Annotated in this window: 53 protein-coding genes, 1 tRNA gene and 1 riboswitch (1 of these 55 only partly in view); of the genes, 27 read left to right on the top strand and 27 right to left on the bottom strand. The window is 45.6% G+C overall.

The window, feature by feature from the left end; translation table 11 throughout:
- The 3 genes from QUA43_RS03985 to psbM form a co-directional block, all read left to right on the top strand.
- Positions 1–301 carry the final stretch of a TolC family protein gene (locus tag QUA43_RS03985; RefSeq protein ID WP_333371230.1) on the top strand. 1,544 nt of this gene lie to the left of the window's left edge, so the window shows 301 of its 1,845 coding nt (coding positions 1,545–1,845); its start codon lies off the left edge, out of view; its stop codon occupies positions 299–301.
- 118 nt (positions 302–419) lie between these two features.
- Positions 420–716, top strand: a complete 297-nt coding sequence (locus tag QUA43_RS03980; protein WP_333038569.1) for a 2Fe-2S iron-sulfur cluster-binding protein — start codon at positions 420–422, stop codon at positions 714–716.
- 199 nt (positions 717–915) lie between these two features.
- Positions 916–1,029: a photosystem II reaction center protein PsbM gene (gene psbM / locus QUA43_RS03975; protein ID WP_015177760.1), complete on the top strand. Its 114-nt coding sequence runs from the start codon at positions 916–918 to the stop codon at positions 1,027–1,029.
- Here the strand turns inward: psbM and QUA43_RS03970 are convergent.
- Together QUA43_RS03970 and QUA43_RS03965 are read right to left on the bottom strand one after the other, a co-directional pair.
- Complete coding sequence (locus QUA43_RS03970; RefSeq protein ID WP_333371389.1) at positions 1,004–1,186, bottom strand: hypothetical protein; 183 nt, start codon at positions 1,184–1,186, stop codon at positions 1,004–1,006. The genes psbM and QUA43_RS03970 overlap by 26 nt on opposite strands.
- Before the next feature lie 97 nt (positions 1,187–1,283).
- Positions 1,284–2,135: a universal stress protein gene (locus QUA43_RS03965; RefSeq protein ID WP_333371228.1), complete on the bottom strand. Its 852-nt coding sequence runs from the start codon at positions 2,133–2,135 to the stop codon at positions 1,284–1,286.
- 143 nt (positions 2,136–2,278) lie between these two features.
- Here QUA43_RS03965 and QUA43_RS03960 point away from each other — a divergent pair, with 143 nt between their 5' ends.
- The 4 genes from QUA43_RS03960 to QUA43_RS03945 all read left to right on the top strand — a co-directional run bounded on the left by QUA43_RS03960 (position 2,279) and on the right by QUA43_RS03945 (position 6,307).
- The gene (locus QUA43_RS03960) at positions 2,279–2,779 is read left to right on the top strand and encodes a thioesterase family protein (protein ID WP_333371225.1); all 501 of its coding nucleotides are present in this window, start codon (positions 2,279–2,281) and stop codon (positions 2,777–2,779) included.
- A 142-nt stretch (positions 2,780–2,921) separates the two neighbouring features.
- Positions 2,922–3,983 carry a DMT family transporter gene (locus tag QUA43_RS03955; protein WP_333371223.1) on the top strand — a complete coding sequence of 354 codons (1,062 nt, stop codon included), beginning with the start codon at positions 2,922–2,924 and terminating at the stop codon, positions 3,981–3,983.
- A 23-nt stretch (positions 3,984–4,006) separates the two neighbouring features.
- Positions 4,007–5,182, top strand: a complete 1,176-nt coding sequence (locus QUA43_RS03950) for an ATP-grasp domain-containing protein (RefSeq protein ID WP_333371221.1) — start codon at positions 4,007–4,009, stop codon at positions 5,180–5,182.
- Between the two features lie 186 nt (positions 5,183–5,368).
- Complete coding sequence (locus QUA43_RS03945) at positions 5,369–6,307, top strand: hypothetical protein (RefSeq protein ID WP_333371219.1); 939 nt, start codon at positions 5,369–5,371, stop codon at positions 6,305–6,307.
- Between the two features lie 54 nt (positions 6,308–6,361).
- Here QUA43_RS03945 and QUA43_RS03940 read toward each other — a convergent pair whose 3' ends face one another.
- The 10 genes from QUA43_RS03940 to metE form a co-directional block, all read right to left on the bottom strand.
- Positions 6,362–7,453, bottom strand: coding sequence for a DUF6282 family protein (locus QUA43_RS03940; RefSeq protein ID WP_333371217.1), 1,092 nt, complete (start codon positions 7,451–7,453; stop codon positions 6,362–6,364).
- Positions 7,431–8,336, bottom strand: coding sequence for an alpha/beta fold hydrolase (locus tag QUA43_RS03935; protein ID WP_333371215.1), 906 nt, complete (start codon positions 8,334–8,336; stop codon positions 7,431–7,433). The genes QUA43_RS03940 and QUA43_RS03935 overlap by 23 nt, the downstream gene beginning before the upstream one ends.
- 14 nt (positions 8,337–8,350) lie before the next feature.
- A complete protein-coding gene (locus QUA43_RS03930; RefSeq protein WP_172189131.1) occupies positions 8,351–8,797 on the bottom strand; it encodes a SufE family protein in 447 nt (148 codons plus the stop codon).
- A gap of 249 nt (positions 8,798–9,046) precedes the next feature.
- Positions 9,047–9,274, bottom strand: a complete 228-nt coding sequence (locus tag QUA43_RS03925; RefSeq protein ID WP_333371213.1) for a GTP-binding protein — start codon at positions 9,272–9,274, stop codon at positions 9,047–9,049.
- Between the two features lie 263 nt (positions 9,275–9,537).
- Positions 9,538–10,887 carry a hypothetical protein gene (locus tag QUA43_RS03920; RefSeq protein WP_333371211.1) on the bottom strand — a complete coding sequence of 450 codons (1,350 nt, stop codon included), beginning with the start codon at positions 10,885–10,887 and terminating at the stop codon, positions 9,538–9,540.
- Between the two features lie 205 nt (positions 10,888–11,092).
- Positions 11,093–12,748, bottom strand: coding sequence for a calcium-binding protein (locus QUA43_RS03915; protein WP_333371209.1), 1,656 nt, complete (start codon positions 12,746–12,748; stop codon positions 11,093–11,095).
- Between the two features lie 119 nt (positions 12,749–12,867).
- Positions 12,868–13,704, bottom strand: coding sequence for a methyltransferase domain-containing protein (locus tag QUA43_RS03910; protein WP_333371207.1), 837 nt, complete (start codon positions 13,702–13,704; stop codon positions 12,868–12,870).
- A 141-nt stretch (positions 13,705–13,845) separates the two neighbouring features.
- Positions 13,846–14,295, bottom strand: coding sequence for a hypothetical protein (locus QUA43_RS03905; protein ID WP_333371205.1), 450 nt, complete (start codon positions 14,293–14,295; stop codon positions 13,846–13,848).
- 86 nt (positions 14,296–14,381) lie between these two features.
- A complete protein-coding gene (locus tag QUA43_RS03900) occupies positions 14,382–14,822 on the bottom strand; it encodes a hypothetical protein (protein ID WP_333371203.1) in 441 nt (146 codons plus the stop codon).
- On the bottom strand, positions 14,806–17,052 hold the full coding sequence (gene metE / locus QUA43_RS03895) for a 5-methyltetrahydropteroyltriglutamate--homocysteine S-methyltransferase (protein ID WP_333371201.1): 2,247 nt from the start codon (positions 17,050–17,052) through the stop codon (positions 14,806–14,808). Before metE ends, QUA43_RS03900 begins: the two co-directional genes overlap by 17 nt.
- A 387-nt stretch (positions 17,053–17,439) precedes the next feature.
- Positions 17,440–17,586, bottom strand: a riboswitch (cobalamin riboswitch).
- Positions 17,587–17,780: 194 nt separating this feature from the next.
- On the opposite strand from metE, the gene QUA43_RS03890 reads away from it, so the two are divergent.
- Both QUA43_RS03890 and QUA43_RS03885 read left to right on the top strand, forming a co-directional pair.
- The gene (locus tag QUA43_RS03890; protein ID WP_333371199.1) at positions 17,781–18,230 is read left to right on the top strand and encodes an iron chelate uptake ABC transporter family permease subunit; all 450 of its coding nucleotides are present in this window, start codon (positions 17,781–17,783) and stop codon (positions 18,228–18,230) included.
- Between the two features lie 7 nt (positions 18,231–18,237).
- Entirely contained in the window at positions 18,238–18,465 is a 228-nt protein-coding gene (locus QUA43_RS03885) for a hypothetical protein (RefSeq protein ID WP_333371197.1), read from the top strand.
- A 190-nt stretch (positions 18,466–18,655) separates the two neighbouring features.
- Here the strand turns inward: QUA43_RS03885 and QUA43_RS03880 are convergent, their stop codons facing one another.
- Positions 18,656–18,868, bottom strand: a complete 213-nt coding sequence (locus QUA43_RS03880) for a hypothetical protein (protein ID WP_333371195.1) — start codon at positions 18,866–18,868, stop codon at positions 18,656–18,658.
- Between the two features lie 44 nt (positions 18,869–18,912).
- The gene (locus QUA43_RS03875) at positions 18,913–19,275 is read right to left on the bottom strand and encodes a hypothetical protein (RefSeq protein ID WP_333371193.1); all 363 of its coding nucleotides are present in this window, start codon (positions 19,273–19,275) and stop codon (positions 18,913–18,915) included.
- A gap of 325 nt (positions 19,276–19,600) precedes the next feature.
- Between QUA43_RS03875 and QUA43_RS03870 the strand changes: the two genes are divergently transcribed.
- The 3 genes from QUA43_RS03870 to QUA43_RS03860 all read left to right on the top strand — a co-directional run bounded on the left by QUA43_RS03870 (position 19,601) and on the right by QUA43_RS03860 (position 21,969).
- Positions 19,601–20,332 (top strand): response regulator, encoded by a 732-nt coding sequence (locus tag QUA43_RS03870; RefSeq protein ID WP_333371191.1) that lies wholly within the window; start codon positions 19,601–19,603, stop codon positions 20,330–20,332.
- A gap of 6 nt (positions 20,333–20,338) precedes the next feature.
- A complete protein-coding gene (locus tag QUA43_RS03865; RefSeq protein WP_333371189.1) occupies positions 20,339–20,947 on the top strand; it encodes an adenylate/guanylate cyclase domain-containing protein in 609 nt (202 codons plus the stop codon).
- 86 nt (positions 20,948–21,033) lie between these two features.
- Positions 21,034–21,969, top strand: a complete 936-nt coding sequence (locus tag QUA43_RS03860) for a fused MFS/spermidine synthase (protein ID WP_333371187.1) — start codon at positions 21,034–21,036, stop codon at positions 21,967–21,969.
- A 313-nt stretch (positions 21,970–22,282) separates the two neighbouring features.
- Here QUA43_RS03860 and ccmS read toward each other — a convergent pair whose 3' ends face one another.
- From ccmS to QUA43_RS03835, 5 genes are all read right to left on the bottom strand, one after another.
- On the bottom strand, positions 22,283–22,714 hold the full coding sequence (ccmS, locus tag QUA43_RS03855) for a beta-carboxysome assembly chaperone CcmS (RefSeq protein ID WP_333371185.1): 432 nt from the start codon (positions 22,712–22,714) through the stop codon (positions 22,283–22,285).
- Positions 22,715–22,883: 169 nt separating this feature from the next.
- Positions 22,884–24,680 carry an ABC transporter ATP-binding protein gene (locus QUA43_RS03850; RefSeq protein ID WP_333371183.1) on the bottom strand — a complete coding sequence of 599 codons (1,797 nt, stop codon included), beginning with the start codon at positions 24,678–24,680 and terminating at the stop codon, positions 22,884–22,886.
- A gap of 102 nt (positions 24,681–24,782) precedes the next feature.
- Positions 24,783–26,246: an RtcB family protein gene (locus QUA43_RS03845; protein ID WP_333371181.1), complete on the bottom strand. Its 1,464-nt coding sequence runs from the start codon at positions 26,244–26,246 to the stop codon at positions 24,783–24,785.
- Positions 26,247–26,727: 481 nt separating this feature from the next.
- On the bottom strand, positions 26,728–28,563 hold the full coding sequence (locus QUA43_RS03840) for an APC family permease (RefSeq protein WP_333313254.1): 1,836 nt from the start codon (positions 28,561–28,563) through the stop codon (positions 26,728–26,730).
- Positions 28,564–28,630: 67 nt separating this feature from the next.
- Positions 28,631–29,470 carry a prephenate/arogenate dehydrogenase gene (locus tag QUA43_RS03835; protein ID WP_333371179.1) on the bottom strand — a complete coding sequence of 280 codons (840 nt, stop codon included), beginning with the start codon at positions 29,468–29,470 and terminating at the stop codon, positions 28,631–28,633.
- A 38-nt stretch (positions 29,471–29,508) separates the two neighbouring features.
- On the opposite strand from QUA43_RS03835, the gene QUA43_RS03830 reads away from it, so the two are divergent.
- The 6 genes from QUA43_RS03830 (at position 29,509) to QUA43_RS03805 (ending at position 36,877) form a co-directional block, all read left to right on the top strand.
- Positions 29,509–31,071 (top strand): pentapeptide repeat-containing protein, encoded by a 1,563-nt coding sequence (locus QUA43_RS03830; protein WP_333371177.1) that lies wholly within the window; start codon positions 29,509–29,511, stop codon positions 31,069–31,071.
- Positions 31,072–31,167: 96 nt separating this feature from the next.
- Positions 31,168–32,730 (top strand): pentapeptide repeat-containing protein, encoded by a 1,563-nt coding sequence (locus QUA43_RS03825; protein ID WP_333371176.1) that lies wholly within the window; start codon positions 31,168–31,170, stop codon positions 32,728–32,730.
- 80 nt (positions 32,731–32,810) lie between these two features.
- Complete coding sequence (locus QUA43_RS03820; protein ID WP_333371174.1) at positions 32,811–34,373, top strand: pentapeptide repeat-containing protein; 1,563 nt, start codon at positions 32,811–32,813, stop codon at positions 34,371–34,373.
- A 520-nt stretch (positions 34,374–34,893) separates the two neighbouring features.
- Positions 34,894–36,402 (top strand): helicase C-terminal domain-containing protein, encoded by a 1,509-nt coding sequence (locus QUA43_RS03815; protein ID WP_333371172.1) that lies wholly within the window; start codon positions 34,894–34,896, stop codon positions 36,400–36,402.
- A gap of 65 nt (positions 36,403–36,467) precedes the next feature.
- Positions 36,468–36,680 (top strand): DUF2839 domain-containing protein, encoded by a 213-nt coding sequence (locus QUA43_RS03810; protein WP_333371170.1) that lies wholly within the window; start codon positions 36,468–36,470, stop codon positions 36,678–36,680.
- A 125-nt stretch (positions 36,681–36,805) separates the two neighbouring features.
- Positions 36,806–36,877 (top strand) — tRNA-Val (locus QUA43_RS03805).
- Positions 36,878–36,898: 21 nt separating this feature from the next.
- On the opposite strand, the gene QUA43_RS03800 is transcribed toward QUA43_RS03805, so the two are convergent.
- Positions 36,899–37,021 (bottom strand): hypothetical protein, encoded by a 123-nt coding sequence (locus tag QUA43_RS03800; protein ID WP_333371168.1) that lies wholly within the window; start codon positions 37,019–37,021, stop codon positions 36,899–36,901.
- Between the two features lie 46 nt (positions 37,022–37,067).
- On the opposite strand from QUA43_RS03800, the gene QUA43_RS03795 reads away from it, so the two are divergent.
- From QUA43_RS03795 to QUA43_RS03780, 4 genes are all read left to right on the top strand, one after another.
- The gene (locus tag QUA43_RS03795) at positions 37,068–37,433 is read left to right on the top strand and encodes a hypothetical protein (RefSeq protein ID WP_333371166.1); all 366 of its coding nucleotides are present in this window, start codon (positions 37,068–37,070) and stop codon (positions 37,431–37,433) included.
- Entirely contained in the window at positions 37,430–37,834 is a 405-nt protein-coding gene (locus tag QUA43_RS03790) for a putative toxin-antitoxin system toxin component, PIN family (RefSeq protein WP_333371164.1), read from the top strand. The genes QUA43_RS03795 and QUA43_RS03790 overlap by 4 nt, the downstream gene beginning before the upstream one ends.
- Before the next feature lie 106 nt (positions 37,835–37,940).
- A complete protein-coding gene (locus tag QUA43_RS03785) occupies positions 37,941–38,882 on the top strand; it encodes a DNA polymerase beta superfamily protein (protein ID WP_333371162.1) in 942 nt (313 codons plus the stop codon).
- Between the two features lie 119 nt (positions 38,883–39,001).
- Complete coding sequence (locus tag QUA43_RS03780; RefSeq protein WP_333371160.1) at positions 39,002–39,763, top strand: DNA polymerase beta superfamily protein; 762 nt, start codon at positions 39,002–39,004, stop codon at positions 39,761–39,763.
- Positions 39,764–39,947: 184 nt separating this feature from the next.
- Here the strand turns inward: QUA43_RS03780 and QUA43_RS03775 are convergent, their stop codons facing one another.
- The 3 genes from QUA43_RS03775 to cobJ form a co-directional block, all read right to left on the bottom strand.
- Positions 39,948–40,733 (bottom strand): hypothetical protein, encoded by a 786-nt coding sequence (locus QUA43_RS03775; RefSeq protein WP_333371158.1) that lies wholly within the window; start codon positions 40,731–40,733, stop codon positions 39,948–39,950.
- Positions 40,734–40,856: 123 nt separating this feature from the next.
- On the bottom strand, positions 40,857–41,084 hold the full coding sequence (locus QUA43_RS03770; RefSeq protein WP_333371156.1) for a hypothetical protein: 228 nt from the start codon (positions 41,082–41,084) through the stop codon (positions 40,857–40,859).
- A gap of 100 nt (positions 41,085–41,184) precedes the next feature.
- Positions 41,185–42,960, bottom strand: a complete 1,776-nt coding sequence (cobJ, locus tag QUA43_RS03765; RefSeq protein WP_333371154.1) for a precorrin-3B C(17)-methyltransferase — start codon at positions 42,958–42,960, stop codon at positions 41,185–41,187.
- Positions 42,961–43,179: 219 nt separating this feature from the next.
- Between cobJ and bchH the strand changes: the two genes are divergently transcribed.
- On the top strand, positions 43,180–47,025 hold the full coding sequence (gene bchH, locus QUA43_RS03760; RefSeq protein ID WP_333371152.1) for a magnesium chelatase subunit H: 3,846 nt from the start codon (positions 43,180–43,182) through the stop codon (positions 47,023–47,025).
- A gap of 141 nt (positions 47,026–47,166) precedes the next feature.
- On the opposite strand, the gene QUA43_RS03755 is transcribed toward bchH, so the two are convergent.
- Positions 47,167–47,778: a COP23 domain-containing protein gene (locus QUA43_RS03755; protein ID WP_333371150.1), complete on the bottom strand. Its 612-nt coding sequence runs from the start codon at positions 47,776–47,778 to the stop codon at positions 47,167–47,169.
- Between the two features lie 365 nt (positions 47,779–48,143).
- On the opposite strand from QUA43_RS03755, the gene QUA43_RS03750 reads away from it, so the two are divergent.
- From QUA43_RS03750 to QUA43_RS03740, 3 genes are all read left to right on the top strand, one after another.
- Positions 48,144–49,829 carry an NAD-binding protein gene (locus QUA43_RS03750; RefSeq protein ID WP_333371148.1) on the top strand — a complete coding sequence of 562 codons (1,686 nt, stop codon included), beginning with the start codon at positions 48,144–48,146 and terminating at the stop codon, positions 49,827–49,829.
- A 169-nt stretch (positions 49,830–49,998) separates the two neighbouring features.
- Entirely contained in the window at positions 49,999–51,858 is a 1,860-nt protein-coding gene (locus tag QUA43_RS03745) for an N-acetylmuramoyl-L-alanine amidase (protein WP_333371146.1), read from the top strand.
- Positions 51,859–52,040: 182 nt separating this feature from the next.
- A complete protein-coding gene (locus tag QUA43_RS03740) occupies positions 52,041–52,436 on the top strand; it encodes an SH3 domain-containing protein (RefSeq protein WP_333371144.1) in 396 nt (131 codons plus the stop codon).
- 117 nt (positions 52,437–52,553) lie between these two features.
- Here the strand turns inward: QUA43_RS03740 and QUA43_RS03735 are convergent, their stop codons facing one another.
- Together QUA43_RS03735 and QUA43_RS03730 are read right to left on the bottom strand one after the other, a co-directional pair.
- Positions 52,554–53,114, bottom strand: coding sequence for a Uma2 family endonuclease (locus QUA43_RS03735; RefSeq protein ID WP_333371142.1), 561 nt, complete (start codon positions 53,112–53,114; stop codon positions 52,554–52,556).
- Between the two features lie 79 nt (positions 53,115–53,193).
- On the bottom strand, positions 53,194–54,171 hold the full coding sequence (locus tag QUA43_RS03730) for a hypothetical protein (RefSeq protein ID WP_333371140.1): 978 nt from the start codon (positions 54,169–54,171) through the stop codon (positions 53,194–53,196).
- 63 nt (positions 54,172–54,234) lie between these two features.
- Here QUA43_RS03730 and QUA43_RS03725 point away from each other — a divergent pair, with 63 nt between their 5' ends.
- A complete protein-coding gene (locus QUA43_RS03725) occupies positions 54,235–55,431 on the top strand; it encodes a CapA family protein (protein WP_333371139.1) in 1,197 nt (398 codons plus the stop codon).
- Positions 55,432–55,541: 110 nt separating this feature from the next.
- Here the strand turns inward: QUA43_RS03725 and QUA43_RS03720 are convergent, their stop codons facing one another.
- Positions 55,542–57,059, bottom strand: coding sequence for an NAD(P)/FAD-dependent oxidoreductase (locus QUA43_RS03720; protein ID WP_333371137.1), 1,518 nt, complete (start codon positions 57,057–57,059; stop codon positions 55,542–55,544).
- Positions 57,060–57,671: the final 612 nt, after the last annotated feature.

Below are 57,671 nucleotides of genomic sequence, written 5' to 3'. Positions count from 1 at the left end.
CCAACTCCGCAATCAGGTGCGCCGGGAAGTGGAACAAGCTTATTTTGGCTTGGAGTCGAGTTTTGAGAATATCGAAACTTCTGAGGCGGGGGTTTTGCAGTCAAGGGAAGCTCTGCGTCTGGCGAGACTGCGGTTTCAAGCTGGTGTGGGTACTCAGACGGATGTGATTCAGGCGGAAACTGATTTGACTAGGGCTGAGAGAAACCGATTGTCGGCAATTGTCACCTACAACCTAGGACTTTCGTCTCTCCAGCGGGCTGTGAGCAATCTGCCCACTAATAACCTCTCGGATGCTCCTTGAGATTGAGTTGGGGGGAGCTTTAATTACCCGATCAATTGGACATCCTGTATTAAACGTCCGACACATTAGTTAATATTTTGTAATAGAGTTCCATGTCAACTGCGTTAAGGAATCGGCAATGGCCAATATCAAGTTTGTGAAGGAAAATCAGGAAGTCATCGCAGCAGACGGAGCCAATTTGAGGCTCAAAGCTCTAGAAAACCGCATCGATTTGTACACATTTTCGGGAAAGATGATGAATTGTGGGGGCTACGGTCAATGCGGCACCTGCATTGTGGAAATTGTCGAGGGCAGTGAAAATCTGTCGCCCCGCACTGACTTTGAGAACCGCAAGCTCAAGAAGAAGCCCGAAAACTATCGGTTGGCTTGTCAAGCTATGGTAAATGGCCAGGTGAGCGTGAAGACTAAGCCCTAACTGCCAGTGGGCATTGGGCAAACAGGGCATTGGGCAAACAGGGCAAAAGGAAATAAAAATTCTTGGATTCTGAATTTTGATTTTTTACCTATTCCACTGTCTAGTGCTGGCTTCTGCTGTATTCAAGTTTGCCTTCTACCTTTGAGTGATATCCTGGTTGTGTGTATTTTCATATTTTTAGATAGAGGCGAGCGTCTTCATGGAAGTTAACGATTTAGGGTTTGTGGCAACCATTCTGTTTGTATTGGTTCCCAGCGTTTTTCTAATCATTCTGTACATTCAAACAGCTAGCCGTCAAGGCAGAAAAGATTAGTAACTGCTGCTATTTCTGTCTGGCTTTGCTGCTTGCAAAAAAAAGCGCCCACAACTTTTTGCTGAGGCGCTTTTTTTGTTAACTGTTGAGTGTTAGCTGCTAATATCAAATCCGTTAGCATCGGAATAGTAAATTCGAGTTCACTGTCAACCGTCAACCGTCAACCGTCAACCGTCAACCGTCAACCGTCAACCGTCAACCGTCAACATCATTCCGGTGTAACCGGAAATAATATAACTCTTAACGATGAGATTCTAGCCGACTGTGCGGGCTAGCAAGACGGGACAGTTGGCATAAACTCGCACGTAGTCTGATAGCGAATTTCCTAGGAGTCGATCGATATCCACAAAGTTTTTGGCAACGTTGGGTCGCCGATCCGGGGAACCGATTACCAACAAGTCGGCATTCAACTCGTCTGCAATCCGACAAATTTCTTCCCCTGGCTTGCCTGTCGCACTCACGCAGCGGTAGCTAACTCCCATTTGTTTGGTTAGTGCTACTGCAGGGGCCAATACAGCGTCTTTTTCAGCACTTGTTGTTAAATCTGTGCTGGATTTTCCCGTCAAATCTTTGGTGACGTGTACTAAAATTATCTCTCCGCCACTGACTTCTTTGACCAAAGATAGCGCAAGCTGTAATGACTGTTTGGCAGCTTCTGATTTGTCTACCGCCACCATGACGCGCTTGATTCTTTTGACGTAGATGTCGTCTTTTACTAACAACATCGGTCGAGATGTTAGCTGGAAAACGTACTGGCTGACTGAGTTTTCCAAAATCGATTGCAGGCGTCCGAGTCCCCGGGAACCCATAATTACTAAGTCGGATTGTTCTTCTTCTGCGACTTGGCAAACTGTGGTTTTCGGGTCTCCCTGTTTGAGCCGGGGGTTGACTTTGCTGGGATCTATTTTCAAAGACTGGACTGCTTGTGCTAAAATCTTGCCTCCTTCTTCCAATTTCTCGGCCATGCCATCGGAGGTTACTTGGGGCGGCACGACGTGCAAGACGGTGACAGAGGTTTGTTGCAAGGAAGGGATGTCCATCAACATATTAAACATCTCTTCGCACAAGCCGCGACCGGCGACGGCTACTAAAATTTTTTCTATCATGGGGTTTTGGCGGTAAAAACAGTTGAGTTTTTTTGTGCGACGTTAAACTAGGGCGTTGGTACTCTAGTTTCTTACAGTCAAGCATAAGCCTGAAGTTTGTCTTATGATTTGTAGAAATGTAGCGTTTTGGAACGATTTGTAAAGTGTTAGAGAACGATCGAACTCAACCAGAACTCGCACCGGCTGGTGCTATTCAAAATCGGCGCGGGATGGACTCTGAGGGCTGGTTTGAATATTTGGTGCGAGTGTACCCTCATCATACTGACTACAGCGGTGTGGTTTGGCACGGAACTTATCTGGCTTGGATGGAGGAAGCTAGGGTGGAAAGTTTGCGATCTCTTGGCATCGAGTATGCAGACTGGGTGGCGCAGGGTTTGGAATTGCCCGTGGTGGAACTTTCGCTGCGCTACCACCGGGCTGTACAAATGGGTCAATCTGTGGCTGTCAAAACGCGGATCGCTGCTACCGAGGGTGTGCGGCTGCTTTGGGATTACGAAATTCGATCGGCTGATACTCAGGAGTTATATGTGACAGCACAGGTAACTTTGGTTGGTGTCGATCGTGACAAGGGCAAGATTATCCGGCAATTGCCGCCGGCGCTAAAGGAGGCTTTGACAAGGCTTTCTGTTAAACCTTCAACCTAAGTTGCTGTTAACTATAAAAAATAGTTTTTGCAGCCCTAGTAAGTAGAGTGCGTGACTTTTGAGTTATTCCCTTCGCCACTAAAATATTCTTGGGTCACGCACCCTACACAACTGTCTTCTGCCTTCATGGGAACTTTTAATAATGTCAAAAAAACTGGGATTGCCAGAACAAAATCTTGAACTTCAGCGCAATATTTTGGAAAAAACCGAGTTAAACTCTGCCTTAACAACTGAAAACAAAACTCTTGTTTCGGGAAAGCCAGACAGTTTAAAAAACGGTGAATTAGCTGATAGTCAAGGTAAAATTTGGGCGATAGTTTCGCTGTCGGCGGCGCTGCTAGCGGTGTCGCTGGCTGCGATTTTTATTAGGTTGAGCGAACGGGAAATCAGCCCGAATGCTACTGTTTTTAACCGTTTGTGGATAGCAACTGTAGTATTTGGAGTGTGGAATGGTGCTGATGCTGCGCGCCGCCGAATGTCTGGGGCCCAAGTTGAAGAGCGATCGAGCTACACTCTGCAGGATGTGATGCTGTTAACAGCCGTAGGCGTGGTTTCTTCTGCTTCTTTGGGTTTCTGGGCCTGGTCACTAACTCAGACTAATGTCGCTAATTCTACTGTACTGCGAAACTTAACTCCTTTATTTACTACTTTGGGGGGATGGCTGCTGTTGGGGCGGCGCTTTGACAGCAGGTTTTTGGTGGGACTGGCGGTGGCTTTTTCTGGTGCAATTGCGATCGGCATGGACGATTTGCAAACGGCGGGAGAGAACCTTGTCGGCGACATTGCTGCTCTTTTATCGGCGATGTTTTATGCAGGAAATCTGCTAATTTCAGAACATTTGCGAACGAAGTTTCCGGCGACAACTATATTGATGTGGCGCTGTTTTATTGGCAGTATATTGGTTTTGCCACTGGTTCTGCTGACGGGCGATCGAGTTTTCCCTTATTCTTGGCAGGGGTGGCTGACTGTAATTGGTTTGGCCGTGATTTGTCAAGCTTTCGGCCAAGGACTGCTCATCCACAGTCTCGGTCGTTTGTCGTCGGGATTTGTCGCTCTTTTTCTGCTGCTAGAACCCGTGATTACTGCGATTATTGCCGGGGTGCTGTTTGCGGAAAGTTTGAGCTTGTTTAATTGGTTTGCTTTCTCCGTAGTTTTGGCGGGAATATATTTGGCAAAATCTAGCCGTTCGGCCGATAAAAAATAAAACACACAGGAAAAAAAACTTAAATGGTTGCAACATCAATTGGCATGAATCGCTGGCATTACGACTTTAGTTTACTACCTCAATATTTGGAGGTGCTGTTTGCTAAATTGCGGATTGCAGTGGTGTTCGGCGGCGACTGCGATCGCCCCGGAGCAGTGATTTACAAAACTCACAATCCCCGCGCTTGGAAGAGTTACGAAATCGTCGCCAGCGAGATTGCTAAAGCCTTAGCAGAAATTGGCTTTAAGCACGTCTTTGTCCTGCCTGACGATATGAACTTGCCGGAACAACTCAAACAAAAAAATATTCATTTAGTGTGGCTGAATACTGGCGGAGTCCAGGGCTACAATCCTGTTTGTCACACTCCCGCATTGTTGGAAATGTTGGGGATGCCTTATGTCGGTCACAATCCTTTAAATAGTTCAACTTTAGATAACAAACACGCTTTTAAACGGGAACTGCAATCAGTCGGAATTAAAACCGCTCCTTTTATGACGTGGCATCCTTCTCAAGGGATTTTGCAGCCTAATTTACATCAGCGTTTTGCCATTGCTTTTGGTGACTATCAAGGGCCATTTGTTGTTAAACCAGTATCCGGCCGCGCTTCCCTGCACGTTCATTTTGTAGACAAGATTGAGGGTTTGTCTCAGGCGGTTTCGGAAGTTCACCGAGCCACTCACAATACTGCTTTAATTGAAAAATATTTGCCGGGACGGGAATTTTGTGTAGCGGTTTGTGGCTATGTTACTTATGCTCAAGGCAAATTTGATAAAAATACAAAACCCTTTGCTTTTTCGACTGTGGAGCGGGTGCTAGAGTCTGACGAACGTATCTTTACTTCTATGGACAAAAAAGCGATTACGGCCGATCGAGGACGGTTGATGGGCGGTGAGGAACCTGAACTAAAACAAGAGTTAATTGAGTTAGCTCGAAAAATTTATTGGGAGTTTAGTTTGAACAGTTTGGTGCGGATCGATGTCCGAAGTGATGCTGATGGCTCGCTTTATGTTTTGGAAGCAAATCCTAAACCGGATTTGAAACATCCAGGGGAAAATGTGACGAGTTTGGTAGCTTTAGGTTTGGCGGAATACGGGATGAGTTATAACGATTTAATTTTTAGTTTATTGGCGGATAGGTTGGATTATTTGTTGACTCAGCATATCGAAATTATTCCTCATATTGTGGATTTGCTTCATTAATCGGACTTGCAGGGGGCGCTGCACCTTAGCTGTCAACAAAAGGAATTTGTAAAGAAATATAAATTGTTGAGCCAAGTAAACACAGGCTGGCAAGTTGTGATAGCTTTGAGTAAGATAGAAATTTGGGGATGTCCATTTTTTGATCGGCATCAAAATCACTCAATTTATATTAATTAGATAAAACAAATGCAAGCATTACTTTTATTCATAGGATTTGGAGGCGGGGCATTAGTCTGCTGGCTAATTTTGAATAAGCGAAATTCACGCAATTTGGTGCGGATGCAGGGTTCGCAGGAGGCTATATCGAATTTGGCTGCTCAGTTGGATGCCCGAACTTCGGAATTGCGGCAAAAGGTGCAGAATGAAAATCAGCTAAATTCTGAATTGTCCCAGTTGCAAACTCGATTGGAAACTGTGACTCGTGAGCAAGAATTGTTAAAAAATCAAGTGTCGGAAATGGAAGAATTTTTGGCAGGAATTGCCCGGGATAGATCGCAAATTGATGCTCTGATTGCTGATTTGCAGTTTCAGCTAGAAAATGCTCAACAAGCTGAGTCCCAGTTAGCAGAAGTGGCAGAACTTAAAGAGCAGTTAGAAGTTGCGGAGCAGGAGCGATCGCAACTTAACGCTCAATTGTTGGAAATGCAAGCAGAGTTAGAGGCGGTGGATGCAGAACGTTCTCAATTTCACGCTCTGCTGTCGGAATTTGAGAGTCAGTTGGAAACGGCTAGCCAAAGCAGATTGCAGGTACAGTACCAGTTGTCGGAAATTCAAATTAAGTTCGATCGCTCCATTGAAGAGCGGGAGCAACTTCAGTCTCTACTGTCGGGTTTGCAAGCTCAACTGCAATTAGTCGAAGCAGAGCGATCGCAACTGCAATCCAAGTTAGAAACAGCTAACAGAGAGCGATCGTACCTTTACTCTCAAATCTCGGAATTTCAAAGTCAAATCGCTACAGCTAATCAGGCTCAAAATCAACTGCAATCTCAAGTAGACGAATTAGAAAATCATTTAGAAACCGTCTATCAAGAACGTTTGCAGCTAAATTCGCAGCTATCCCAATTGCAAACCAAATCTCCAGCGGGCGAGCCAGAATCTCCAGAACCTGAAGTAGAGCCTACTTGATTAGAAATCAAAGATAGGACAGAAGCTCTCAGCAATCGGACATCATATTTACTCCTAAATTCCTAACAATCGAGCGGGATTTTTCTTCATCATTAAATCAATTTCAGGTTGAGAAATACCTTCCGCAATCAATTTTTTAACAAATAATTTGTAACCTTCTGCAGGTAAAGGATCGGGTTTTCTTCCCAAATCTGTACTCATAACAAAATGCTCGGCTCCGATTAGTTTAATCGCTGCTGCCATCTTACTAATAGAAACTTGATGCCAGTTTTTGTGACCCTCATCAGCGGCATTTTCTCCCATCAAATCGTTGACAAATGCTAGTTCTAAGAAAGCTCCGGCTGCGGCGGCTGTTTGCATATTTTCTAGGGATAAACCGGGTACATCGGCCATTGCGTGGGTAATCAGGATGTTTTTAATGTTGAGCAGGTTGGCTTCAGCTACAACTGCCATCACTTCTTCTGAGGAAATATGACCAGTTTCCAATATCAAATTCTCTTTGGCTACCATCTTCAACACCGCTGCTGTTTCCGGTAAAACCTTGCCATTTTCCGCAACTTTAATCCCCCTTCCCGACTTGTGAAAAACCTGCAAGTGATGCTCAGCATCAACCGTTGGTAGCCACACTACTTTACCGTATTTGCCACCGATGCGGTGCATTGCGTCTACAGCGTCGGGATTAATTCCGCCTACCGAATGATTGAGAACAACTCCTCCGAAAACTTGAATTTCTGGTACTATTTTATTAACCAGAACTGCCCGCGCTGCTGTGCTGGCATAATGATTTTTTAATATAACAGCTTTCATCTTCGCCCTAGCAGCTAATTTCGCTACTTCAAAATCGTCTAATCTGCGGGGAATCACATCAGGAGAAGAATGAATGTGAAAGTCGATCGCACCTTCAATAATACTCTCTTGTGAATTAGCAAACGGCGGCTTTCCCACAGCATACAGTGGCAAAGGAAAGGAAGAGAAAACCAGCCAAAATACGGCTATTATTCTGATGATGTAAACCGCCCAGTTAACCGCCGAATTGTAAACCGCCCAGTTAACCGCCGAATAGAATTCGGGGCTACACAAACGAAGTCCGCCTGCGCGGACTGAAGAGTGGGATTTAAATAATTTATAGAAAAGATTGAATCGCATTTGCTAAAGCTGCTGCATTCTCTTCGTGCATACCCAAAGAACCAGGAATAACTCGCGATTCAACACCCGGTAATTCCGTTAATGCTTCCATTTCAGCCTTGGATTTGGGCGGCGCATTCTCAGCAATTACAACCATCACCGGCACTGCTAATTGTTGAAATTTATCTGTAAATTCCGATCGCACTTTTGCCGGATCTAAACCACCAGTCACAAAGGCAGCGGAACCGTACCGAGCACCGGGTTTTTGCGTCACTTGCCATTTGCTTTGGATGAAATCGGGCGTGACTTTAGCTGCATCGGCGTAGACGTGGCGGCGGTACATAAAACTCAGCAAAGACGGCGCAGTGTTTAGTTTGTATAGGAATTGTCCCAGTAAGGGCGATCGTACTAATTCTCTCACGATTCCATGCCAGCCGCTTTGCTGTTTGCTCATCGTCGGCAAAGGCCCGCGCCAAGTCGGCGCAGCTAACACAATCTTTGACCAAATATTCGGCTGTGATTGCGCTAATTGCATCACATAACCCGCAGCGTGACCGGCAGCAACTACAGCAACAGGACTATTAAAAATTGCCTCCACAAAATCCTTGAGAAATTGATGGTATAATTGCGGTTCATAGTCTGTTCGCGGCCTATCAGATTCGCCAAAACCTGGCCAATCTAAGCTCACAACTTGAAATTTAGGAGCTAACAATTCTGCTAAAGGACGCATTTCTTCTCGCGTCGAAACCGTACTGAAAGCCGGCAGCAGCAATACAGGATTTCCCTGTCCTCTGGTTTCGTAAATAACTTTGATTTGCGTTTCTTGCCAATTCCAGATATATTCTTGAACTGCGGTGGGATAGTTTTCAGAACCTGATTTTGTTAAATTGGTAGTTTGAGTCATGGCTGTTTATTCTTTTAATTTGCTTCGGCTTGCTTGCTCAATTCACAAGCAAGTGCCTTATTTTTCATCATTTGAAAGATGTTGTAAAATCCGTTAGCGCGGGAAGGTGTCAGACTCACATTCAATCCCGTGTCTTGAATAAAATCTGGGGTAATGGTGACAATTTCAGCAGGCGTTAATCCGCTCAAACCTTCCACCAGCAAGCCAACTAATCCTTTGACTAACTGAGCGTCTGAATCGCCTTGATACAAAACTTTTCCGTCTGCTAAATTTGCAGTAATATAAACTTGCGATACGCAGCCAGAAACTTTGTTTTCCGGCAGTTTATCGCTTTCGGGAAATGCTGGAAGTCGCTTGGCATACCACAGCAGTTGTTCGTAGCGCTGTTTCGGATCGGAGTGTCGCTGAAAGCGCTGGACGATTTTAGCTAGGGCTGCGGGTAGCGCGGTGTTTGCGGACATGATTCACTCGTAGCGGTTTACTTCGTTAATATTATACCTTTGATTATAGCAGGTAAGGGCTATCGATTTGAGATTTGAGATTTGAGATTGTAGATTAGGACTTACGCATGAGATAGTAGAAACCTGGTTTCTGCGTAAGTTCCTCGTTGCTAAGCTTGAGATTTATTTAGATCGATCGTCAAAAAAATGCGCCCAATATGTGTAAAGACACGGCAATGCCGTGTCCTCATCCGTTTTTAAGACATGATATTAAACTAAGCAACGGTTAAGCTGTTCTCCAATTTGATGCGAATCGATGTTGATATAGCCAAATTCGTTAACTAAAACTGCTAGTTTTAAATCTTGGCGATTTTTGAGTATTTGATTGACTAAAGTGGTTTTGCCGCTGCCGAGAAATCCGGTAATTATAGTTACGGGCATCCCTCTTTTAGGAAGATCGGCAATTAAATCTGGGCTTGGTACAGTGAGATTAGTCATTGTTCCTCATTGATTAATTGTCAAGGCCCTGCTGTCAATTTGGAAAGCCGCAAAGCATTTCTAAGCGATCGCCGATCGCATCTCATCGCTAAAATCCAGGTGCGATCGAGTCGATCGGGCGCTATTTTTATGATAATCATTCTCATTGTATTTTAAAATGTTGTTTGCGCGCAAGCCCTACAACAATTGAGTGAAAATAAAGTCAAGGGCAGGCAGGATGCCTAACCCCTACTCCCCACAAGAGTTTTTACTGCTAAATCAAGCTAGATGGTATTAATCACGCCAACGGCTTCCAAATCAAAACCTCCAGATGTAACAGGTGGCGTAGTTGGCCAAGGATCGTAAATCGATCTATTAGCCCCGTCTTTGAAATTGCCATTGCCGGGAATGTCCACGATGCGGACAAAACGAATGGCATTAAGGTTGACCTGACCCGAAGTTACTAGCGGATTGCTACCCAATGTTTCTAAATCAAAAGGAGTTCCCCAGGAACCGCCTAAAAATTCTCCTTCATCGGTTGTAAAAGCATTGTTGACGTGCTTACCAGCTAAATTATAAATGCTAGTTGGCTCTAAAACTCCTTCTTTGCTTACAGGTTCGCCTGTCAAGGAATCGCTTTTAAATCTGGCAAAGTTTCTGCCATCGCTAGAAACTTCTACATAAGCCAATTCTCCGAAAACACCTCCTAAATTGTCAAAGCTATTTTCAAACACGGCAAAATCTTGACCGGAACCATTGCGAATTCCTGAACTAAAGGTTAAGGTAATTTGACCCGGTTGGACTCCGCTATTAATCTGATTTTGATCGAGATCGCCAAGGGAAGCGATGTCAATGAAATTATCTTTGCTAGCAACGGGGCCCAAAGTTTTTTCAGGAGTTTGAAATCTGGCATCTACACCAGGGGCGGGCTGATAGTTTTCAAATCCTGTCGCCCAAGCAGCGAAACGCGGGTTGACTGTATTATTAGGCGAGATTTTGCCATCTCCGTCTGGGCCGATAAATCCGGGAATTCCAGAGTCTATTTTGCCTGGATCGTCAGTAGAATTCGAGTAAGGCCCGCTAGGTTGCACGAAAGTTTTGAATTCATCTTTGATAAGTTTGCTGCTGTCAATTCCTTGGAATACCGCCAGAAATTCACCAGTAACTTTATCTTGAATGATGGCGCTGTTTGCTAAGTCTCCTGTGCCATTTGAAATGCTGAGATTGTCAAAGCTTAATCCCAACAAGCCAATGGAATCTTCTTCTACATTGTAGTCTGTAATGATGTCAGCATCGGTGATGCTCAAACCGCCTGTTGTTCGGGGCGTGCCGCTGCTGCGGCGGCTGAGAACAAAGTTATCAAAACCTTCACCACCTGTTAATGTATCGCGGCCGCCGTCGCCATAAAGATTGTCGCTACCCGCGCCGCCGTCGAGGTTGTCGTTGCCTTTACCTCCGCGCAAAATGTCACCGCTTTCACCGCCGTTGATGACATCGTTGCCGCTATTGCCGTACAGCGTGTCTTGACCTTGAATGCCGTTAATTGTGTCATCTCCATTTAAGCCGAAAATTGCGTCTGTCTGTGGAGTTCCATTCAGTAAATCGTTACCGTTTGTACCTGTTAGATTTGCCATGTTTTACGTGATCCTCAACACCTTGATTGTGATTTGAGCGGTATCCCAAACTTTTGAATATCTGTCGTAAAAGTGAGGGAAATGTATATCTAGATCGGGGCATCGCAGGAGGCGGGCCCCTACAGATAGCGTAGGAGTTTAAGTCTTGTTCGATCATTTTATTATTTGCGATAATCATTATCATTAAATTAATAATTGTTGGTTGCTAAACTGAGTTAAAAGCTTCAAATCCAAGTAAGTTGCCAGGTAAGTCTGGGAGGAGGGCTAAGATTTCATTGCTAGCGACTAATGCGATCGCGACTCCATCGTTTGTCTGAAATACACGAATTTGGTTGTAAGTCAAGCCACCTGCTAACAAGAACAAATCTTCGCCATTTTGAAAGTCGCTAATAACATCGCTTCCCTGTTTTAATTGCAAAACAAATTTGTCGCGCCCCTTTCCTCCTACTAAAATGTCATCGCCATCACCGCCGTTGAGGGTATCATTTCCCCTACCGCCGAACAGGGTATCGCTGCCTGCTTTGCCGTCCAAAAAATCGTCGCCGCGATCGGCTAAAATCGAATCGTCGCCTGCAACACCAATGAGGGTATCGTTCTCTGAAGTGCCGCTGCTGACAGCAACACGGTGAGAGATAAAAACATCTCTGCTACTGTTAGTATCTTGGGCAACTAAATTAGTAGCAAAAGAATCAAATGCGATCGCACTTCCCGTCGCAGAAACAGCGGGATTGAAGGATGTTATATCGGCACCTTGACCCTCCGAATTGACTGAGATGCGAGTTGTCGTGGCTGTGTCTCTGTCACGCACAAAGATATCATTAGTGCCGTTGGTATCTGCTGCCGCTAAGTTGTCAGCTAGAGAGTCAAAAGCGACGAATCGACCGTCAGCAGAAATCGAGGGTTTAAAGGAGCTTCTATTGGCGCGATCGCCTGTAGAATTAATTGAGGCCATAGTAGTAGTATTCGTCAGCCTGTCATGCACGAAAATATCGGAAGTGCCGTTAGTGTCGTCGGTTACTAAATTGCTAGCATTAGACTCAAATGCGACCAAGCGACCGTCAGCAGAAATAGCAGCAGTAATAGACCCAAAATTTCCCTGATTTCCCGATGAATTTACCGATACGCGAGTGGTAGTATTTGTCTGGATGTCATGTACAAAAATGTCTCTAGTGCTGTTAGTGTCTGCCGCCACTAAGTTATCTGCTAAAGAGTCAAAAGCAACGAAGCGGCCGTCAGCGGAAATTGAGGGGTTGAAAGAGCCAATATTTCCCTGGTTTCCTGTTGAGTTGACTGAAATGCGAGTGGTGATGTTAGTGAGTCTGTCGCGGACAAAAATGTCTGAGGTGTTGTTAGTATCTCCTGGTACTAAGTTGGTTGAATTAGATTCAAAGGCAATGAAGCGACCATTGGCGGAAAGTGAAGGGTTAAGTGAAGCGCGATCGCCCTCTTTACCTGTCGAATCTACGGAGATGCGGGCGGTATTTCCAGTCAGCCGATCGTGGAGGAAAATGTCTGATGTGTTGTTAGTGTCTTCGGCTACTAAATTAGTTGCATTCGACTCAAAGGCAATGAACCGCCCGCCAGCAGAAATAGCAGGGTTAAAAGCATCAAAATTTGCCTGATTTCCTGTTGAGTTGACGGAGGTGCGGGTGGTGATGTTAGTGAGTCTGTCGTGCAGGAAAATATCTGAGGTGTTGTTAGTATCTCCGGGGACTAAATTAGTAGCAATAGATTCAAAGGCGATGAAGCGGCCCTCGGCGGAGATTGAGGGGTTGATTGAGAAGCGATCGCCTTCTTTTCCTAATGAATTTACAGAGATGCGGGTGAGGATAGTTTTAAATTCAGGCGATTTTGGGTTCATTTGTATTTCTGTTGCTTCATTCTTGTATAAAAATGTCAAGTTTTATAGGGGCGGGTTCGCTAGTATGTTTAATTTCAAAGCCAGAAGCTTTATAAACCCGCCCCGCCTATACTTTCGGATTATTTGGATTCAGAATCTTGTTGAGGAGGATTGAACTTTGCTATTAGCGATCGCACTGCTGCTATTGGTATAAATAATGCACCAGTAGCAGAGCCGATAACAAACCGAAACCAGAAGAGTAAAAAACGCTCTAGCGTCATTGGTTCTGCGGCTTGTTCAATAGCATCTGATAAGATTGCAGGAGATTTTCCGGGGGATGGTTTCACACCTGCGATCGCGATCGCGTAGGGGCTATTCTGATCAGCATACCAATCCGGTGCAACGTACACTTTGCGAATTTGGGTGAATCCTGCTAACTTATACCAACTGATATAAGCGTCTTCACTGGGAAACAGCATCCACGTATCAGACAGCCAACGGGCGATCGGATTCTTGCGTTCCAGCGGGCCGATAATCAACGCAATTCCGCCTGGTTTAGTCACACGATAAGCTTCAGCGATCGCCCGTTGTGGATCGGGCCAATACTCAATGCTGCCAGCAGAAATGTAGCGATCGAATGTATCGGTAGCAAAGGGTAAATTCTCCACATCTCCGAGAAACTTCTCACAGTCATTAATTGCAGATTTTTGTTTTGCCTTAGCTAACTGATGCGGACTTTGATCGAGCATTTTAACATGGTTAGAATTCACTTTTTCGACTATGCCACAAGTAGTGAATCCAGTTCCGGCTCCAGCATCTAGAACTTGTAAATCAGGGCGATCTAGTTGCGCGAGTTCCAGAGATTTCTCCCGCATGGGAATCGTCCAGAAAAACGGATTAATCAAATTATCGTAGCCAATCGACACAAAACGGTAAAACCAGAAGGCTTCTTTTTTATGTTGAATAAGTCTTGCCATTGTTGCTTTTTCCTCTAACGGATGTTGAACAGTTGGGATTCTTCCCATTCTTTGAAAGTGAGTATTCATCATGTTTAAATTGAATGGGAAGGGTTGACGGAATATTTCTATTCAGAGCGTTGATTGCAGTTTCAAAAAATTTTACCGCGAAATATCAGTACGCTTCACAACAGCATCCGTTTCAAGTTGAAAATCTTCCCAGTGCTTGCACACAGTTTGGTAACAATCTGGAGGTGAACTCGGAAGATTTCTCAGATTAAAAAAGATAGCTTGATTGGCGCATTCCAACAGGAGAATAATATCCTTAAACGGATTATAATTATCCACTTCTTGAAGGATATGAGCATTCATGTGATGATGCTGGAGGATCACCGTATCAGGAGCAGCCAGCCACGCATTTAGGAATGGGGCGAGACGGGAACGCGGAACAAAATAGGAGTTAAATGTTTCACCTGCTACTCCTAAAAGTGGAGAATTAAGACTGCAAATTACTGCTCCGCGTTCACCTCCTAAGTAACCTATCCAGGCGTTATAACCCAACGCCAATAAATTAGTAGCAATAAAGTCTTGCTGCCAATCGTAACCGTTCATTTCACTGTCCATCTTTTTCTAACAACTGCCAAAGCTGGATTTGATAACAGAGATTTGGTTGAGGCATTGGGAGAATAGGGTAAGTTTTAGGAACTCTGGCTTGGTGAGAATTCGTCCCAGCGTCTACAGACTTGTTCGTAACAATCAGCAGGTGCGATCGCCATTTTTCTTAATAAATTGACCTCGATTTGACGGTTAACTTTCAGCACCAGCAGAATATCTTGCTCAGGATTGTAGGTGGCAACTGCTGCCTGAACCGATGAAATAGTCGATGAGTCAAGGGATAGCGATCGCAAGTAAAACCCCATCAAATTCGAGGGGATAAACTGAAGTGTGAACGGAATTGGTTCAAAATTTATAACTGTAGAATGAATAACTTTAGTATCCACATCACAAACCACAACTCCCCGTCCAAAAGACTGAAATCCCTTCCATCCTGTATAACCAATCATCAGCAGATTTGTGTGAATGAAGCCATGTTGCCAGTAGCCAAAGTTTCCCTGCCAGATGCTATTTTCCGGTCGCATTTACTTCCTCCCGCAGCGTTTTTGCAGCTTCCACCATATTTTTCAGGGCCGGAATTACTTCTTCCCAACGCCGTGTTTTTAGGCCGCAATCGGGATTCACCCAAATTTGCTGCACAAGTAAATTGGCAATTCCTGTTCGCAACTGCTGCAAAATCTGTTCTGTTGTTGGCACTACTGGACTGTGGATGTCATACACGCCGTTACCCACTTGATAGGTGTAGCCTGCGGCGATGATTTCATGCAGCGTTTGGTTGTTGCTGCGACTATTTTCAATCGAAATCACATCGGCATCTAACCGTTCAATGTCTTTGATAATGTCGCCGAATTCGCAGTAGCACATATGCGTGTGAATTTGAGTCTGGGGATGAGCGACTGCGGTTGCCAAACGAAACGCATCTACTGCCCAAGACAGGTATTCACTCCAGCGTTCTATCTTCAGAGGTAAACCTTCGCGTAATGCGGGTTCATCTACTTGAATTACCTTCGCTCCTGCTGCTTCTAAATCTGCCACTTCATCGCGCAATGCCAGTGCAATTTGAAACGCTTGTTTCTGTCGAGAAATATCAGTGCGCGGATATGACCAATTTAAAATTGTTACGGGAGCTGTTAGCATTCCTTTAACTGGTTTTTGCGTCAATGATTGCGCTACTTTAAACTCGCGTACCGTCATTGGGGCCGTGCGAAAGACATCACCGTAAATAATCGGCGGACGCACATACCGACTGCCATAGCTTTGCACCCAGCCATTTTGCGTGAAGGCAAATCCATCTAACTGTTGTCCAAAGTATTCCACCATATCGGTGCGTTCAAATTCGCCATGCACTAGCACATCCAGCCCAATTTCTTCTTGGAGTTTAATGCTGTCGGCAATCTCAGTATCGATCGCTGCTTCATACTCTGGCTGACTCAATTCACCCTTTTTATACCGTACTCGCAGTTGTCGCACTTCTGATGTTTGAGGAAATGAGCCGATCGTTGTGGTGGGAAAAATGGGCAGAGAAATCTGTTTTGACAGCCGCAAACCGTAGGATAATTCCCGTAGAAAGTCATTTGTCGTAATGCTTTTCATGCGTGACTGCACGGCAGGATTTGCTGGACTAAATTGCTCGAATTTTGTCCAGGAATCGGTAATCTTGGCGCGATCGCTCTCAGTTTCTTCTCCTGCTAAACTGCGTGCCAAAAACTTCACCGCTTGCAGTTTTTGTTCTGCAAAACTAAACACATTGCGGAGAGGTTCTGGCAACTTTGTTTCCCGTTTGGCATCGTAGGGAACAAACTGCAATGATGCCGACGGCTGAATGACGATATTAGGCGTAATTCTCTGAATGTCTTGCAGCACTGGCAGCAATTGTTCTGGACGGATTTGCCAGATGTTGCGGGCATCCACAATGCCAACGCCCAGATGCTTATCTGGGGGAAATCCATATTGCTTGAGTAAATCTAAATTGCGTCCGCGAGTGAAGTCTAAACTAATCGCAGTAACAGGCAATGCCATCACCCAAGAATAAGCTTCACCCAAGTCCTCAAAGTAAGTGACAAGATGCAGCGGTAAATCGACTTTAACAAAGGCTTGATAAGCAGTTTGATAGTGTGCTTTGAAGTTGGTCGCATCTCCCAGAACTAAGGCTGGTTCGTGTATCTGCACTTCGGCAACCCCAAGGGCTTTTAATTGCGTCAAGAGTTCGATGTAGCGCGGCAGCAATTGCGCTAGAGAATCGTCCATTGCGCCATCTAACCGACTCAACCGCAGTAGCGTACAGGGGCCAAGAACGATCGGCACTGCCCGCTCCCCTAACGTCGCTTTTGCCCGCTGCACCGTCTCCAGAAAATCGCTGAAATCGGCTGGTTGCAGTTGGGTTGGAATTTCTGGCACGAGGTAGTGATAGTTGCTATCAAACCATTTGGTCATCTCTAGGGCCGGAATTCCTTCTTTGCCCCGTGCCATTGCAAAGTATCGATCGAGTCCTGATAACCCCTGAAAGCGTTTGGGAATTAGACCTAAACGAATTGTCCAGTCAAGCACGTGATCGTAGAGTGTAGTATCGCCTGCACCGATGCGATCGATGCCTGTCTGTAGCTGTGTTTTCCAGTTTTCTATTTCTACAGTTTGAACAGTAGACAGTAAAGTATCTGCCTCTAATTTGCCACTCCAAAAACCTTCCAAAGCTTTCTTAACTTCACGGTTTTTACCAATGCGGGGATATCCAAGAGTTGCCGTTAAAATTGACATAATTTCTCCTAAGTTGGGGTTGTCAATTGATTTATCAGTCCATAGAAACTCAGTCGGAAACCAACAGGTATCCGATGCCGAATTTCCGACAGCAATGCCATTAGATTGCAAGGCGCATCAAAGGCAAAACCATCTGAATTTCCAACAAAGCTATAAAAAAGCTGTTAGAAATTACAGCAGGCAAATGCCCAGCAAGATTCCTTGCATCTGAAACTAGATAATGCTGTTCATGCTAGTTTTTCAAACTTGCTATCTCGCCCTAGAAACCAATTCCACCACAGGTTTCTCGCGGGTTAAGGAGTATAATCGCCGATCGCGCAGCGTCTCTGAAAAAGAATCGAATTGAAAACAAAATGCTGAATACATCCGTACCTCGCAGATGGGTTAAATGAAACGATACAATCGGCGGGCATCCTGACTAAGAAACGATTGTACGCTTCATCACAGTTGCGGGACAGCGCCGGGTTCGCACCGGACTTTCCCCGTTTCCTCTAGTGGGTGATCTCCACCAGAACCGATTACTTCTGACAATAGCACATTTCTGAAAATTTGCAACCCCTCAGACAAATAGCGCGATGTATGTATAGTTTTTCGATCGACTGTTCATCTGTTCCCACGGTCGCCGCCTTCTGGTAAATGGGTTATTGTAGTTAACGAGTTCGATCGTTCCGCAAATCTAAACGGAGGACATATCGCGCTTTATTTTTAAAATCCAGTGGTGTAATCTAGTGAATTTGCAAAAAATCTGGCTAAAATATCGAGTTTTTCAGGCAGTTGTATTCTTAGGATTGGGTTTGCTATTAACCATCGCCCTTTCGCTTTCTTTGGGTGCGGTGCCGATGAGTGCCGAGCAATTGTGGCAAGCATTTCTGCACCGAGGTGATGCTGTCAATCAAACTATTTTCTGGGAATTGCGTTTGCCCAGAGTTGCGGCTGCGCTGACGGTTGGTGCGGCTTTGGGAATGTCGGGGGCTTTGCTGCAAGGTTTGCTCCGCAACGGTTTAGCCGATCCTTTTGTATTAGGAATTGCGGCGGGTGCGGGGTTGGTTGCGATTACCATGCTGACTTTGGGAATATTTCAAACTTGGCTGCCTTTGGCGGCTTGGATAGGTGCTATTTTAACTTCGATCGATTTTATCGCCGAATCAAAGCAGTTGGGCTGGAGATTTGCTGGGTAAGTTTAACGTGAAAAATGTCGCAGCCCAATTGCAAGGAGATAGCCCCGTGCGAGGCTACGTGATGCTTTCAGCGGAAAAGGTTTTAGAGGCTAATCCTGAAGTAATCATTATAGTCGATCGGGGTGAGGGAATTTTAGACCAATTTAAATCTGATTCATTTTGGAATCAACTAATACCAATTTTAAAAAAGAATGCAACAGTATTCTTGTTCCCCCCCTTAGCAAGGGGGGGCTAGGGGGGGTCGAAGAGTGTTGCACGATTTTAGAGAAATGGTATAACAGCCACCAAAAATAATCTAGTTTACGTTTTTGACTCCTATGGATTGGTCAACCCAGGTAGTATCGAAAAAATTGAGCAAGCAACTGCTCAACTTAAACAAGTTCTAGCTAAAAAGTAGAGATCCGATTTTGAGAGATAAAAAATCTCTAGAAATCCTGCAACAAATTGACTACAATTTCTCTAAAAGTGAGAAAGCTAAAGGCATTCCAAAGCCCGCAGCGATCGGAAACCTGGTTTTTGACACTGACTCTTAATGCTGTCGGATCGATCGGATATCTTGCACCATTGTCAGCAACAGGCAAGATGCCTGTTCCACAAAAGATAAGTTTTCTTGTGGAACAGGCATCTTGCCTGTTCATAAAAGGTTAATGGAGAATAGTGCAACATATGAGATCGATCGCCCTCAAGAAGCTAGATCCAGAGGTGGCAAACCGCGCAACTGTCGCAGCGAGTTGATACACATCTGACAGTCGCAGCCAAACAGCGCCACCGCCGCATCGCTTTCTTCTTCCGAAAAATCCAACATTGCCACCTGTTCGTCAGCAGGCCGCTGCCAACTGATTCTTACTTTAGAATTAGCAGCAGCTTTGCCAGGAAGCCGCACGCAAGTCAGGCGCTGAGTGTGGGGCGATCGCACGCAGCGGGGCGAATCAGCCGCTTGGCTTGGTGTTTCGCCAATTTGAGCGGGATTGGCGATCGCGCTCAAAGACATCACAGAGCCAAACAGCGTCGGACTTACCAATAAAGTGAGGAGCAATCTATTCATTTGTCGTCTTTAAGAACTTTAACGTATACAGTAGCCGATTATCTGTTGCAATTCAACAAGGTGTTCGTCCCATATCAGTAAGATTTGCCGTTATTAAGGCTTAAAAGCCCAATATTTGCCGCCCAAATATCTAATAATTTTCCGGGTATTGGCAACCAGCATTTTCTGATAAGTATCACCTTTGCTCCCCTGTTTAAGATTTGTTGCAATTTGAGTAAATTTAGCTCGCCAGTGATAGCAAATTCATCCAATGCGGGTAAACTGATTTCAGCAAGGACAACTCAAAGCAGCGAACAAGTTTACCTCAAAAACTAGGTGGGGAGTGATGAGTACAGTTTTAGTTGTGGAAGATTCCCGCAGCCAGCGGGAGTGCATTTCACATCAGTTGAGATGCAGCGGATTGAATGTAATTCAGGCATCTGACGGTGTGGAAGCGCTGGATAAAATTGAGAAAAATTGCCCTGATTTAGTATTATTAGATGTCATAATGCCCCGTCTGGATGGCTACGGGGTTTGCCGTTTAATAAAAGGTAATCCCGAAACTCGGAACATACCGGTGGTATTTTTAACAGGGAAGGGACAGCAGTTAGGTTTATTTGCGAGGTTCAAGGGCGATCGCGCCGAGGCTTATGTTAGCAAACCTTGGCAGCCGAGGGAACTTTTGGCAACGATCAAAAAAGTGTTGCTCAATGCCAATATTAAGTTCGATCGCGCTTCTGCAGACGCTTGGACGGAATACGGAATTTTAAACTTAAATACAGTAGAACTTTATCAAAGCCATGCCGATGCTTGGACAAAATACAGTTCCCAAATTATTAAATTGTACGATTCCAGCTTAGCAGCTTTCGAGCAAGCTTTGGCAATTGAACCGAGTCACTCGAATGCAAACAAGTACCGCAACCGAGTCCAGACAATTCGGGCAATTTTGATGCAAAAATTAGAGCAAACTAAACCCTGCAAAGTCTGCGATTATTATTACGGTAGGGACGGGATAAACTGTGCGGTGCATCCTGCTGGCCGCCCTCAAGAACTGTGTCGCGATTGGGAATTTAATTAAAATAAAATGAAAACAAATAACCGCGCTAACTTGGAAAAGTTGCTGCAAGAAAGAAACGAACATCCCGAAAGAATGGCTGAAATTGATGAAAAAATTAATGCAACTTTCCGCAAAAATTACGCAATTTTAGTAATGGATATGTCGGGATTTTCGCGCACGACACTCCGCTACGGAATTATTCATTTTTTGGCAATGATTCACCGGATGCACGGAATTGTCAAACCGATAATTTCCGAATACAGCGGCACTGTAGTTAAGGAGGAAGCCGACAATATTTTTGCAGTGTTTCCCGATGTAAAATCGGCGGTGGAAGCTGCGATTGACTCTGTGAAACAAACGGCTGCTGTCAACACGACACTGCCGCCGGAAATGGATATTTACCTCTGCATTGGTATTGGCTGTGGCGATGTTTTGATGCTGGAAGGAGAGGATATGTACGGATCTGAATTTAATCTGGCATCCAAGCTGGGAGAAGATTTGGCGGAACGGGGAGAGATTTTGCTCACGTCAGCAGCCTTTGAAAAGTTAGAAGGTGACAAGCAAGATTGGCAAAAAGTGGATTTTTCGATTTCGGGTTTGGAGTTGGTGGCATATAAACGGGCACTGTCTGCTTAATTTATATATATCGGCGATTAAAATCGCATTTACACGAACTCTCCTCTGCCTGCACAGACTAAAAAATAAGTGGGATTTGGTATTAAATGATTGACGATCGCAAAAATTGGCAAGGTATGAATTTAGCTGCCATTCAACAGCGGCTGGCTTGGCTGCAGCAACAGTCAGATAAACTTATTTTTTGCAAAGAGTCTGGTGTTCACTATGTTGCAGTCACAAAAGATCGATCGCACATTAAGCTATCTTTAGTAGAAAAAGTCAATCAGCACACAGATTTACTGCAATCTATTTTCGATCTCAACAATCCTTTACATCTAGTGTCTGAATATACTCAGGCGATGATGTTGGGTTTAGTGTGGCAAAGCCAACCTCAAAGAATATACATAGCTGGATTTGGCGGCGGCAGAATTCCCTTAGTTTTGCACCACTATTTGCCCGAAACTGTTATAGAATGTGCGGATGTCGATCCGATCGCGATCCAAGCAGCTACACAGTGTTTTGGGGTAAAATTCGACGATCGGCTGACTGTAACAATTCAAGACGGCAGAGAGTATTTAGAGCAGCAAAAATCAGATACTCAGTACGATATCATCATGATCGACGTAGCTTTTGGCAACGGCTACTTTCCGCATCGCCTATCCACCAAAGAATTTTATCAAATCTGCGAAAAACACTTGTCAAGCGAGGGAGTTGTGCTAGCAAATCTGCTGCACAGAGATCAGTTTTATGCCGAAAAAATCACGACTTTTCAAAGTGTGTTTTCTCAGGTGTGCGTGTGTGTTGGCCAGGAAAGTAATAGCATTTTGATTGGTAGCAACAGCCAGATTTTGGAGAAAGATGAGATTGTTGCTAAGGCCAAATATTTGCAAGATAGCTATCAATTTTCCTTTCCATTAACAGACAGGGCGCTTGAGGTAAAAGTAGGTAGAGAATTGGCGGAAGCTGTACCTACTTTAGACAAAGCTAAAATTTTTCATGACGATTCGCCGCCCGCTGGTTATTTTGATTGCTGGTTATTCTGATATCTATAATAAGTCCCGGTTTACTCTTTGTGGAACAGGCATCTTGCCTGTTGCTGATACGGCTTTCACGATGTTGAGATCACCCAGGGATTGAAAGAGACTGCGGGATGAAAAAGCCCTCTGAGTGCGATCGGATATAACCATCCACAATAGGGAAACGGAGGAGACGGCAATGCCGTTTCCCTACCACAACATAATCAATCTTCATCGATAAGAGATATAACCATCGCCGGATTAATTGTAGGGAAACGGCACTCCCGTCTCCTGACTGTAGGTAATATCAATTCCGATGCCACCCGATTTGATATAACTCCTATTTCATATATTCAACCATCTGCTGTTCCAGCTTAGCCAACAATGTATCCACATCTGTTGCGGCTTCCTCAAAACACACAGGAGGTTCAGGCTTAGGTTCAAAAAAAATTAACTTAATTTGACCTTCCCCGATCGCCAAAATCGCCACTTCTGTCTCAGGCTTGTGAGCGTTCAACACACCTACAACTTCCTGAATATGACTTTTAACTTGACGGTTCAACTCCTCAACCGCCTCTTTCTTACAATACACAAAACGCGCAGTTTCTGCAATATCAATTGCCAAAATCTCCTCGCTTTCTTCTCCCCTTTCCAGAAATAGCCCCCAAGCCAAAGCAGCCAATTCATGTTGATTAGCTTTCACGAATTTATCTAATTTGCGGCTCCAGCTATTTTCGTTGGGTTTGGACTCAGGGCTATCAAATAGAAACATTTTCTCTTCTTGCTTGTAGAAACTAATATTTTGCAGTCAGTTGTCAGTTAGCAGTTGGCAGTTGGCGGTTGGCAGTTGGCTGTTGACTGTTGTCATTAGTTACCCATGCCCAATGGCCCATCCCCAATTACAAATTAGCAATTCCCAATTACCCAAAACCGCTGCGTTTCTATCTTATACCAGATTGCACGCGCCAGAGCGCCGCATAAATTCCGTCCTGTTCGATCAGTTGTTCGTGCTGCCCCGATTCTACCACCAGCCCCTCTTCCATGACACAAATGCAATCGGCATTGCGGACAGTAGAAAGACGGTGGGCGATCGCAATTGTAGTGCGATTCTTGGTAATCCGTTCGAGCGATCGCTGAATTGCCGCCTCAGTCTCGTTATCCACCGCTGAAGTAGCTTCGTCAAGAATCAAAATCGGCGGATTCTTCAAAACAGCCCTTGCAATTGCAATTCGCTGCCGCTGACCCCCCGACAATTTTTGACCGCGTTCCCCTACAATAGTGTTGTAACCGTCGGGCAATTGGGCGATAAACTCGTGAGCCTCCGCAATTTTCGCAGCATTTACTATCTCTCGATTGCTTGCCTCAAAACTGCCGTAAGCAATATTGTCTGCCACCGTACCGTGAAACAAAAACACATCTTGACTCACCAATCCGATCGCTCTCCGCAAATCTTTTAAATTCAGGTTATTTAATTCTATACCGTCGAGATAAATATTGCCGTACTGTACCTCGTACAGCCTCAAGATGAGTTTCACCAGCGTACTCTTTCCCGAACCCGTAGCGCCAACAATCGCAGTAGTTTTTCCAGCAGGCAGAGTCAACGAAAAATACTGCAAAATCGGCTTTCGTTGATTGTAAGAAAAAGTAACATTTTTAAATTCTAACTCACCCTTAATCGAACTAACAGGCCGCCGAATATCACCCGTGCGAATTGCGATCGGAGTATCCAACAAATTCATCACCCGATTAGTAGAAGCCATTGCGCGCTGGTATTGATCTAGAGTATCTCCCAGGCGAGTCAGCGGCCACAGCAACCGCTGGGTCAAAAACACCAAAACGCTGTAAGTTCCCACAGACAACCGGCCCGCCACAACCTCCAAACCGCCCAGAAATAGTGTTGCAATAAACCCCAAGAAAATCACAACCCGAATCAGCGGAATAAAAGCAGCCGAAAGTGCGATCGCCCGTCGGTTGCTTTGGCGGTAAGCTTGACTTTGTGTTTCAATGCGCTGAATTTCATAATCTTCGGAAGTAAAACTTTTAATAGTAGTAATTCCCATCAAATTATTCGAGAGTTGCCCGTTCAGAAAACTCACCTTTTCCCGCACGTCAGCATAGAAAGGAGCGAGGCGATTTTGAAAGGCGATCGAGCCCCAAATAATAAAAGGTATGGGCAGCATTGACAGCCCGGCAACAGTAGGAGAAGCAGCAAAAAAAGCCGCACCAATCACAACAACCGTTGTAATTACCTGAATTACCTCATTAGCGCCGTCATCCAAAAAACGTTCCAGTTGATTGATATCATCATTGAGAATAGAAATCAAACCCCCAGTGCTGCGTTCTTCAAAATAAGCTAATTCTAATTCCTGCAAATGGCTGTAAGCTTCCAGACGCAAATCGTGCTCAATATCCTGAGCCAAATTGCGCCACAAATAATCATAGGCATATTCAAAAACAGATTCCAACGTCCAAACAATCAAACTCACAAAAGTAATAATTGCCAGTTGCCAAAAGACATCTTTTATGCCCCACTGAGCGAGGATAGAATCTTGCTGTTTCACCACCACATCAACGGCAATACCGATTAATGCTGGCGGCGCTAAATCGAAGAATTTATTGAGCAGCGAACAGATACTTGCCAGCCAAGCTTTCAGGCGGTAGCGGCGGCCGTACTTCAGCAGCCGCTTTAGGGGATGGACAGGTTTTGATTGATGTGGTGATGCTTGAAAATCATTCATAGGGCATGGGGCATCGGAAATAGGGCAGAGAATTAAAAATTAGTAGGGTGCTCGGCGCGCACCTGACCCTTGTTTAATTTTTAATTCTCAAATGCCCCGTTCCTAGGCTTTAAATGTTAACACTGGCTTCAGTTTAGCGACTACACCAACTATTTGCGCCTCAACCTGAACGTCAATTACTGGTTGAATTGGCTTGTAAGCTGCCGGTGCTTCTTCGATTCTGCGTTCTTCGCGTAAGGTAATGCAATCTACGCCGGTTAATCCTAAAGCTGCGTCAGTTTTGTCAACACCTTTGCGACTCATATCGAAGCGCGCTCGCGCTCTGCCGGCACCGTGAGAGGCCGATCGCAAAAATCGATCGTTCCCCTTCCCAACCAGCAAATAAGACGGCGCGCCCATCGAACCCGGTACAATTACAGGCTGACCGGAATGTGCGGGACAAGCGCCTTTGCGAGTCACCCAGCCGGCATCTTCAGCTAAGGTAATATTGTGAGGCAAATCGTATACTAACGGCGCTTCCACATCGCCGAAAACTTGCCGCAAACGCAAGCGCAAAAGTTCTGCTAGCAGCAAACGGTTGATAAAACCGTAGTTAGCCGCTGTTGCTTCCGCTTGCAGGTAGCTGTTCACAAGTTCGGGATTTGCTGCCACAGACAGCGGAAAAAGCCTGGAATCAGGATGTTTCAGAGTTTTCGGCCAGGCTTCGCAAGCTCGATCGCGCCACATTCCGCCGATGTATTTGCCGACATTCCGCGAACCGGAGTGAATCATGAAAGCGATTTGTCCCGATCGAACTCCCCAAGTATAAGCCGTAGCTCGATCGATAACTTCCTCAACCACTTGAATTTCGACAAAGTGATTGCCGCCGCCGATAGTACCTAAGCCGCCATCCCTGACTAAGCCGTCGTTTGGGACTAATTCTTCGGGAGCCCATTTGACATCGCCATTCATGGAACCGCCGAGGAAAGTGCGATCGCACTCTGCGGCCAACTGCTTGAAATCCGAATTAGCCGCGCTGCCGGTTGCCTCGTCCAGCATACCATCCAGCCATCCGGGAATCCCGTGTTGGAACATGGCGCGAGCAGTTTTTGCAGTCATGCTGACATCGCGAGTACCGAAGAAATAATCGCCTTTGAGCAATTCTACAAATCGATCGCGCTGACTGAGGAATTGTTCGATCGACAAATCCGCAACGTGTAAGCGCATCCCGCAGTTAATATCGGAACCAACAGCCGCCGGAATCACCATTCCTGCTGTTTCTACAATAGAGCCGATCGCCACCCCCGCATCCCCCGGATGGAAATCTGGAGTAGCGCAAGCGCGGCAAACGCAGCCACCTTGAGGATGTCGAACATTCGCCAAATTTGCCAACTGTTTGAGCGCCTTTGCTTCCACCGGAAAACCCTCTGGGAGCAAAACTTCTGCTGTTGGAGCATCGGCATCTTGCCACTGTTCATTCAGAGAACTATTGAGACAAATCGAGTAGACTTTATTGTCGTAACTAACATCAAGACCTTGCCGAGACAAAGCTCGCAAAAGCCTGTTCAAGTTTTTTGGCTGCTGCATAAATAGTCTGTTGCGGGTTGCTATGCAACCCCCAAAAGTTGAAGAGATTTTTTAGGGAACAAAAGACTTGGGTTCAGCAGCCGCAATCTTTTTTAAGATAAGTTGAAAGGCAACTTTTCTAATTACTAAATTTATAACATATCATTTTTGATATGTCAACCCTTTACTTGAATTTTTAATAAATATATAACCCTCCTAAATCATTTGTGAATTTCTTACTCCCTCCCCTTAGTAAGGGGAGGGTTGGGGTGGGGTAAAAAAATTACGACTCATTATTGATATGTCAACCCTTTCCTTTACTTTTTAATAAATATATATGATTTACCAAGCGGTGTCAGAAACCCGGTTTCTGTCTATAAAAATCGCATCAAAACCAAAGATTTTGTGAAGAAACCCGGTTTCTTTTGCCAGCGCGTCCGATCGCATTCCAATTTCCATTGCGAGGAAGTAGGGGCAATCGCCGGCGGTTGCCCATCCCTACTTAAAGAAAATACCTAACCGTTGTTACAACCCGACTTTTTTTAGCCCGCAAAGCCGCTTTCAAAAAGAAAGCAGTTTGATTGTGCAGCAGTCCCTCCCACCAATTTCGCGTCACAAAAGCCGGAATGATCAGCGTTAAATATACTCCCGGTCGCTGCTCTTCAAACAAAGTCAAAAAGTGTGTCAAAGCCTCACCAACAGAACGGTAAGGAGATTCCAAAATTTCCAAAGGAATATCAGACTGCAAATCTTGCCAAGCCGCTTGTAATTTTGCTCGATCGGTCAAACCAATATCTACGTGAACTGCCACAACTTCATCAGCAATTAAACGAGCGTAATCGAGGGCCTCGAAAGTTCCCCGGTGCAACTGCCCGATTAACACCACTGCCGGATGTGTCACCGTCTTAACTCTAGGTCTGCGAAGGTAAGACCTCGGTTCTATTCCCTGAATGCTCAAGCGAGCCGCTACATACCGATAGTGTCGGTGAATAGCTAAAAATAGACTGACTACGATCGGGATAGTGACTACGACAACCCAAGCTCCCAAAAGGAATTTTGTAGCGAGAATTACAGCCAAAACTCCCATTGTTGCCACTGCACCAATACCGTTCATCACAGCACTAACTTGCCAACCTTTACCTCGTTCCTTAAACCAGTGAATTACCATTCCCGATTGGGAGAGAGTAAAAGAAGTGAAAACTCCCACCGCATACAGGGGAAGCACCGCGCTCGTATTGCCTCGAAAGATGATAATTAAAAGAGCAGCGCAGAAGCTGAGCAGATTAATGCCATTAGAATAAACCAGTCGATCGCCCAACAGCGACAATTGCCTCGGCAAAAACCCATCCCGCGCCAAAAAATAACAAAGTCGCGGAAAATCAGCATAACTCGTATTCGCAGCCAACAGCAAAATTAACAGAGTTGCTGCCTGCAAATAGTAATAAAATATACCGACACCAAAAATCTGTTTTCCCAATACAGAAAGGAGCGTTTCATGTTCTGTAGGAATCACCTGATAAATATGAGCCAAGTAACTAATCCCCAAAAACATCGCTCCCAGAATTCCCCCCATATAGCTCAAAGTCAGGCGCGCATTCTTCCATTCAGGAGGCTTAAAAGCCAACACCCCGTCTGATATGGCTTCAACCCCAGTCAGGGCAGTACAGCCCGCCGCAAAGGCGCGCGCGATCAGAAATAATCCCAAAGGTTCTTTAGCTGGAATATTTTGTAATGTCGGCATAACATGACCTGTTGCCTGTTGGAATAAACCGCAGCCAATCAAAATAAAAATGCCAACGAGAAACGCATAGGTGGGAACCATAAATATATTGCCAGATTCCCGCAATCCCCTAAGATTGGCAAACATGATTAAGACAATAAAAACTAAGCACAGTTCAACTGTGTAGGGGTGCAGCGAGGGAACTGCTGAAGTCAAGGCCGCCACCCCAGCCGAAATACTGACAGTTACAGTTAAAATGTAATCAATCATCAGCGAAGCTGCTGCGATCAAGCCAGGATAAATACCTAAATTTTCTCGCGCCACAAGGTAAGCACCACCGCCGTTGGGGTACGCTTTAATTGTCTGTCGGTAAGACAGCGCCACGATCGCCAACAGTAAAATAATAATTCCAGAAATAGGCAGCGATAAGCTCAAACTGCTACTCCCCGCTAGTAACAGTACCAGCAGAGTTTCTTGAGTAGCGTAAGCAACAGACGACAGTGCATCGGAAGCCAGAACAGCTAGTCCTGTAGCGTTGCTCAGGCGTTCATGAATAGATGCGCTAGTGGGGAGAGATTCACCCAGTAAAAATCGCTTGAGTCGAGAATAAGTGTACATTGAAACTCAATATATAGCCGTCCACAAATCATAATCGAGACGGGGAAAGTTTTAAGTAAATTTTGGCTCACAAGTTGTAATTCTCTCTCGCTTGTTGAGTCAGCTTCAGCTTGTGTTCGAGAGCTTGCCAATTTTCGGCTTCGATATGACTGATGAACTCGTCGAGACAGTCGCGGTAAATAGAGAGCGATCGCAGCAATTCCTCTCGATTGTACTTTGCCACCATCACTCCCAGCTCGGGATTGCCACCCCCCACCCGGCTCGTGTCCCGAAAACCCGAACTCGCCAAATGTTGGGCTAAATTAACAATATCCCGATCGCCCTCTCGATCGCAGGCAGCAACCAGCGTCGCGCTCGCCATTAGTGGCAAATGAGAAATCCAAGCCACAGCTCGATCGTGCTCGATCGGCTCACATCGGTAAACTTTAGCACCCAGCAACCGCGCAATTTGCTCAACCTTATCCACCGCAAGCGCCGGCGTTTGGGCAGTCGGCGTCACCACATAAGGCCGGCCCACAAACAAATCCTTTACCGCCGCCTCAATCCCGCTTTCAGCAGTCCCCGCCATCGGGTGTCCCCCCACAAAGTTCGGCCACAGAGGAGACACAGCCTGCACTATGGGTGTTTTTACGGAACCGACATCGGTTACAATAGTATCAAGGGAAAGATAGGGCACCAACTCTCGGACGATCGGCTCGATCGACCCCAGCGGCGTGCAAATAAAAACCACATCGGCTGCTGCCATCAGAGACAGGTTTATGCTGGCTTCATTGACAACACCGCGAGCTTGCGCCCGATCGCAAGTCTGCTGCCGACTCGAAACCCCAAAAACATTAAACCCGCGCGATCGCAAATCCAGCCCGATCGAGCCACCAATTAAACCTAGTCCTACAATACCGATATTCATAGCAATAAAATGGGGATATTTGATACGGTGCCGCCCCCATGACAGTCGAGGAACTCCTGAAAAAATATGCCGCCGGAGAAAGAAACTTTGCCGGAATCAACCTGACTGAGGCCAACCTCAGCGGCGTCAACTTGAGCGGAGCCAACCTCAAGGGTGCGAATCTGAGTGTAGCAAACCTGAGCGGAGCCAACCTCAGCAAAACAAACCTCACCGGTGCCAAACTCAACATCGCCAGACTCAGTGGCGCCCATCTCGGTGGCGCCGACCTCACCGACGCCGACCTCAACGTCGCCTACCTAGTGCGAGTTGACCTCAAAAAAGCCACACTCACAGGAGCCAAACTGATCAGAGCCGAGCTGATTCGAGCCGAACTCAGCGGCGCTAACCTCAGCGGCGCAAACCTCAGCGGCGCCACCCTTACCGAAGCCACCCTTCGAGGAGCCAACCTCGCTCAAGCCAACCTTCGAGGCGCTCACCTCAGCGGCGCGTGCTTGACAGAAGCCAACCTCGAACAAGCCAACCTGCAAGGAGCCGACCTCAGCCGAGCCGACCTCAGCGGCGCCGACTTGCGAGGCACAGAACTGAGACAAGCCAACCTCACTCAAGCCGTACTCAGCGGCGCCGACCTCAGCGGCGTCAATTTGCGCTGGGCCATCCTCAGCGGTTGCAATCTCCGCTGGGCCGACCTCAGCGAAGCCAAATTGAGCGGAGCCGACCTCAGCCGAGCCGACCTCTGCCACGCCAACTTGCTGAATGCCAGCTTAGTGCACGCCGACCTGTCAAATGCCTATCTGATCCGCGCCGACTGGATTGGAGCCGACTTAACCGGAGCCACCTTAACCGGAGCCAAACTTCACGCAGTTTCACGACTCGGCATCAAAACCGAAGGCATGACCTGCAAGTGGGTTGATCTTAGCCCCAACGGCGACCACAGCCAAATTTACTGGTTGAACTCGGGAGGAACCAACGAATTTTTTCACGAAACTTTGCCCACAGTTCGGATTGTAATTGACTCGCCCTTAGACCAAGGCGCTCATTTTGCACTAGCTGCAACTTATTACCAAATTGCCCAACAATACCCGAGTTTAAGTCAGCCTCCCACGATCGAAGTCAGCTCCAGGCGCACCGTACTCGCGTTTAAAATGGACAGCGACGATAAATTATTTGCTACCGCTTACGTTGCGATCATTCCTTTTAACGACGCTGCCACAACTCAAAAAAACCTGATCGCTTTGATGAAAATGATTCAATCCCACGATGCAGGCAAACTTAACGTCAAAGAATCTAAACACGTCCAGTTATGCAGCAAAGCTCTCAACCAAGCTATCAGCAAAGTAGACCAAATCAAAATTTCCAGTTCTTTTCCAAAAATCGGCGAAAGCATCAATTTCTTTCAAATTCCCACACAGATGATCTTAATTAATTCCCGCGACCAAAGACTCAGCGTATATCACCACCCAGCCTTCGGCAAGCGCCTGATTAAAAAATACGACCCAAGTAACTCAACCTCTGGCAAGTTAGCCGAGAGCACAAAATTGGCTCAAACTAATATCAGTAGCATTTTGGATTTTATAAAAGGCTTCCACAATATAGATGTTTAAGCATATTGCATCAAGTTACAGAAAATGCTTATTCTAGTTTAAAGGTTGGCACAACAAAGCTTTGTTTTAGCTAAGACATCAGGGAAATTGAAAAGCATGGATGCCGAAGAACTCATCACCAAATATGCAGCAGGAGAAAGAGATTTTACTGCCATCCTCCTTTGCGAGGCAAATCTCAGCAGGATCGATCTCAGCGGGGCTAATTTCAGTGAGGCAATCTTGAGCCTCACCAACATGAGCGGCACCAATTTGTCAAACGCCAACATGAGAAAAGCCAAACTCAATGTTGCCAGACTCAGCGGTGCCAATCTCCACAAAGCCAACCTCAGCGGCGCTATCCTCAACGTGGCAAACTTGATTCGAGCCGACCTCAGCGAAGCCCAACTCGTCGAAGCTACACTGATCAGATCCGAACTGATTCGAGCCAACCTCAGCAGTGCAAACTTGAGCGGCGCAAATCTCAGCGAAGCAGATTTGAGAGAAGCAACCCTCAGAGAAGCCAATCTAGAGCAAGCCGACCTCAGCGGGGCTCACCTGAGAGGCGCTTTTCTAACAGCGGCCAACTTGGAACGGGCCAACTTGCACAGAGCCGACCTCAGCAGGGCAGACTTGCGAGGCGTCAACCTCTGCAATGCCGAACTCAGACAAGCTAATCTGTCTCAGGCCAACCTCAGTGGCGCTGACTTGCGAGGCGCTAATCTCCGGTGGGCTGACCTCAGCGGGGCGAACCTGACCGGCGCTGACCTCGATGAAGCGAGATTGAGCGGGGCCAACTTGTACGGGGCAAATTTGAGCAATGTCAATCTGTTGAACGCTACTCTGGTACACGCTGATTTGACTCAAGCGAATTTGATTCACGCTGATTGGGTGGGCGCAGATTTGACGGGGGCGGCCCTGACGGGGGCAAAAATTTACGCGGTGTCTAGGTTTGATGTGAAAGCAGATGACATTACTTGCGATTGGGTTGACCTCAGTCCTAACGGCGATCGCAGCCACATTCAGCGTTTTACCCCAGAAGAATCTCAAAGGTTTTTCAATGCTACACCGCCGACTGTTCAAATTATTGTCGATCGACCCCTCGACCCGGATGCTAACTTTGTCCTTGCAGCTACCTACCGCCAAATTGCCCGTCAATACCCTGCTTTGAACCATCCTCCCAGTATCGAAGTTAATTCGCGCCGCACAATCATCTCATTTAGAATAGAACAGGACGAGCAACTATTTCCCACCGCTTTCGTGGCGATTACTCCCTTTAGTGATGCAGCATTTACTCAGAAAAATTTGATGACTCTGATCAAGATGATTCAACCCCAAAGTGGTAATAACCTGGGTGTCAGAGTCTCAAATATGGTAGTGCAATTAAACGTAGCCCTGACCCAAACAATGAGAAAAATAGGGGAAATGAAAATTCAGCCGATTCGCCTCGATCGCGAACCGATGTCAAGTTTTTTCCAATCGCCTACCCAAACTGTACTGGCTAACTCCAGCGCCGAAAGTTTGATGATTCACTATCACCCAGACTTTGGCAGAAACTTGACAAATTTACCGGGAGTCAACAAAACCTCTATCAGTCCTGCAATTAAAGCCCAAAGATTTACCACCCCGCCGCTAAATACGGTCATTGAGTTTGTCAAAAGCTTTTATCAGATCGGTGAGTAAATACTATAAATTACTTTGAGATCATTTCTATTTATGCCATATAAAAGTTAGCCGATTGCCATTTCATTCAGGTAAAAAAAATGGAAGCTGAAGAACTGCTCAAACGATTTGCAATCGTCAAAAGATACACTGAAGGCGACAGAGATTTCACAGGAATCAACCTGAATGAAGCTAATCTCAGCCGCATCAACCTCAGCCAATCAATTTTAAGGGGGGCTAGCTTATTTGTGACCAACCTGAGTGGCGCTAACTTGAGCGAAGCTAACTTGAGCGACGCTAACTTGAATGTGGCTAGACTCAGCAGTACCAACCTGTCGCGGGCAATCTTAAACGGGGCTAATCTCAACGTAGCAAACTTAGTCAGAGCCGATTTAAGTGCAGCTCAATTAATCGGAGCATCCCTGATTAGAAGCGAATTAGTCCGTTGCGAACTCAGCAAAACTAACTTCAGCGGTGCAAACCTGACTGAAGCAGATTTAAGAGAGGTAAAACTGACAGAAGCTAACCTGTGCGGTGCTAATCTTTCGGGTGCAAATCTCAGAGGTGCTTCGGCTGCTTCAGCTAACTTTCAAGAAGCTAACTTACACGGCGTAGATTTGACGAAAGCAGAACTTAGCGGCGTCAATTTGATCAATGCTGATATGAGACAAGCTTCTTTGCAACAAGTGAATCTCAGCAGTGCCAATTTGAGCGGAGCTAACCTCAAATGGGCTGATTTGACGGGAGCTAACCTCAACGGCGCAGATCTGAGCTTTGCTAAATTGAGCGGAGCTAACCTTAACGGAGCAGATTTAAGAAATACTAATTTAGGAAGTGCTAGTTTCGTTCACGCTGATTTGACAGAAACAAATTTGATTAAGGCAGATTGGGTGGGCGCTGATTTGAGGGGAGCAACTTTAACAGGAGCAAAACTGTATTTGGTTCCTCGGTGTGGCATCATAGTAGATGATATTACTTGCCAGTGGGTTGACCTCAGCCCCGCAGGCGATCGCACTCAGATTCAACAATTTAATTCGCCGTCAGAATCGATAAAATTTTTAAATCACACGCCTGGGTTAGTGCAAATTGTGGTTGACGCACTTTTAGACTACTCAGCAAACAGCACTTTAGCAACAGCTTACAGCGAAATAGCTCGGCATTACCGGGCCATGATTTTTCCTCCTAATATTGAAGTCGGCTACCGCCGCACAACTCTAACTTTTAGATTTGAGAGCGATGAGCATTTATTGCCAGCCGCTTTTTTAGCGATTCTTCCTTTTAAAGATGCTGTACAAACTCAGAGAAATATTATGGTTATCGGCAAAAATATCGAAAGTCAAAATTTGGATGAGCAACGAATATTGCAGTTGCGTAAAGCATTGAGTACAGCTACAAATAAATTAAATGAGTTGATAAATTTGGTCTCTAATATATCACGGGTTAGTCAGCCAACAAAGTTTTTTGAGTCACCTACCCAAACTATTTTAATTAGTTCGGGACAGGAGAGTTTGATGGTGAATTCTCACGGGAATTTTGGGAAGGGAGGTACAAATCATCAGCACAGTAAATTCTGTTTGCCTCTCGGTCAAAAAGTAGTTGATTTTCTGGCCAGTTTTGATTATAAGGAATACCCTGAAAACCCCGTGACTTCAGTCCGGGAATGAAAGGGCGTTGCAGGATTTATCCTGCCTGTTCTCTTTACCTAAATCCTGAATCTAAAATCCAATCTTTTTAATTCAAAAAACTTTCTTAAAAAGTTGGACAAGACGGGACAATATGGTAGACTAAGACAGTCAAGGTTAAACTCCTTTGTCATAGTGAAACAGGACATGAGACACACTTTTAGGCATGAACTGGGGGACAAAGTGCGGCGAAAACACTCTAAACAGCCGAAACCGAAAATGTAGGTTTCAATCCAGCAAACATAAACTTTTCTACGCTCGAATTGTTAAGTAGGGTAGGGCATACCCAAACTCTAGATAAATATTCTAGTACGCTTTTGGAGATAGATCCCAAGAGAGTGTTTCTGAATTGGACTCGTCAATTGGTGGTACTCCACGGTTGAAAAGTTTAAGTATTGCCGTGAGGACAGAACATTTTAAGGTCAGTCGCTGAATTAAGAATCCCCTCGGCTTCAGCCAGGGGAGTGTCAAGTTGAGTGAGAAATGTCAATTTTAAAACCAATTGATTGAGGTAGAAGTCCACAACTCATTGCTCCGCTTCCTGCGATCGAACTCCGAGCCGCACTGGCCCCACTATTTAACGATGGCGCGGCTCGTGGCGCGGGCTTTGCGCTTGGGGCGCAGCGCTCTGATCCAAACGGGGCTTCCCGCTGGAGCTTACCGACAGCGGTATCGAGTCAGCTATTTGATGCCGATTTTGATGTGGCCGGAGCCTGTGATTTTAGTGGCGCCGAAACCGCTGCTGGAACATTTGCAGGCGGTGGAAATTCCGCGTTTGCAAGAGTGGCTGGAAACAGAGGGGTCGATCGAGACTTATTCCGATCATGCCACTGGACGAGGATTGATGCTAGCAGATCCCGAGTCTTGGCTGGCGGCTCGCTTGGCGGCGAATTCGCCACTTCACAACAATATTCCGACAATTATTGACGGTGTGGATGACTTGGAAGTTTGGACGCGCCAGCAATTGACGGCGGGTTTGCAACCGGCTGACTGGAATGATTTAATGCAATCTCAGCCTTTGGAAGCCGATGCAATTCTCCAAGGGCGGGTAATGCTAACGCGGGCTTTCTTTCAGCATCCGGCGAAACCAGAGGAGTGCTATTTGCTGGAAACAGCAGAGCAAAATATTTTGGAGGGGCTCTTTGAAAGGATCGAGCCAAACCCCCTAATTCCGGTTGCTTGGAGCAATTTTTGGCAGCGGTGGGAAGGAAACGGAAAACTGCGGTGGGCGGAAATTAATCGGGAGGCAGGGTCATTTTCTCTGTTCTGCGCGCCTGTTCAGGTGGCTGAGGTTTTGAGCAAAATTTGGGACGATCAGCCCGTGGTGTTGATTGGCGGGGCGGTGGATGTGGAACCGAAGGCTCCGATTTTCCGGCAAATGTTGGGACTGCCAGAATTGACGAGCGTTAAGTTTTCGCCCGATCGACAAAGTGAATTAATTCAACTGTACATTCCCAACTGGCTACCGCTGCCGAATACGCCGGAATTTCAGGGAGTTTTAATGGAAGAAATTCGGACTTTGCTGTTGATGAGCGCGTCGGTGGCGGGTTTAACGGTGTTGATTGTTGGTGATGTACCGCTGAAGGCTAGGCTGGCGGCGATTTTGGCTTCTGAGTTCGGTTCGCGGGTGCAGGTAGAAAAAACAGATGTGGGCGAGAATGCGATTTTGGTGACTGGGTGGGAGTTTTGGCGGGAACATCAGGGGGAATTGAGGGCGCCTCACTTGCTGGCGATCGCAACTTTGCCGCTACCTTCTTTGGAGAATCCTTTGGTGACGGCGCGTGTGGCTTATTATAAGGAACGGCGCAAGGATTGGTTTCGGTTGTATTTGCTGCCGGCGGCGCTGAATGAGTTGCAGCGGGCGATCGCGCCGGTGCGAGAACGTCAAGGGGTGGTGGCAATTTTCGACAGTAGGGTGATTCACCGCAGTTATGGACAGCAGGTTTTAGCGGCTTTGAGTCCTTTTGCGAGGATTGATTATTTGGATACGACTTGGTTGACGCAGGCTTGAGATGACCTGTTGGCGTATAATTTGGTTAGGTATCCAGTTGAAAACTAATTTAGCAGACAAAGATTATGGGTGAAGCTAAGCGTCGCAAAGAGTCGATCGGCGACGAATTCGGTAAAGAAGAGCGCATCGTTCCCTGGCTGCCAATCACGAAAACCCAAAGCGAAGATTTTGTGAAGTGGACAAGTCGCGGAAGCTGGATCGGGATTAGTCTTTTGGTTGCTTGGTGGATTGTAGTGCGATTTGTCGGCCCGTCGGCGGGTTGGTGGCAGGTTGACTGATGCCAGACTCGACAAATGCCTGTTTTCTTGGCATTGTGTCGAGTTCAACTCGGAAACCAGCGGCTGATTTTTTAGGAAAAATTTAGTTGCGAATTTGGAGTTAGTATGGTATGGTAATTATCTGCGGGCAATTAGCACAGTGGTAGCGCACTTCCTTCACACGGAAGGGGTCACAGGTTCAAATCCTGTATTGCCCATTCAAAATTTACGGTGACTCATTAGACATCTCCCAAAAATAAAATATCCTGTCGGAGTGCGATCGCGCGATCCAGGTTGGAGGGTAAAGCATTTGGGGATAAAATTACAGGTTTTTCACATAAATTGTCGCCCAAATTCTTCACCCCTACAGATCTCAAACGGCGTGAGATTATTTAGAGAGGTAACTTTATGATCCAAATAATTCTGAACTCAGAACAAGAAAAGTTACTGCAACAACAGTTAGAGACAGGGAAATATACAACCCCCGATCAGGTAATTACTGATGCTTTAAAAGCTTTGTCAGAAAAACAGCATCTTAATCAACCTCGGCAAGTAGTAACGATTCTTTCAGGAAAACCTGCACAAGAGTTACTCGCAGAAAAAATTAAAATCAGCCGGGAACTTAAGAAGAGTTATCAGCCCGATCCGCACCGACAAGCTTTAGCTGAAGATTTTAGCAACTTATGTGAAGAAACCCAGGCTTTACAAGCGGATCATCCTTTAACTGATGAAGAGATTGCCCAAGAAATTGCAGCTTATCGGAGAGGAGAATGAGAGTTGTTATAGATACTAATATTTTAGTATCTGCGGCGATCGCTGGAAGAAAACCAGCTTCTGTTATTAGCTGGGTTATCAATCAACCTGATTATGAATGGGTAGTTTCAGAAGAAATTTTAGCAGAGTATCAGGAGGTATTAAGTAGACCAAAACTAAAATTAACAGATGTTCAGAAAGAAAGATGGTTGAATTTGATTCAAGGTTCAACCAAACTCATTGATGTATCTATAGAAATTGATTTTCCTAGAGATCAAAAAGATGCTAAGTTTATTGCTTGTGCACTCTCTGCTAATGCTGATTTTTTAATTACAGGCGATCGCGATTTTACGGAAGTTCAGAGTTTAGGAAATACGTTAATTATTTCTGTTTCTATGTTTGCAGAATCGATAGTGAATTAGACACTGTTCAACAAGGCAAAAACAGCCGATCGCCCTAAACTCCCATTCTATACTACATCTATGCTACACTAACATAGTAGCTCGTGCCCCCGCAGGAGGTTTCCTCATGGCAAATGCCAATTTTCCTCAAAATTTCAACTTAATCATCCCCGCAGGAACCCAAATTGTCACCAAAATCGAGGTCAAAAACCCCGCCAGCGACGAATCTTGGAAACCGGGATTAGTAGGCGTCATCGTTCAATCGCCTACAGACAATTCTCACGCATATTTAGTCAAACTCCCAGACGGAACACAAGTTAGTCTGCGGCGGCACGAACTCAGCATCCGCAAGCAGTTTCAGAGCGAAGGATTGCAGTCAGGAGGAGATTTTCTTGCAGAATACAACCTCTATGATTCTGTAATTTACCGCTGCATTGTTGGTTCCAGAGCTTATGGTCTTGATAACGAGCAATCCGATACAGACAGACGCGGGATTTACCTGCCGCCGGCAATACTTCATTGGTCGCTTTACGGCATTCCAGAACAATTGGAAAACAAGGAAAATCAGGAATGCTATTGGGAACTGCAAAAGTTTCTGGTTTTGGCACTAAAAGCTAATCCAAATGTGCTAGAATGTTTGTACACGCCTTTAGTAGAAACTGTTTCTCCTGTAGCACAAGAATTGCTGGAAATTCGGGAAATCTTTCTTTCTCAATTGGTTTATCAAACTTACAATAGCTACGTTTTGTCTCAATTTAAAAAAATGGAGCAAGACCTCCGCAATACCGGGGAAATTCGTTGGAAGCACGCGATGCACTTAATTCGCTTGTTGCTGTCAGGAATTACGGTGCTCAAGGAGGGGTTTGTACCCGTTCGGGTGCAGGATTATCGATCGCAACTTTTATCTATCCGCAACCAAGAAATATCCTGGGATGAGGTGAATCGCTGGCGGTTGAGTTTGCACGGTGAGTTCGATCGCGCTTTTGCTGCAACTAAGCTGCCAGAACGTCCTAATTACGAGAAAGCTAATCTGTTTTTGATTGAAGCGCGTAGAGGTGCGATCGGCTAAAAGGGGCGGGTTTACGAGATCGTTAATTTGAGACATATATGGTTGGTAAAACCCGCCCCTACAGGTATTTGCGATTGTTTAACCGGAATTGAAATTAGCATTGATAAAATGTTGAAAAAATGACAGAATACATCTCGAATCTCGCCCAAATTATCTCCGTTCAACCTTATCCGCTGCTGTTTGCGACTGTCAGCGGTTCGCATTTATACGGCTTTCCTTCCGCAGATTCTGACTTCGACTTACGGGGAGTACACATTTTGCCGCTACCGAAAGTAATAGGACTGATTTCTGGAGAAGAAACAATCGAAGTTTCGGAAGTTCGGGATGGAATGCAACTCGATTTAGTAACTCACGACATCAAGAAATTTTTTGAGATGCTGTTGAAGCGCAACGGCTACGTGCTAGAACAACTGTATTCGCCGCTAATAGTTTACAGTACAAAGGAACACGAGGAATTAAAGACTATTGCCTTTCACTGCATTACCAAGCACCACAGCCACCACTATCTCGGTTTTGCTAAAACTCAATGGAAATTGTTTGAGAAAGAACGCCCGCGTCGGGTTAAGCCGCTGCTGTACGTTTATCGGGTGTTGCTGGCTGGGATTCACTTGATGCAAACGGGGGAAGTTGAGGCGAATTTGGTGAAACTTAACCAGAAATTCCAATTGTCGTATATTCCTGATTTGATAGATCGCAAGCTGGCTGGGGAGGAAAAATCTGTGCTGGAAGATACAGATATTGAATTTTATCAGCAAGAGCGCGATCGGCTAATCAATATATTAGAAGAGGCAAGTTTTACAAGTCATTTGCCGTCAAATCCTAATGCAAAGGTTGCTCTTAGCGATTTTCTGGTAAAGGTGAGGATGTCATCTGTGAACTAAGCTGTTCCACCTCTAATTAGTCTTTTCGTGCAGCAAGCAGCCTATATATTAGTCATTTTGTGCGCCGCAGATCATAGAACCTCCAGTCCAGGACAAATCAGTACCAAAAAAACCGGGTTTTTTATCCTGATCAAAGGCCATAATACAGGATTTTCGTCGTCCATTAAACCCGGTTTTAAATGATTCACTTTAATAAATTTGTGTTGGCTGGTCCGCTAAGGGCAGGTAAGCCGATATTTTGATGATCGGTAACTTGTGTGTTTTTTCCTGGTATGTAAATATTCCAACTTACGCCGCCTAGATATGTCTTGATATATGAAATCAAGCCGTGGATAAATACAACGATGCCCAGCATTTCTAATGACTCTTCAAGGGTCGCTACTATCAGGTAAGATACATTCTGCATTCCGGTTGTAGTAAATAGGTGGGCCCCGATCATTTCCATCCCAATTGCTCCTCCAACATAAAGAGCGCCTCCTGCAACAAATAATTTTCTTGTGGCAACAGGAAGGTGGAACAAAAACTTACTGTATGACAAGACAAATATCGCTACAAAAAAACCGAACGGCACAATCCAAGTAAAGTAAAGAAATCCTGATGCATTTAGCAGGCTTCGCGTCGGATTTATAAACTTTTCGTGCAATTGACCAGCTTCGTCTAAAGATAGATATAGAAATATGAATGATAAAATTTTCCAGTGATTCTTGTAGCGATCACTATCCAAGTTTTTCGCATGGGCGATCACACCCAGCAAGAGAGAACTAAACACCAATGCCAAAAATGAGTAGAAGGTTGGAAGGTTCCGCTCGGCATCAACGTTAAATATCCTTGCAATGTACTCTCTCAACGGGTATTCCGGCAAGTAGTACAGACTCATCTGACTTAAGAAAGAGAGTACAGCTAGACAGGTCACCACTCGCAGCAAAAATTGGGTTACAGCGCCAGGAGCTAAAGGAATTTGGAATTTCATGTTTTTTTAACCGTTCTCTTAAGCTTTGTTTAAGGGAATCTTATCAAAAGACAAAAAAAATTCGGTCTACCCATAGACAGAGAAGACTACTCCAGTGAAAACCCTCTTTTTGTAACCGTAGGATTATCGTAGGATTAAAGAATTTAGCAGACCTCGATCTCCCTTAATTTTTCGGTTGAGTCGATATCTAAATTCGAGATTCGATCGATGTCTGCGAGAGAAACTCGGCTTCCTGAAGCCGAGCTCCTCCGTACCGAGGATTTCTGTAATCAAAGGCGATAACTCATCAATATCAGTGACAGCCATGAGATGAAATAACAGGTCGATCGCGATCGAGTGATTTGCCGCCATTTGTTAACCTAGACTCCCCCTAGCGAGAACAAAATATCTCTTTGTCACAGTCAATTAGCTGTCAGTCAATTGCTTATTTCCGAAGTTTTTGCTGCTTTACTTATTTTTCATACCTGCGCGGCGTGTAAACCCAAACATCTCCATATTTGCGGGGAATAATCCGAGTTTGACTCGAACCGACAATCACTAAAGTTCTCATGTCAGCGTCTTGCGGCTGGAATTCGCCGAGGGTGCAAACCCGCACAGATTGACCGGGCCGGCCGAGGTTTCGCCCTAGTATGACGGGGGTTTTAGCATCGCGACTTTGCAACAAAATCTCGATCGCCCTGGAGAGTTGCCAAATCCGCTGTTTCGAGATGGGATTGTAAAATGCGATCGCGAAATCTGCGATCGCAGCAGCCGCAATCCGCTGTTCAATGACCTCCCAGGGCTTGAGAATATCCGAAAGCGAAATCGCGCAAAAATCGTGTCCGAGGGGTGCTCCGATCGCAGCAGCGGCCGCCTGCATGGCTGAAATGCCCGGTGCTACCCGAATATCGATGCCTTGCCATTCGGGTTTGGCATCAAAGTCGATCGCCTCAAACACCGCCGCCGCCATCGCAAAAATACCCGGATCTCCCGACGAAACCACGGCGACAGATTTTCCTGATGCTGCTAAATCTAGGGCAAAACGGGCGCGATCGATTTCTTCGCGGTTGTCGGAATCGTGCCGCTTTTGCCCTTCCCGCAGGGTTCCAGCTAAGTCGAGATAGAACTTGTAACCCACCCAATCCGTGGCTTCGCGCAGGATTTGTTTAACTTCCGGGGACATCCAGGGCGCGCCTCCGGGGCCGGTACCGACGATCGCGAGTTTGCCGCGGCTAAATCCGATCGCGCTAGCATCTATGGGTTCGGCGGCTAGGGCGATCGCGCAATTCAGTGCGTTTGGGCGATCGCATTCGATTAAGTGACTGTTTGCACCGGCTGCTGTCAGGGCAATTTGTGCGGCCTGATTTTCGATGAATTCCATAGAGTTTAATTCGACAAGTTCCGATCGATTGAAAAAACGGACGGGAACTTGAAAATATGCTGAAACTGCTTCTAATGCCGGATTTCCCATCTCATCTTTTAAGGCAAAAAATCCAGCAACGGAAGCTGCTGCTAAACCTGCATTTTCCAACACTTGATTGACCAATAAAACCGCTATTTCCGGCTCAATATTCGATAGCTTTGTGAGTGCAAATGCCACATTTTGCGGATGGTAAACTAAACAATCGGGCGTTGGCGCAATTGCTTTTTCGGTGACGCGGATAGTCAATTTTGCGTCGGGGGCGATCCTCTCCGAGGGCTGCGCTAACGGCAAATTGCTCTCGGAAAGCCAGCTTGCAGCCCCTTCTAGGCGTACTTTTGCCCCGGCGAGCAAATTTGAAATAAAAGTCTTCGCGTCATCTGGATTCGCCAAATAATAGCCCTGGGGAGGACTTAGCAGCGCGGTGCGAAACCGGATATCTCCCGTTGTTGTAATTGCAGGTTGTACGCCGAGGGCTGCTGCAATCTCTCTGGCCAAATCATTAACGCCGTGCAAACCGCCCAGCAGCGGTACGACGGCGCTTCCGTCTTCTGCGATGGCTAAAACTGGCGGTTCGGCGCGTTTGTCTGACAGCAGCGGGGCGAGGGTGCGGATGATAATTCCGGCGGCGCAGATGGCGATAATTGGGGTTTCTGTTGCAAACAATTCCCGCAATGTTTCGCCGAAGTTGCTAAAGTTGATGTCTGTGTCGTTCGTGCGATCGATTAAACCGTAAATCTGGGAACCGGGGAAATGTGCGGAGATTTTTTTGGCGATCGGCAGGCTGTTTTGACCTAAGATAACTATTGCGGGAGGTATTCGCTTCACGGTTTTAATTATGTGTGTGTTTGGAGTGGTTTGATTATTTTAATCTTTTGTTACTTTCAGAATAAATATTTGACGAACCGCGAAGGCGCGAAGGGCGCGAAGGAAAAGTAAGAAGTGAAGCAAGTAGTTTTTCTGTTTTATTAGTGGCCCAGGCATCTTGCCTGTGATTTTCTGCAATTAGTCTATCATTAAAAGAAGCAAATATTTCGAGGTAGGGCTGTGAAACGCATTGTTTTAATTGCAGGGTTTGAATCTTTTAATGCTGATTTGTACCGCAAAGCTGCCCAGTTAGCTGTTTCTGGCTGTCAGGGATTGGAAGTGCGGGTTTTTAGCGATCGCGCCCTCGCAGATGAACCCGATGCTGTAGCGGCTGCCCTCTTGAATGCTGATGTGTTTTTCGGGAGTTTGCTGTTTGATTACGATGCGGTAATGTGGCTGCGAGAAAGGGTGCAGAATATCCCGATTCGCCTGGTTTTTGAGTCGGCTTTGGAATTGATGAGTCTTACTCAAATTGGCGCTTTTAAAATTGGCGACAAACCGAAGGGAATGCCGAAACCGGTTAAGTTTATTCTGGATAAGTTCAGCAATGGGCGAGAAGAAGATAAGCTGGCTGGTTACATCAGCTTTTTGAAGGTAGGGCCGAAGTTATTAAAATATGTGCCGGTGCAAAAAGTGCAGGATTTACGCAACTGGCTGATTATTTATGGTTATTGGAATGCGGGCGGGGCGGATAATGTTGTCTCGATGTTTTGGATTATTTCCGAAAAGTATTTGGGGCTGAAGGTTGGGGAAATTCCGCCGCCTGTGGAAACTCCCAATATGGGTTTATTGCATCCCGATTATAATGGTTATTTTGAATCGCCTCAGCAATATTTGGATTGGTATCTCGGTAATCAAAGTTCGAGGGGCGGGCAAGATGCCCGTTCCACAAATTTTGGAACCAATTGGTTCCAAAATTCATATCAAGTAAAATCTCCTGTTGTGGGCATCTTGCTTTACCGCAAACACGTTATCACCAAACAGCCTTATATTGCTCAATTAATTCGCTATTTTGAAGATGCGGGAATTGTGCCTTTGCCGATTTTTATCAATGGCGTTGAAGGCCATGTGGCGGTGCGGGATTGGATGACGACTGCTGGTGAAACTGCGCGCCGAAAACAAGGCAACATTGAAACTCTTTCGCTTTCTAAAGATGCTGTGGAAGTTGATGCGATTGTTTCTACTATTGGCTTTCCTTTGGTTGGCGGGCCTGCTGGTTCGATGGAGGGTGGAAGGCAGGTGGAAGTTGCTAAGCGCATTTTAACTGCTAAAAATGTACCTTATTTTGTGTCCGCACCTCTGCTGATTCAGGATATCCATTCTTGGACTCGTCAGGGGATTGGGGGTTTGCAAAGTGTGGTATTGTATGCTTTGCCTGAGTTGGATGGCGCGATCGATCCCGTGCCCCTCGGCGGTTTGGTGGGTGAGGATATTTATCTGGTGCCCGATCGCGCGAAACGCCTGACAAGTAGAATTAATAATTGGGTGAAACTGCGGCAAACTCCGCCATCTGAAAGGAAAATTGCGATTATTCTCTACGGGTTTCCTCCCGGTTACGGTGCCGCGGGTACGGCGGCTTTATTAAATGTACCGAAATCGCTGCTAAGTTTCCTGCACAAACTTCAAGCAGCAGGTTATACAGTTGGAGAAATTCCGGCTGACGGTGAGGAGTTAATTCGCAGGGTGAAAGAGGCGGATGAAGCTACTTGTGACGGGCTAGATGCCCGTTCCACAAAAGAGACTGTTAATGTCAAAACTTTAGAAAAATGGCTGGGCTATCTGTTAACAAGCCGCATCGAAAAACAGTGGAAATCTTTAACTGGTACGGGCATTAAGACAGACGGCGACGAGTTCCACATCGGTGGCATTCAACTGGGCAATGTTTGGATAGGTTTGCAGCCGCCGCTGGGGATTTCGGGCGATCCGATGCGCTTAATGTTCGATCGCGATTTGACTCCTCACCCTCAATATGCTGCTTTTTACAAGTGGCTGCAAAATGATTTGCAAGCTGATGCTGTGGTTCACTTCGGAATGCACGGCACTGTGGAATGGTTGCCCGGTTCTCCTCTGGGAAATACTGGCTATTCTTGGTCAGATATTTTGTTGGGAAGTTTGCCGAATCTTTATATTTATGCTGCCAACAATCCCTCGGAATCGATGTTGGCAAAACGGCGCGGTTACGGTGTTTTGATTTCTCACAATGTGCCGCCATACGGTCGCGCTGGCTTGTACAAGGAATTGATGGCTTTGCGGGATTTGATTGCGGAATATCGAGAAGATACAGCAAAGAATTATGTGCTCAAAGAGGCTATTTGTAAGAAAGTTTTAGATAGCGGTTTGGAGGCTGATTGTCCGTTTGAGGATGCTCGAAAGTTGGGGATCGCTTTTAGTTTTGAGAATGTGGGAATGTTCAGTGCTGATGCTTTTAACCGCTATTTGGTGAAGCTTTACGAGTATTTGCAGGTGGTGGAATGTCGCTTGTTTTCTTCGGGTTTACACGTTCTCGGAGAACCGCCTAGTTCTGAGGCAATGACCTCTTATCTTGAGGCTTATTTTGGGGAGAGGTTGTCGGAGGAACAGGTGAAAGCAATTGTTTTGCAAACAAGCACAGGCAAGATGCCTGTGCCACAAACAAGCACAGGCAAGATGCCTGTGCCACAAACAAGCACAGGCAAGATGCCTGTGCCACAAGAGGGGTTTGGTGAGGTTTTTGAGGAGGGCTTGTTAGTTAGGGATTTGTTGTTGCAAACGACGGATGAGTTGACTAATCTTTTGCGGGGTTTGAATGGGGAATATATTCTGCCTGCACCGGGCGGGGATTTGTTGCGGGATGGGGCTGGGGTGTTGCCAACTGGCAGGAATATTCACGCTTTAGATCCTTATCGGATGCCTTCTCCGGCTGCTTATGAAAGGGGGCGCGAAATTGCTCGGAAAATTATTGAGAAGCACCTTGAGGAACAGGGGAATTATCCTGAGACTGTGGCAGTGATGCTGTGGGGTTTGGATGCTATTAAGACTCGGGGTGAATCTATTGGAATTCTGCTAGAATTGGTGGGCGCTGAACCTCTGAAGGAGGGAACTGGCCGGATTGTTCGCTATGAGTTAAAACCGTTAGCTGATGTCGGTCATCCCCGGATTGATGTGTTGGGAAATCTTTCGGGGATTTTTCGAGATAGCTTTGTGAATATTATTGAGTTGTTGGACGATTTGTTTGTGCGGGCGGCGGATGCGGATGAACCGGAATCGGAGAATTTTATTCGCAAACACGCTTTAATTTTGCAGGCAAAAGGTGTGCAGAATTATTCGGCAAGGTTGTTTTCTAATCCGGCTGGGGATTTTGGTTCTTTGGTTAACGATAGGGTTGTTGATGGTAGTTGGGATTCTGGGGATGAGTTGGGGAAAACTTGGGAAAGTCGCAATGTTTTTAGTTACGGGAGGAAGGATAAGGGGGAAGCGAGGCCGGAGGTTTTGACTCAGTTGTTGAAAGGGTGCGATCGCATAATTCAAGAAATTGATTCTGTGGAATACGGTTTGACTGATATTCAAGAGTATTATGCGAATACTGGCGGTTTGAAGAAAGCCGCAGAAAAGCAGCGCGGAAAAAAAGTCAATACCAGTTTTGTAGAAAGTTTTTCTCAGGATACAACTCCGCGCAATTTAGAAGATTTGCTGCGCTTGGAATATCGAACTAAGTTGCTAAATCCTAAGTGGGCTAACGCGATGGCAAATCAAGGTTCGGGCGGCGCTTATGAAATTTCGCAGCGGATGACTGCGTTAATTGGTTGGGGCGGAACGGCTGATTTTACTGATAGTTGGGTTTACGATCAGGCGGCTGATACTTATGCTTTGGATGAGGAGATGGCGCGGAAGTTGCGGGAGGCAAATCCTGAAGCTTTTCGCAATATTGTAGGGCGAATGTTGGAGGCTAACGGGCGGGGTTTTTGGCAGCCGGATGCGGATAAGTTGCAGCAGTTGCGCGAGTTGTACGAGTTAACTGATGAGAGGATTGAAGGGGTGGCAGTGTAGTTTTTTTAGTTAACTGGTTCCTAGGCTCTGCCTGGGAACCGATATCCAGAGGCTCTGCCTCGCCAGCTTCCATCACAATTGGAGGCAGAGCCTCCGGATCTGTGTTACCAGGCAGAGCCTGGTAACGAGTAGAATTGGAGATTAAATACCTCGATCGCCCTGCGGTTTTGCTACAGGAACTGACGGTTTATTGTTTGGAGAATTAAAAGCTCGATCGACCATATCTCCAAAAGGAACAAACTGCGGTGCAGATGATTGAGTTCCTGTTCTGAACGTTGTAACTGGCCCGCCGCCGTCTTGGGCAAAATTAATCAATCTCGTTAAAGCATCACCGGGATTTTTAGCATTGCGCTTGTCTAGGGTGAACAGCAGATTTTGAGAGTTACAGCGCCCCCGTCCGTTCACGTAACAAACTACGGGCAAGTTATTAACAATTCCTGTTGTTAACTGCAAATTGCTCAATCTTCCGCCATTCTGGGCAACAGCTTTGGTCAATCTATTGGAAACAATTTGACAGCGCTGCCAAGGTGTATATTCGCGGCCGAACTCGGTAGATTTCCACAGAATCATCGGATCTGTCGTGACATTTCCCCGCCGCGCAATAGTGACAAAATTGCGACCGGAAGTAACGCACTGAAATGTTGTTCTAGTGTTATTCCAGTTGCTCGTTGGAGCTGCTTGCACTTGGCTTGCAAAGGCGACAGTACCGGCGAAAACTAAAGCGGATGCTAATAAGGGTGCAGTGAATTTCATAATAACTCCTGCCGCTAAGGCAGCTAAATTTATGTAGGAAGTCATAGTTGTAGGACAGGGCAGTGTCCCTACCTATTCAAATTCTGCTGGTTGGCTGTCGCACCCGGATATTTTTCAAATCTTAAATTAGGTTAGTTGCACCTCATATCTGTAGGTACAGGGCACTGCTTTGTCCTTGTTTCAAAACTTGGGAACGCGGCTGCAGAGACACGGCACTGTCCTTTCCTTGTTTCAAAACTTCCAGGCCACGGCGGCACAAGTTTCCTAGATAGTCTTTTTAGCTACATTCTGCAAAGCCAGGAGAGTCAACAATGGTAAGTAAAACTACAAGGACAGCTCCGAAATTGGCTGGCAAATAACTTTTTATGAAACCTCGAATCATTGTTTGCGGGTTGGGCCACACGGGACACAAGATTTTTTGTTTGTTGAGACAGCAAGGAGCGATTGTGGTTGGTATTAGCGATCGCCCAATTCGCGGCGAAACTTCTGATGTGGTTGTCGGTAATTTGCAAGCAGCTTCTACCTTGTTGGCAGCGGGCATTCAAAACGCTCACACTTTAGTAATTGCAGGAGACGATGATGCTGTAAATTTGGCAATTTTGATGCAAGCGAGAATTCTCAATCCTCAGATTCGCATCATCAACAGATTGTTCAATACTAGCTTGGGCGACAGAATTGACCACACTTTGCCCGATCACACTTCCATGAGTGTTTCATCATTGGCGGCTCCGGTTTTTGCCTTTGCGGCTCTCGGAAATCAGGCGATCGGACAGTTGCGTTTGTTCGATCGCACTTGGCCGATTCACGAAGAATATATTGATGAAACACATCCTTGGAAAAATCGAAAACTGAGCGATTTGTGGGACGATCGATCGCGAATGTTGATTTATTATCTGCCGGCTGCTAACAAAACTGATTTAGTATCGGCGGTGCTTACCGATCGCCAGTGTCAGCAGGGCGATCGGCTAATTGTTGCCACTCAGCCAACTGTGCGTAGCCCCCAAAAAAATTTAAGTCAAAAACTGCTCAAAACCTTAACTAACCTGCGCCGATTTCAACAGCACAGCCAAGCAGCAGTAATTGTTGTACTAACGCTACTGTCAATGATTGCCGTTGCTACTGCTACCTATATTTGTGTTGACGATAATATCTCAATTGTTGATTCTCTCTATTTTTCAGTAGGGATGATTACCGGAGCCGGAGGCCATGAAAAAGTTGCCGAACAAGCTCCCGAAAGCATTAAACTATTTACAATTGTCATGATGTTAGTTGGAGCTGGCATCATCGGCATCTGCTACGCACTGCTCAACGATTATGTATTGGGAACTCGCTTTACCGAATATTGGGATGTGGCGCGAGTTCCGCAGCGGAATCATTACATTATCTGCGGACTCGGAGGAATCGGTATCCAAATTGCTAAAGAACTGCACACTAACGGTTACGATATTGTGGCGATCGAGCAAGATCCAAACTGCCGGTTTCTGAACACGGCTCGCTCAATGAAAATTCCGGTCATTCAGGGAAGTGCCAGTTTACCCGCTACTTTGGAAGCTGCTAATGTTAAGCAAGCGGCCGCACTTTTGGCTGTTACTAGCAGCGATATGTCTAATGTCGAAATTGCCTTGAGCGCTAAAGGATTAGCACCAAAACTATCAGTTATTGTTCGCAATCAAGACCCACATTTTGCTTTAATGGTGCAGCAAGTTTTTGAATTTGAAGGAGTTTTGAACCCGACGGAATTGGCGGCTCCTGCTTTCGCGGCGGCGGCGATTGGAGGCCGAATTTTGGGCAACGGAATGACTGCTGATAGTCTCTGGGTTTGCTTGGCCACATTGATTACGCCAAACCATCCTTTCTGTGGCCACCGTATTCAAGATGCTGCTAAGTCTGCGGATTTTGTGCCTCTTTATGTGGAAACTAAGTGTCAAACTCTCCACGGCTGGGATTTACTCAATTGTTGTTTGAGTACGGGGGATGTTTTGTATTTGACGATGCCGGCGAATCGGTTGGATCAACTGTGGAGAACCACCTCGGAATTAATTAAAACTTAATGGTTTTACGCGGAAATTTATATTGCCGATCGCTCAATTGCAACTACAAACCTGATAAAATGGGATCTGTCTAGTAAATAAGACTTACGACTAATCCTCTGAAATCCGGTTTCTTAGGGCAAGTTCTAGTATAAATAATCCACCGACTCTCAATTAGTTGCGATTTAGAATGAGAAAATTTTTAGGATTAGTTGTGTTTGGGATGATAATGGCGATCGCCTCTGTAGCTGTCGCCGCTCAACCTTTGTTCGTCGCTTATCCTCCCGCCAACCACAAAACTACAGCCGATCGCATCTTTTTAATCGGCACAGCGCCCGCACCGGGACAAGTATCGGTAAATGGCAACCAAATTTCTCGCACCGCATCCGGGCATTTCGCCCCGACTTTTCCGCTGCAACTCGGCGAAAATCTCTTTACATTGCGTTACGACAATCAGGAAGTCAAAATTAAGGTGACGCGCGAGTCGAATCAGCCGGAAGCCCCTGTAGGATTGGCTTTTGCTAAAGATTCCCTGACGCCGAAAGTCGATGTCGCGAGTTTGCCGGGGGAATATATTTGCTTTGGGGCGATCGCACCGGCGAATGCTCAAGTTTCGGTAAAATTGGCGGGCATTACTATTCCTTTAAAAGCGCGATCGCAAGTTGAACTACCAGACAACGCATCTGTACTATTAGACGCAAATTCCCCGATCAAGAAAGGCGGTAGCCAACAGTATCAAGGCTGCGGTAAAACCCCCCCCAACCCCCCCTTGCTAAGGGGGGGCAATGAGTCTAATTCTCCCTTGGCAAGGGTGGAAAATGAGTCTAACTCTTCGCTGTCCAATGCTGAAAAAGTTGAATTAGGAGTGCCTGTATTTGAGCTAACAATGAATAATCAAACTATCAGCCAACAAGGTACTGGCAAAATTTCTATTCTTTCTCCGGCTGACTTAGAAATAGCCGAAGTAACAGCAGATCCTGGTGTCGCCAGAACCGGGGCAAGTACAGATTTTTCTCGGATGACACCGCTGCCGAAGGGCACGCGAGCAACAATTATCGGGCGCGAGGGAGAATGGCTCAGACTCGATTACGGTGCTTGGATTAAAGCATCGGAAGTGCGAATTGTCAAGGATTCAGTACCTCCGCGATCGATTATTCGCAGTGCCAGTTCGCGTCAAGTTTCCGGCTGGACAGAGGTGTTATTTCCCTTAGAAACACCTGTCCCAGTCACCGTGCAGGAAGGAGAACGCACTTTCACTTTAACCCTGTACAATACTACCGCTCAAACTGACATTATTCGCCTCTCCGATGACCCGGTAATTTCGCGTTTGGAATGGCAACAAATCGCGCCACTGCAAGTACAATATACTTTTAATCTCAAATCTGCCCAACAGTGGGGTTACAAGTTGAGATACGAGGGCACAACTTTAGTGCTGTCTTTAAAAAACCCGCCTGCCAATACAAGCGCGGTGCCCAATTCGCAAGCAAAGTCCCTGTCGGGAATTAAGATTCTCATCGATCCGGGACACGGCGGGCCGGAGGATGGAGGTGCTGTGAGTCCAGTGGGAATTAGGGAAAAAACAGTAGCTTTAACAGTGTCGAAATTGGTGCAACAGGAATTGGTAAATCGGGGCGCGAATGTGGTAATGACGCGGGTAGAAGATGTCGATTTGGATTTGCCGCCACGGGTGGAAATGATTCAAAAAGAAGAACCTGCGATCGCAATTTCAATTCACTACAATGCTTTGCCAGATAACGGCGACGCCATTAAGACTAAAGGAGTCGGCGCTTTCTGGTTTCACCCGCAAGCGCACAGTTTGGCAATGTTTTTGCACAATTATTTAGTTGCCAAGTTGAACCGTCCGAGCTATGGTGTATTCTGGAACAACTTAGCCATGACTCGTCCTGCCGTTACTCCATCTGTTTTAATGGAATTGGGATTTCTGATCAATCCCGAAGAGTTTGAATGGATTGTGAATCCGACAGAACAAAAGAAATTAGCTGAGGCGATCGCCCAAGGTGTTACCGAATGGTTTGCCTCGGTCAAATAATAGTTAGTAGTAAGGACTGAAGTCATTCTCGAAAAAATCATATAGCAATTCTAAATCATTTGTGAATCTCTTACTCCCTCCTCTTGATAAGGGGAGGGTTGGGGTGGGGTAAAAAGTTTAGGACTCCTGCAAGGATTGCTATAGTCAGGACTTCAGTTCAGCCAATCCAAGGAAATGAAATAATGCTAATTTTTACTCAATCAAAAGCCTTTTTTATTGCAGCCGTCGTTGCAAGTTTTAGCTTCTCGCTTTACAGCTTTCCTGTTTTCGGCAAGCAGCAAAATCTTGCTCCCGCAAAAGCAGAAGCTTTAAAAAAGCAAACTCATTGCTCATTTATTACAGGTGAAGGTGGCGCTGTTAACATTCGCAAAGGCCCAGGCAATAAGTACGCGGTTGTTGCTAAATTGAAAAGGGGAGACGGAGTTAGGGCTGTCAGCAGACAAGGTAATTGGGTGAAAATTGCCGCTAGATTTTCGGGTAATCCTCCTAATGAAACTTTGACAATCCTTGACGGTTGGGTGAACAATCAATTTATTAATGGCTGTTCCGAAGACCAATTTGACAGGTGGCGACAATAGGGAATTTGGTTTGTAGTGAGGACTTCATTCCTGAGTTTAGATGAGGACTTGCATTCCTCACTACAAACCCAACCGGGAGATTTTTTAAATTCGTACAAAAAAGACGATCGCCCTGATTCATTGTTGCATTCTCAACCAGCTAAACACCTGTTCGGCGGTGATATTCAGGGGAATCATTTCGGGCACGGGAACGATATCGCTACCTTCGCAGAATTGCGGTTGTTGGTTGGGCAAAAACGCTAAAATCGATCGATCGTCTGGATCGATTAGCCACCCCAACTGACAATTATGTTGAAGACAGTGAATAATTTTTCGAGTTACGCGATTTGAGCTTTGTTGTGGCGACAGGATTTCGATCGCCCAATACGGCGCAATTCGCACATCATCTACTGGTTCGCCGCTGTCATCAAATTGAATCTGTTCCCACAATAGTACCGCAATATCTGGAACAATCGATCGACCGCCAAAGGTACACCGCAACTCTGGAAAAGCATAAGCTATTTTTGGAGTTTCCGTCACCTGATTAATTTCGTTGCAGGCTTTGGATTGCAATCGGCTGTGCTTTATTTTCGGCAGCGGTTTTTGGATAATCTCCCCCTCAATGTATTCGCTGGCCGGTTTGGTTTCTGGCAGTTTCAGAAATTCTTCCAGGGTGAAGCGCCCAGTTGCGATCGTCATAAATAAATTCCTCGATTCTACCTATCTTCAATGTAATCCCAAAAAATATTTATCTTGCCTAAAAATTGTGCTATTTCGCCTAACTTTCGGGAACAATCTGCTGCTTAAACTCAAACAGATTAGGATTTTTTGGGTCATAAAAAGCCCGTAACCAATGCACGTTTGGAGAACCAAAAGTTTCAACTCTAGTAAAATTTTTCATTCTCGGTAGTTGAGTCTCATCGGTAAAATATGGTAAAGGTTTATCGATGCGGAAATAGTGAGTATCGCCGTGGACGAATACAACCTGCCCTGGGAAATTGCCTGTTTCTGTTTCCAGAGTTGCGATAAAATCGTTGTAGCCACTTCTTCTTTTGTCCGTCGGATCGAGTTCAAATCCCGGATTTGCCTGTGCAACTAATACAATTCCTTTGCTGTTGCTGCGTTTGGCTAAAGCAAAACATTCTTTGATCCACGCTAAGTTAGCTGAATTGCGATCGGCATATTCTGCATCTGCTTCGGGAGTGCGGCCAAAATTGTTGTTGCTTCCCGGCATATTAATCGCGAAAAACACAACGCCATGATAAATCCAGCGAACATTTTCGCGGAATTTAGCAAACTGCGGGTTTTCGCTTTGACGGGTGAGAGTTAAGGTGCGCTTTCCCAAACTTTGATTACCGTTGCTAAATATTTCCCGCAGTTTAGCGAGTCTTTCTACTGGATCGTAACTGCCGTTTTTCGATCGGTGGCAATCCGTCCATTCATTATCACCATAAACTAGAATAAATGGGATTTCAAAATAGTTAAATAACTGCTTGCGGCTGAGAAAAGTTGCATCATCGCAGACACTAGAACCGTTTTTAATGTCGCCGTCGTGGACGACAAACGCTGCGGGCGATCTATTGATATCTGCAATCAAATTCGGAAATTGTGCTTCCTGTTCGGCACTGTAGGGCAAATCGCCAATCAAGGCAAATTCAAAAGGTCGATTGACCGAAGTTTGAGCGTAAGTTAAAACGCCAAAACCCGTAATTAATACAAAAACAATAAAGGCAAGAATTAGATAGTTTTTTTTCATATATTTAGCCGTAACTAAATTAGTTATGATATCATATAACCCGACAAATTACTCTCAAAAATCATGAATTTTCGTCGGTTGCTCTCGGTAATTGCCATGCTTTCGATCGCAGGCTGCAATATCCAAACGCCACAAACTAACACACAGCCTACAGAAAGTCAATCGCCAATTGCAGCCCCTGTTCCCGCCGAACCAAAGTCGGAGATCAAAGAAGCAAAACTAATTGCTGTCGGCGACATCATGATGCACAGTACCCAAACGCGATCGGGCTACGACGCAAAAAATAAAACATACAATTTTGACACTTTCTTCGCACCAGTTAAAAGTATCCTGTCTACAGGCGATTGGGTCATCGGAAATCTCGAAACACCTTTAGCGGGGGAAGATGCGGGCGGATATACGGGATATCCGCTATTTAACGCACCGGCTCAATTAGCGGATGCTGCTAAAAAAGCTGGATTTAATATCTTGACAACGGCGAACAATCATGCTTTAGACCGTGGAGAAAAAGGAGTAATTAGGACGATCGCCAATCTGAGCGATCGTAAAATTGCCTCAACAGGAACTGCCACATCTACCGCCGAGGCTTCACGCACTTTAATCAGCACCAAAAACAACATTTCACTAGCCATGCTAGCCTACACCTACGGCACCAACGGCATTCCCATACCCAAAGGCAAAGATTACTTAGTTTCCCTAATCGACGAAAAAAAGATAATCAAAGACATTGCCAAAGCGCGAAAACAAGGAGCAGATATTATCGCAATTTCCCTGCATTTTGGCGATGAATATCAGCGACAGCCAAACCCCCAACAAAAACAATTAGTGGAAAACCTATTAAAAGCTGGTGCAGACATCATTCTCGGCAGCCATCCCCACGTCGTCCAACCTTACAAAATATTTAACTTCCCCGCAAAAAATGGCAAAACCCGCAAAGCTGTAGCAATTTATTCAATGGGAAACTTCATTTCCGGTCAGAATAAAAAATATACCGACTTAGGCGTAATTTTGCAAGTAAATATTCGCAAAAGATTTCCCGAAAAAACCACAGAAATTACCGAAGTAAAAACACATCCTACTTGGGTGCACCGCTATACTCAGAACAATAAAACAAACTATCGCGTTTTGCCCTTAGAAACAACTGTCAGCCAGAAAAAAGATGCACTACTAGCAACTTCACAGTATCCAATTTTATCAAAATATTTGCAGGATATGAACAATCATCTTAACTCTTTGAATAGTCCGAAAAAATCAAAGTAATTTTGCATTGGAAATTGGGTATTGGTGAGTGTAATTGGAGGCCTAGCCGAGCGATTTGTATTCCCAGGCAGGGCCCATTGCTCAGGTAACAACTTAAGCTAGGAAAGCAATCATGTATCCAACGGAAGAGGGTGTAGTGGAGTAGATAGAGTTTTCTTTTTATGATTATATTCTTCCGATACGCCAAGATAATCAGATGGTTGATATCTGCCGAATATCTCAGCGAAAATGTTAGGCAATTTTCGATAAGGAGAAACGCCCATATCTTTAAGCATGATGTCAATATATTGTTGAAAGCGAGTGTTAATCGCACAGGATCGCGAAGGTTCAAATTGAATATTTGCGCGTTTCCACTGGCGAATATATTCAATACTTTTTTCCATATTTTCGGTGGAAGGTAACTCAAGTTCACCACGCAAGTAAGCACACAGCCATTGTGTGGCAATCTCGACTGCTGGCAGGTGCATATATCCATGATTGAACCCGGCAAAGGCAATGCCAGGAATGCGAGGATGAAGCAAGTGGCGATATAACTGCACGCCATCGGGTTCGGTTTCCAACATTCTTCGATATTTATCAGGCAAAAATGGAAAAATCGGCGTTTGCGAACCCAAAGATAGAACGACTAAATCGCATGGAATCTCGCAACCATTTTTCAACTTTACTGCTTCTCGCGAAAAACCCGATAATTCTGCACGGTGGGGCGAGATTTTTCCTTCTGCAATAAACGGATAGTAATTTTCAGGGGCAACCGCTGTGGCTGAACGTAAATCAGGCAATAGTTTGTGATCTGGTTGTACAGCTTTGATGCGGCGCTGGGCCTCTTGATCTGTTCCAGAAACATTTCGCTGAACTTGAAAGCGGAAGATGGATGCAATCAAATCCCAAAAAGCTGAAACAATGAAGCCAAGGCGATTGTGCAGGAAACGTTCAATGGCGGTTGGATGTGCCCAACTTGTCATCATCACTGTTCCAAAACGGCTGAATAATGGGTAGGAAAAATGTACGCCCAAAATTCGTTCTGGCACCAGCCAGCGCGGTGTACGAAATACATGATTTACTTGCGCTCCTTGTTTTGCTGCGAAAGTCGCCATGTCCAAAGCGCTTTTTCCGAAGCCAACGATTACAACTCGTTGATTATCAAATATATCAAGCGCGTGCACATCCCGTTCAGTGATGATTTTCCCACCGAAATCTTCGATACCTGGAAATTCAGGTTGATATTTTCCTTCTGTATATTGCCCAACTGAGACAACGACGTATCCAAATAATTCTTCGTGAACCCCATCCTGGTTTTTATATTTTAATAGCCAGCCATCTTCTGTTTCTTGGAGTTTGATAACTTCATGATTTAACCGCACATCAAGCTTTAAATGATTGACCGCTTGCTCCAAATAATTCAGGATTTGTTCTCCGGTGGGATGTAAATCAGGGGTGAATGGCCAGGGAAAATCAGATAAATGATACTGTTCCCTGATATTTTGCAGGTGTACGTTTGGGTATGCAAGTGTCCATACTCCGCCAATCTTTTCGGATTTCTCGAAAACAACTGCTTGGAAACCATTTTTCTTGAGAATATTGGCTGTCGTAATGCCTGATATTCCCGCGCCAATAATGGCAATTGGCATACCGTTTTTGTATTGCATATATTTGAGTATCCTGAAGTAGGTAAGCGCGATTAAACAGAGCTATCTAACAGTATGTAAACAGCCCTAACTTAGCCACGTTTAGGGCTAAGGGTACTTTACAATCGTTTACATAATTGTGTTTTACCTCGCCTACCTACTTAACTGTATTGATTGCTATATTTTACGCCATAAACTCAGGAGAGCCTTTCCTTCTGCCTCCTGCCTTTTGCCTCCTGCCTCAAAACTTCAATTTCTAGCTTGGCTGTAAAAGAGAGATTCTCCCTACATACCTTCGGGCTCTGATGCGATCGGGCGATCGACAAAATTGCTGTAGGGAAACCGCACTACCGTTTCCTGACTGCCCTTCCTTACCCGCAGTTTTTTTAAAGTCGCATCAATTTTCAGTAAATACCGATCTACACACTCGCCAAACCCAAAGTTAAAATATACCCAATAAAAAAAAATAGCTCCTCCTAGCTGTTTTTTGGTCAGCTAAATATCAGGGAGTGCATCTACGTGTCAATAAATAAAACGCTCAAAGGCAGAGCCACTACCCCTGCCGCAGGTTTTACAATGATTGAGCTATTGATAATTATTTTAATCATAGGAATA

The organism is Microcoleus sp. N9_B4 (genome assembly GCF_036701635.1).
GTDB lineage: Bacteria > Cyanobacteriota > Cyanobacteriia > Cyanobacteriales > Microcoleaceae > Microcoleus.
The sequence above is the reverse complement of the archived record's forward strand: the minus strand, read 5'-3'. Positions and strand labels throughout refer to the sequence as shown.

What these genes read in the sequence shown, in the direction of transcription:
- QUA43_RS03980 (WP_333038569.1), top strand. Translation starts at nt 420, where the DNA reads ATGGCCAATATCAAGTTTGTGAAGGAAAATCAGGAAGTCATCGCAGCA.
- psbM (WP_015177760.1), top strand. Translation starts at nt 916, where the DNA reads ATGGAAGTTAACGATTTAGGGTTTGTGGCAACCATTCTGTTTGTATTG.
- QUA43_RS03965 (WP_333371228.1), bottom strand. Translation starts at nt 2,135, where the DNA reads ATGATAGAAAAAATTTTAGTAGCCGTCGCCGGTCGCGGCTTGTGCGAA.
- QUA43_RS03955 (WP_333371223.1), top strand. Translation starts at nt 2,922, where the DNA reads ATGTCAAAAAAACTGGGATTGCCAGAACAAAATCTTGAACTTCAGCGC.
- QUA43_RS03950 (WP_333371221.1), top strand. Translation starts at nt 4,007, where the DNA reads ATGGTTGCAACATCAATTGGCATGAATCGCTGGCATTACGACTTTAGT.
- QUA43_RS03945 (WP_333371219.1), top strand. Translation starts at nt 5,369, where the DNA reads ATGCAAGCATTACTTTTATTCATAGGATTTGGAGGCGGGGCATTAGTC.
- QUA43_RS03940 (WP_333371217.1), bottom strand. Translation starts at nt 7,453, where the DNA reads ATGCGATTCAATCTTTTCTATAAATTATTTAAATCCCACTCTTCAGTC.
- QUA43_RS03935 (WP_333371215.1), bottom strand. Translation starts at nt 8,336, where the DNA reads ATGACTCAAACTACCAATTTAACAAAATCAGGTTCTGAAAACTATCCC.
- QUA43_RS03930 (WP_172189131.1), bottom strand. Translation starts at nt 8,797, where the DNA reads ATGTCCGCAAACACCGCGCTACCCGCAGCCCTAGCTAAAATCGTCCAG.
- QUA43_RS03925 (WP_333371213.1), bottom strand. Translation starts at nt 9,274, where the DNA reads ATGACTAATCTCACTGTACCAAGCCCAGATTTAATTGCCGATCTTCCT.
- QUA43_RS03920 (WP_333371211.1), bottom strand. Translation starts at nt 10,887, where the DNA reads ATGGCAAATCTAACAGGTACAAACGGTAACGATTTACTGAATGGAACT.
- QUA43_RS03915 (WP_333371209.1), bottom strand. Translation starts at nt 12,748, where the DNA reads ATGAACCCAAAATCGCCTGAATTTAAAACTATCCTCACCCGCATCTCT.
- QUA43_RS03910 (WP_333371207.1), bottom strand. Translation starts at nt 13,704, where the DNA reads ATGGCAAGACTTATTCAACATAAAAAAGAAGCCTTCTGGTTTTACCGT.
- QUA43_RS03905 (WP_333371205.1), bottom strand. Translation starts at nt 14,295, where the DNA reads ATGAACGGTTACGATTGGCAGCAAGACTTTATTGCTACTAATTTATTG.
- QUA43_RS03900 (WP_333371203.1), bottom strand. Translation starts at nt 14,822, where the DNA reads ATGCGACCGGAAAATAGCATCTGGCAGGGAAACTTTGGCTACTGGCAA.
- metE (WP_333371201.1), bottom strand. Translation starts at nt 17,052, where the DNA reads ATGTCAATTTTAACGGCAACTCTTGGATATCCCCGCATTGGTAAAAAC.
- QUA43_RS03880 (WP_333371195.1), bottom strand. Translation starts at nt 18,868, where the DNA reads ATGAACAGGCAAGATGCCTGTTCCACAAGAAAACTTATCTTTTGTGGA.
- QUA43_RS03875 (WP_333371193.1), bottom strand. Translation starts at nt 19,275, where the DNA reads ATGAATAGATTGCTCCTCACTTTATTGGTAAGTCCGACGCTGTTTGGC.
- QUA43_RS03870 (WP_333371191.1), top strand. Translation starts at nt 19,601, where the DNA reads ATGAGTACAGTTTTAGTTGTGGAAGATTCCCGCAGCCAGCGGGAGTGC.
- QUA43_RS03865 (WP_333371189.1), top strand. Translation starts at nt 20,339, where the DNA reads ATGAAAACAAATAACCGCGCTAACTTGGAAAAGTTGCTGCAAGAAAGA.
- QUA43_RS03860 (WP_333371187.1), top strand. Translation starts at nt 21,034, where the DNA reads ATGATTGACGATCGCAAAAATTGGCAAGGTATGAATTTAGCTGCCATT.
- ccmS (WP_333371185.1), bottom strand. Translation starts at nt 22,714, where the DNA reads ATGTTTCTATTTGATAGCCCTGAGTCCAAACCCAACGAAAATAGCTGG.
- QUA43_RS03850 (WP_333371183.1), bottom strand. Translation starts at nt 24,680, where the DNA reads ATGAATGATTTTCAAGCATCACCACATCAATCAAAACCTGTCCATCCC.
- QUA43_RS03845 (WP_333371181.1), bottom strand. Translation starts at nt 26,246, where the DNA reads ATGCAGCAGCCAAAAAACTTGAACAGGCTTTTGCGAGCTTTGTCTCGG.
- QUA43_RS03840 (WP_333313254.1), bottom strand. Translation starts at nt 28,563, where the DNA reads ATGTACACTTATTCTCGACTCAAGCGATTTTTACTGGGTGAATCTCTC.
- QUA43_RS03835 (WP_333371179.1), bottom strand. Translation starts at nt 29,470, where the DNA reads ATGAATATCGGTATTGTAGGACTAGGTTTAATTGGTGGCTCGATCGGG.
- QUA43_RS03830 (WP_333371177.1), top strand. Translation starts at nt 29,509, where the DNA reads ATGACAGTCGAGGAACTCCTGAAAAAATATGCCGCCGGAGAAAGAAAC.
- QUA43_RS03825 (WP_333371176.1), top strand. Translation starts at nt 31,168, where the DNA reads ATGGATGCCGAAGAACTCATCACCAAATATGCAGCAGGAGAAAGAGAT.
- QUA43_RS03820 (WP_333371174.1), top strand. Translation starts at nt 32,811, where the DNA reads ATGGAAGCTGAAGAACTGCTCAAACGATTTGCAATCGTCAAAAGATAC.
- QUA43_RS03810 (WP_333371170.1), top strand. Translation starts at nt 36,468, where the DNA reads ATGGGTGAAGCTAAGCGTCGCAAAGAGTCGATCGGCGACGAATTCGGT.
- QUA43_RS03795 (WP_333371166.1), top strand. Translation starts at nt 37,068, where the DNA reads ATGATCCAAATAATTCTGAACTCAGAACAAGAAAAGTTACTGCAACAA.
- QUA43_RS03790 (WP_333371164.1), top strand. Translation starts at nt 37,430, where the DNA reads ATGAGAGTTGTTATAGATACTAATATTTTAGTATCTGCGGCGATCGCT.
- QUA43_RS03785 (WP_333371162.1), top strand. Translation starts at nt 37,941, where the DNA reads ATGGCAAATGCCAATTTTCCTCAAAATTTCAACTTAATCATCCCCGCA.
- QUA43_RS03780 (WP_333371160.1), top strand. Translation starts at nt 39,002, where the DNA reads ATGACAGAATACATCTCGAATCTCGCCCAAATTATCTCCGTTCAACCT.
- QUA43_RS03775 (WP_333371158.1), bottom strand. Translation starts at nt 40,733, where the DNA reads ATGAAATTCCAAATTCCTTTAGCTCCTGGCGCTGTAACCCAATTTTTG.
- QUA43_RS03770 (WP_333371156.1), bottom strand. Translation starts at nt 41,084, where the DNA reads ATGGCGGCAAATCACTCGATCGCGATCGACCTGTTATTTCATCTCATG.
- QUA43_RS03755 (WP_333371150.1), bottom strand. Translation starts at nt 47,778, where the DNA reads ATGAAATTCACTGCACCCTTATTAGCATCCGCTTTAGTTTTCGCCGGT.
- QUA43_RS03750 (WP_333371148.1), top strand. Translation starts at nt 48,144, where the DNA reads ATGAAACCTCGAATCATTGTTTGCGGGTTGGGCCACACGGGACACAAG.
- QUA43_RS03745 (WP_333371146.1), top strand. Translation starts at nt 49,999, where the DNA reads ATGAGAAAATTTTTAGGATTAGTTGTGTTTGGGATGATAATGGCGATC.
- QUA43_RS03740 (WP_333371144.1), top strand. Translation starts at nt 52,041, where the DNA reads ATGCTAATTTTTACTCAATCAAAAGCCTTTTTTATTGCAGCCGTCGTT.
- QUA43_RS03735 (WP_333371142.1), bottom strand. Translation starts at nt 53,114, where the DNA reads ATGACGATCGCAACTGGGCGCTTCACCCTGGAAGAATTTCTGAAACTG.
- QUA43_RS03730 (WP_333371140.1), bottom strand. Translation starts at nt 54,171, where the DNA reads ATGAAAAAAAACTATCTAATTCTTGCCTTTATTGTTTTTGTATTAATT.
- QUA43_RS03725 (WP_333371139.1), top strand. Translation starts at nt 54,235, where the DNA reads ATGAATTTTCGTCGGTTGCTCTCGGTAATTGCCATGCTTTCGATCGCA.
- QUA43_RS03720 (WP_333371137.1), bottom strand. Translation starts at nt 57,059, where the DNA reads ATGCCAATTGCCATTATTGGCGCGGGAATATCAGGCATTACGACAGCC.